52 protein-coding genes and 1 pseudogene (2 of these 53 cut by a window edge) are annotated in these 56,641 nt (G+C 69.0%); 18 read left to right on the top strand and 35 right to left on the bottom strand.

The window, feature by feature from the left end; genetic code table 11:
- The 5 genes from erm to NS4_RS06625 all read right to left on the bottom strand — a co-directional run.
- Positions 1–811: the 5' portion of a 23S ribosomal RNA methyltransferase Erm gene (gene erm / locus NS4_RS06645; RefSeq protein WP_063058597.1), read on the bottom strand. It extends 20 nt beyond the left edge of the window; the window shows 811 of its 831 coding nt (coding positions 1–811); the start codon lies at positions 809–811; the stop codon falls past the left edge of the window.
- 360 nt (positions 812–1,171) lie between these two features.
- Positions 1,172–2,665, bottom strand: coding sequence for an MFS transporter (locus NS4_RS06640; protein WP_084486925.1), 1,494 nt, complete (start codon positions 2,663–2,665; stop codon positions 1,172–1,174).
- Positions 2,666–2,787: 122 nt separating this feature from the next.
- Positions 2,788–4,410, bottom strand: coding sequence for a tetratricopeptide repeat protein (locus NS4_RS06635; protein WP_063058596.1), 1,623 nt, complete (start codon positions 4,408–4,410; stop codon positions 2,788–2,790).
- 610 nt (positions 4,411–5,020) lie between these two features.
- Positions 5,021–6,277 (bottom strand): cytochrome P450 family protein, encoded by a 1,257-nt coding sequence (locus NS4_RS06630; RefSeq protein ID WP_245665130.1) that lies wholly within the window; start codon positions 6,275–6,277, stop codon positions 5,021–5,023.
- A 370-nt stretch (positions 6,278–6,647) separates the two neighbouring features.
- Positions 6,648–7,967 carry a PucR family transcriptional regulator gene (locus tag NS4_RS06625; protein WP_063058595.1) on the bottom strand — a complete coding sequence of 440 codons (1,320 nt, stop codon included), beginning with the start codon at positions 7,965–7,967 and terminating at the stop codon, positions 6,648–6,650.
- A gap of 230 nt (positions 7,968–8,197) precedes the next feature.
- On the opposite strand from NS4_RS06625, the gene NS4_RS06620 reads away from it, so the two are divergent.
- From NS4_RS06620 to NS4_RS06610, 3 genes are all read left to right on the top strand, one after another.
- Positions 8,198–8,755 carry an ABC transporter ATP-binding protein gene (locus NS4_RS06620; RefSeq protein ID WP_084486921.1) on the top strand — a complete coding sequence of 186 codons (558 nt, stop codon included), beginning with the start codon at positions 8,198–8,200 and terminating at the stop codon, positions 8,753–8,755.
- A complete protein-coding gene (locus NS4_RS06615; protein ID WP_063058594.1) occupies positions 8,752–9,165 on the top strand; it encodes a type 1 periplasmic-binding domain-containing protein in 414 nt (137 codons plus the stop codon). Before NS4_RS06620 ends, NS4_RS06615 begins: the two co-directional genes overlap by 4 nt.
- 74 nt (positions 9,166–9,239) lie before the next feature.
- Positions 9,240–9,974 (top strand): DUF8020 domain-containing protein, encoded by a 735-nt coding sequence (locus tag NS4_RS06610; protein ID WP_063058593.1) that lies wholly within the window; start codon positions 9,240–9,242, stop codon positions 9,972–9,974.
- A gap of 68 nt (positions 9,975–10,042) precedes the next feature.
- On the opposite strand, the gene NS4_RS06605 is transcribed toward NS4_RS06610, so the two are convergent.
- Complete coding sequence (locus NS4_RS06605) at positions 10,043–11,092, bottom strand: YeiH family protein (RefSeq protein WP_084486919.1); 1,050 nt, start codon at positions 11,090–11,092, stop codon at positions 10,043–10,045.
- Between the two features lie 37 nt (positions 11,093–11,129).
- On the opposite strand from NS4_RS06605, the gene NS4_RS06600 reads away from it, so the two are divergent.
- From NS4_RS06600 to NS4_RS06590, 3 genes and pseudogenes are all read left to right on the top strand, one after another.
- The gene (locus NS4_RS06600; protein ID WP_063058592.1) at positions 11,130–12,035 is read left to right on the top strand and encodes a LysR family transcriptional regulator; all 906 of its coding nucleotides are present in this window, start codon (positions 11,130–11,132) and stop codon (positions 12,033–12,035) included.
- 40 nt (positions 12,036–12,075) lie between these two features.
- Positions 12,076–12,926 (top strand): annotated as a pseudogene (locus tag NS4_RS06595) (crotonase/enoyl-CoA hydratase family protein).
- 126 nt (positions 12,927–13,052) lie between these two features.
- Entirely contained in the window at positions 13,053–14,105 is a 1,053-nt protein-coding gene (locus NS4_RS06590) for a hypothetical protein (RefSeq protein ID WP_063058591.1), read from the top strand.
- Between the two features lie 43 nt (positions 14,106–14,148).
- Here NS4_RS06590 and NS4_RS06585 read toward each other — a convergent pair whose 3' ends face one another.
- A complete protein-coding gene (locus NS4_RS06585) occupies positions 14,149–14,979 on the bottom strand; it encodes an alpha/beta hydrolase (RefSeq protein ID WP_063058590.1) in 831 nt (276 codons plus the stop codon).
- Between the two features lie 519 nt (positions 14,980–15,498).
- Here NS4_RS06585 and NS4_RS06575 point away from each other — a divergent pair.
- Positions 15,499–16,707: an MFS transporter gene (locus NS4_RS06575; RefSeq protein ID WP_439955761.1), complete on the top strand. Its 1,209-nt coding sequence runs from the start codon at positions 15,499–15,501 to the stop codon at positions 16,705–16,707.
- 118 nt (positions 16,708–16,825) lie between these two features.
- On the opposite strand, the gene NS4_RS06570 is transcribed toward NS4_RS06575, so the two are convergent.
- Positions 16,826–18,247 carry a hypothetical protein gene (locus tag NS4_RS06570; RefSeq protein ID WP_063058670.1) on the bottom strand — a complete coding sequence of 474 codons (1,422 nt, stop codon included), beginning with the start codon at positions 18,245–18,247 and terminating at the stop codon, positions 16,826–16,828.
- A 431-nt stretch (positions 18,248–18,678) separates the two neighbouring features.
- On the opposite strand from NS4_RS06570, the gene NS4_RS06565 reads away from it, so the two are divergent.
- Entirely contained in the window at positions 18,679–19,725 is a 1,047-nt protein-coding gene (locus NS4_RS06565; RefSeq protein WP_063058587.1) for a YdcF family protein, read from the top strand.
- Between the two features lie 62 nt (positions 19,726–19,787).
- On the opposite strand, the gene NS4_RS06560 is transcribed toward NS4_RS06565, so the two are convergent.
- Together NS4_RS06560 and NS4_RS06555 are read right to left on the bottom strand one after the other, a co-directional pair.
- Positions 19,788–20,237, bottom strand: coding sequence for a hypothetical protein (locus tag NS4_RS06560; RefSeq protein WP_063058586.1), 450 nt, complete (start codon positions 20,235–20,237; stop codon positions 19,788–19,790).
- Between the two features lie 52 nt (positions 20,238–20,289).
- On the bottom strand, positions 20,290–21,267 hold the full coding sequence (locus NS4_RS06555) for an oxidoreductase (RefSeq protein WP_063058585.1): 978 nt from the start codon (positions 21,265–21,267) through the stop codon (positions 20,290–20,292).
- 55 nt (positions 21,268–21,322) lie between these two features.
- Between NS4_RS06555 and NS4_RS06550 the strand changes: the two genes are divergently transcribed.
- A complete protein-coding gene (locus NS4_RS06550; protein WP_063058584.1) occupies positions 21,323–21,730 on the top strand; it encodes a MerR family transcriptional regulator in 408 nt (135 codons plus the stop codon).
- Between the two features lie 184 nt (positions 21,731–21,914).
- Here NS4_RS06550 and NS4_RS06545 read toward each other — a convergent pair whose 3' ends face one another.
- From NS4_RS06545 to NS4_RS06530, 4 genes are all read right to left on the bottom strand, one after another.
- Positions 21,915–23,243, bottom strand: a complete 1,329-nt coding sequence (locus NS4_RS06545) for an FAD-dependent oxidoreductase (RefSeq protein WP_063058583.1) — start codon at positions 23,241–23,243, stop codon at positions 21,915–21,917.
- 62 nt (positions 23,244–23,305) lie between these two features.
- Complete coding sequence (locus NS4_RS06540) at positions 23,306–24,091, bottom strand: SDR family NAD(P)-dependent oxidoreductase (protein ID WP_063058668.1); 786 nt, start codon at positions 24,089–24,091, stop codon at positions 23,306–23,308.
- Positions 24,092–24,126: 35 nt separating this feature from the next.
- Positions 24,127–25,170, bottom strand: a complete 1,044-nt coding sequence (locus tag NS4_RS06535) for an extracellular solute-binding protein (RefSeq protein WP_157105919.1) — start codon at positions 25,168–25,170, stop codon at positions 24,127–24,129.
- Between the two features lie 113 nt (positions 25,171–25,283).
- Positions 25,284–27,230 (bottom strand): oxidoreductase, encoded by a 1,947-nt coding sequence (locus NS4_RS06530; RefSeq protein WP_063058582.1) that lies wholly within the window; start codon positions 27,228–27,230, stop codon positions 25,284–25,286.
- 120 nt (positions 27,231–27,350) lie between these two features.
- Here NS4_RS06530 and NS4_RS06525 point away from each other — a divergent pair, with 120 nt between their 5' ends.
- From NS4_RS06525 to NS4_RS06505, 5 genes are read left to right on the top strand one after another with little or no spacing between them, the layout of a single operon-like run.
- The gene (locus NS4_RS06525; protein ID WP_063058581.1) at positions 27,351–28,388 is read left to right on the top strand and encodes an ABC transporter substrate-binding protein; all 1,038 of its coding nucleotides are present in this window, start codon (positions 27,351–27,353) and stop codon (positions 28,386–28,388) included.
- A 37-nt stretch (positions 28,389–28,425) separates the two neighbouring features.
- A complete protein-coding gene (locus NS4_RS06520) occupies positions 28,426–29,208 on the top strand; it encodes an SDR family NAD(P)-dependent oxidoreductase (RefSeq protein WP_063058580.1) in 783 nt (260 codons plus the stop codon).
- Position 29,209: 1 nt separating this feature from the next.
- Positions 29,210–30,373, top strand: a complete 1,164-nt coding sequence (locus tag NS4_RS06515; protein ID WP_063058579.1) for an ABC transporter ATP-binding protein — start codon at positions 29,210–29,212, stop codon at positions 30,371–30,373.
- Positions 30,373–32,070: an ABC transporter permease gene (locus NS4_RS06510; protein WP_063058578.1), complete on the top strand. Its 1,698-nt coding sequence runs from the start codon at positions 30,373–30,375 to the stop codon at positions 32,068–32,070. Before NS4_RS06515 ends, NS4_RS06510 begins: the two co-directional genes overlap by 1 nt.
- Positions 32,071–32,110: 40 nt before the next feature.
- A complete protein-coding gene (locus NS4_RS06505; RefSeq protein ID WP_063058577.1) occupies positions 32,111–32,875 on the top strand; it encodes an SDR family NAD(P)-dependent oxidoreductase in 765 nt (254 codons plus the stop codon).
- A gap of 142 nt (positions 32,876–33,017) precedes the next feature.
- On the opposite strand, the gene NS4_RS32020 is transcribed toward NS4_RS06505, so the two are convergent.
- From NS4_RS32020 to NS4_RS06435, 15 genes are all read right to left on the bottom strand, one after another.
- Positions 33,018–33,188, bottom strand: coding sequence for a hypothetical protein (locus NS4_RS32020; protein ID WP_157105918.1), 171 nt, complete (start codon positions 33,186–33,188; stop codon positions 33,018–33,020).
- A gap of 53 nt (positions 33,189–33,241) precedes the next feature.
- On the bottom strand, positions 33,242–34,261 hold the full coding sequence (locus NS4_RS06500; protein WP_063058576.1) for an MBL fold metallo-hydrolase: 1,020 nt from the start codon (positions 34,259–34,261) through the stop codon (positions 33,242–33,244).
- Positions 34,258–34,593, bottom strand: coding sequence for an EthD domain-containing protein (locus NS4_RS06495; RefSeq protein WP_063058575.1), 336 nt, complete (start codon positions 34,591–34,593; stop codon positions 34,258–34,260). Before NS4_RS06495 ends, NS4_RS06500 begins: the two co-directional genes overlap by 4 nt.
- A gap of 72 nt (positions 34,594–34,665) precedes the next feature.
- Entirely contained in the window at positions 34,666–35,289 is a 624-nt protein-coding gene (locus NS4_RS06490; RefSeq protein ID WP_063058574.1) for a TetR/AcrR family transcriptional regulator, read from the bottom strand.
- A 43-nt stretch (positions 35,290–35,332) separates the two neighbouring features.
- Positions 35,333–36,847, bottom strand: coding sequence for a class I adenylate-forming enzyme family protein (locus NS4_RS06485; protein WP_063058573.1), 1,515 nt, complete (start codon positions 36,845–36,847; stop codon positions 35,333–35,335).
- Positions 36,848–36,917: 70 nt separating this feature from the next.
- Positions 36,918–37,961, bottom strand: a complete 1,044-nt coding sequence (locus tag NS4_RS06480; RefSeq protein WP_063058572.1) for an NAD(P)-dependent alcohol dehydrogenase — start codon at positions 37,959–37,961, stop codon at positions 36,918–36,920.
- Positions 37,961–38,752, bottom strand: coding sequence for an SDR family NAD(P)-dependent oxidoreductase (locus NS4_RS06475; protein ID WP_063058571.1), 792 nt, complete (start codon positions 38,750–38,752; stop codon positions 37,961–37,963). The genes NS4_RS06480 and NS4_RS06475 overlap by 1 nt, the downstream gene beginning before the upstream one ends.
- Position 38,753: 1 nt before the next feature.
- Positions 38,754–39,509 carry an SDR family NAD(P)-dependent oxidoreductase gene (locus tag NS4_RS06470; RefSeq protein ID WP_063058570.1) on the bottom strand — a complete coding sequence of 252 codons (756 nt, stop codon included), beginning with the start codon at positions 39,507–39,509 and terminating at the stop codon, positions 38,754–38,756.
- Complete coding sequence (locus NS4_RS06465; RefSeq protein WP_063058569.1) at positions 39,506–40,708, bottom strand: acyl-CoA dehydrogenase family protein; 1,203 nt, start codon at positions 40,706–40,708, stop codon at positions 39,506–39,508. The genes NS4_RS06470 and NS4_RS06465 overlap by 4 nt, the downstream gene beginning before the upstream one ends.
- Before the next feature lie 30 nt (positions 40,709–40,738).
- Positions 40,739–41,689 carry a phosphotransferase family protein gene (locus tag NS4_RS06460; RefSeq protein ID WP_063058568.1) on the bottom strand — a complete coding sequence of 317 codons (951 nt, stop codon included), beginning with the start codon at positions 41,687–41,689 and terminating at the stop codon, positions 40,739–40,741.
- The gene (locus tag NS4_RS06455) at positions 41,686–42,894 is read right to left on the bottom strand and encodes an acyl-CoA dehydrogenase family protein (RefSeq protein WP_063058567.1); all 1,209 of its coding nucleotides are present in this window, start codon (positions 42,892–42,894) and stop codon (positions 41,686–41,688) included. The genes NS4_RS06460 and NS4_RS06455 overlap by 4 nt, the downstream gene beginning before the upstream one ends.
- A 15-nt stretch (positions 42,895–42,909) precedes the next feature.
- Positions 42,910–44,061 (bottom strand): thiolase family protein, encoded by a 1,152-nt coding sequence (locus tag NS4_RS06450; protein ID WP_063058566.1) that lies wholly within the window; start codon positions 44,059–44,061, stop codon positions 42,910–42,912.
- Entirely contained in the window at positions 44,058–44,432 is a 375-nt protein-coding gene (locus NS4_RS06445) for a Zn-ribbon domain-containing OB-fold protein (RefSeq protein ID WP_063058565.1), read from the bottom strand. The genes NS4_RS06450 and NS4_RS06445 overlap by 4 nt, the downstream gene beginning before the upstream one ends.
- Before the next feature lie 35 nt (positions 44,433–44,467).
- The gene (locus NS4_RS06440) at positions 44,468–45,256 is read right to left on the bottom strand and encodes an enoyl-CoA hydratase/isomerase family protein (protein WP_063058564.1); all 789 of its coding nucleotides are present in this window, start codon (positions 45,254–45,256) and stop codon (positions 44,468–44,470) included.
- A 101-nt stretch (positions 45,257–45,357) separates the two neighbouring features.
- Positions 45,358–46,500 (bottom strand): acyl-CoA dehydrogenase family protein, encoded by a 1,143-nt coding sequence (locus NS4_RS06435; RefSeq protein ID WP_063058563.1) that lies wholly within the window; start codon positions 46,498–46,500, stop codon positions 45,358–45,360.
- 92 nt (positions 46,501–46,592) lie between these two features.
- Here NS4_RS06435 and NS4_RS06430 point away from each other — a divergent pair, with 92 nt between their 5' ends.
- From NS4_RS06430 to NS4_RS06420, 3 genes are read left to right on the top strand one after another with little or no spacing between them, the layout of a single operon-like run.
- A complete protein-coding gene (locus tag NS4_RS06430) occupies positions 46,593–46,973 on the top strand; it encodes a nuclear transport factor 2 family protein (RefSeq protein ID WP_063058562.1) in 381 nt (126 codons plus the stop codon).
- Positions 46,970–47,341, top strand: coding sequence for a hypothetical protein (locus tag NS4_RS06425; protein ID WP_063058561.1), 372 nt, complete (start codon positions 46,970–46,972; stop codon positions 47,339–47,341). Before NS4_RS06430 ends, NS4_RS06425 begins: the two co-directional genes overlap by 4 nt.
- A gap of 39 nt (positions 47,342–47,380) precedes the next feature.
- Complete coding sequence (locus tag NS4_RS06420) at positions 47,381–48,400, top strand: NADP-dependent oxidoreductase (protein WP_063058560.1); 1,020 nt, start codon at positions 47,381–47,383, stop codon at positions 48,398–48,400.
- Positions 48,401–48,419: 19 nt separating this feature from the next.
- Here NS4_RS06420 and NS4_RS06415 read toward each other — a convergent pair whose 3' ends face one another.
- The 5 genes from NS4_RS06415 to NS4_RS06395 all read right to left on the bottom strand — a co-directional run bounded on the left by NS4_RS06415 (position 48,420) and on the right by NS4_RS06395 (position 53,586).
- Positions 48,420–49,193, bottom strand: coding sequence for a MerR family transcriptional regulator (locus NS4_RS06415; RefSeq protein WP_063058559.1), 774 nt, complete (start codon positions 49,191–49,193; stop codon positions 48,420–48,422).
- A 67-nt stretch (positions 49,194–49,260) separates the two neighbouring features.
- Positions 49,261–50,769 carry a flavin-containing monooxygenase gene (locus NS4_RS06410; RefSeq protein WP_063058558.1) on the bottom strand — a complete coding sequence of 503 codons (1,509 nt, stop codon included), beginning with the start codon at positions 50,767–50,769 and terminating at the stop codon, positions 49,261–49,263.
- Positions 50,770–50,782: 13 nt separating this feature from the next.
- Positions 50,783–51,706, bottom strand: a complete 924-nt coding sequence (locus tag NS4_RS06405) for a ferritin-like domain-containing protein (RefSeq protein WP_174552068.1) — start codon at positions 51,704–51,706, stop codon at positions 50,783–50,785.
- A 1-nt stretch (position 51,707) separates the two neighbouring features.
- The gene (locus NS4_RS06400) at positions 51,708–52,601 is read right to left on the bottom strand and encodes an SDR family NAD(P)-dependent oxidoreductase (RefSeq protein ID WP_063058557.1); all 894 of its coding nucleotides are present in this window, start codon (positions 52,599–52,601) and stop codon (positions 51,708–51,710) included.
- A gap of 1 nt (position 52,602) precedes the next feature.
- Positions 52,603–53,586 carry an alpha/beta hydrolase gene (locus NS4_RS06395; protein ID WP_063058556.1) on the bottom strand — a complete coding sequence of 328 codons (984 nt, stop codon included), beginning with the start codon at positions 53,584–53,586 and terminating at the stop codon, positions 52,603–52,605.
- Between the two features lie 279 nt (positions 53,587–53,865).
- Between NS4_RS06395 and NS4_RS06390 the strand changes: the two genes are divergently transcribed.
- Entirely contained in the window at positions 53,866–54,660 is a 795-nt protein-coding gene (locus tag NS4_RS06390; RefSeq protein ID WP_063058666.1) for an SDR family NAD(P)-dependent oxidoreductase, read from the top strand.
- Positions 54,661–54,700: 40 nt separating this feature from the next.
- Here NS4_RS06390 and NS4_RS06385 read toward each other — a convergent pair whose 3' ends face one another.
- On the bottom strand, positions 54,701–56,641 hold the 3' portion of the coding sequence (locus NS4_RS06385) for a neutral/alkaline ceramidase (RefSeq protein WP_063058555.1). Its footprint extends 165 nt past the window's final position; 1,941 of the gene's 2,106 nt are visible here — the last part of the coding sequence; its start codon lies beyond the right edge, outside the window; its stop codon occupies positions 54,701–54,703.

The following is a 56,641-nucleotide window of genomic DNA, read 5'->3' as shown; positions in this document are numbered from 1 at the left end:
GTCCTGGACTGCAGGTCCGGTGCAGTCGCCGATAGAGCGTGAGCCACGCGTCCGGCGGCACCAGGCCCACGGGCGTCGCGATCGGTATCGCGGCGGCGGCACATGCCGCGGCGACAGCGCGCGCGGGGTGGACGCGGCGCAGGGACGCGGCGAGTGAGCCGCCGACGCCGGAGAAACCGAGTTCGACCATGCGCCGGTACTGCGTCCGGGACGCGGCCGGCAACAGCGGGGTGGGTCGGCGTGCGATGTGCAGCACCGCTCCGTCGACCCGCGGTATCGGGAAGAACTCGCGGCGGTCGATCCGCTCGCCCAGCGTCAGTTTCCACTCCGGCCAGTGCGCGACGGTCAGTTTGGTCCACCGGCCGTAGTCGCCGCTGTGCTTGCGCGCGAACTCGTATTGGGTCAGCAGCGTCGCCGAGGCCAGGTGCGGTGCGGCCAGGCACCAGCGCACGATATCGGTACTCACCGCGAACGGGATGTTGGCGACCACGGCGAACGGTTCGCGGGGCGCGATCACCGTGCGGAAATCCTGGTTGCGCACCTGGATGCGGTGGTCGCCGTGGTACCGGACGGCGAGCCGGCGAGCATAGTGCGGGTCTTTCTCGTAGGCCATCACCCGGGCGGCGGCGGGCAGGATGTGGCGGGTGAGCATACCGTCGCCGGGACCGATCTCGAGGACGAGATCGTCGCGGCCGATGCCGGAGGCCCGCACGATACGGCGAGCGATCCGGGGGTCGGTGAGAAAATTCTGGGACAACCGCTTGCGGGTCGCGGACGTGCGCTCGCGCGAGCCCGGGGCAGGGCGGGACATGGGATCCTCCGAAGAGTGGGCCGAATCGATAGACGCTGATTCGCCCGGACCCATGCCGGGGCAGGAAGCGGCGCGCGGTGGCGCCGAATGATCGCGACGGCGCCGGTTCGAATGAACCGGCGCCGACTACCGCCGAGCGGTCCCACGGTGGGGACTGCCCGGTTCGGTCAGCGGAGTGTGGGGTGCACCGGCAGAGTCCGAGCTGCCGTGCGCTGCCGGATGTAGTACGCGCCGGCCGCGCACACTCCGTTGCTGCCCAAAGATCCCATGGGGCCATACCCTAGGCAGGTCCGGCAAGGCCGGTCCACCGAATTTCCGGTGTCCCAGGCGGCCGGGCGTGCAGGCTCACCGCCGCAAGGGTCAGGCGATTTCTGCATCCTGGGGGCAGGGTATGCGGTACCGCCGGTCCGGCCGTGCGGCAGTTTCCGCGAGTTCGGCATGGACGTCGGGGGCGGCCGGCTCCACATCGCCGGTCGTATCCGCGGCCTCCGCGCCGGCGCGGAAACTACGGCTCAGGCGCCGGTAGTGCCGGCTGCCCAGGGCGTAGCCGGTGAAGAGCAGACCGAGCACCCCCAGCAGTACGAAGACCAGGGCCATACCGCGGTCCTCGCCGGTGCCGAACCAGCCGCCGATCCAGTGGGCGCCCGGCCCGGCGGTCATGAACGGGATGAAGAAGAACTGGGCCAGTGGGCTGACCAGGAACGCGGTGAGCGGCGAGGCAGCCTGTTCGACACTCTGCGCGAACCCGAAGACCCGGCCCTGCCGCTGATAGGGCACGACTTTCTGCAGCACCGTCTGCTCGGCCGCCTCCGCGAACGGCATGAGCATCATGAACACGGCCATGCCGCCGATCAGCAGCAGGATGGAATCCCGGATCGGGAAGATCAGCGTCACCGCCCACAGGGCCAGATTGACGAGCAGGATCAACCGGACCGGGTTCGACGAGGTACCGGTTCGGGCCACCAGCAGCCCGCCGATGATCATCACCGCGCTGAGCGCCCCCCAGATGAGGCCCCACGCCTGGACCGACATCATCGACAGCGCGTACGGGTCCATCAGGGCCATGAGCCCGCCGAACAGCAGATTGTTCAACGCGGAGAACACGATCAGCGGGACCATACCGGGGATCGCGCGGATGACGCGGACGGTCCCGCGTAGATCGACCCGTTGCGGTTCGCCCGCGGCGGCGGCATGGGCCAGCGATTCCGGCAGTGTCAGTCCGCGTAGATGCACCACCGCGACGGTGAGCACGACGACGGCCAGCACCAGCACACCGAGCATGCCGTTCCATCCCACCAGCAGCGCACTGGCCACCGAGGTGGCCAGTTGGGAGATACCGGTCGTCGTCCCGACCAGCCCGTTGGCCCGATCCCGGTGGTGTTCGTCGAACATGGCGGTGACCACGGTGGGCAGTGCGATCGTGCGCAGGCTACCGGCGATGACCCCGCTCATCGCGAGAACGACGAAGGCCCACAGCCGGACACTCGCCGGATCGCGCCATTCCTCTGCCGGGGTGATCGAATAGTAGACCAGCGCGACAGCATAGATACCCAGCGAGATCAGCGCGGATACCTGCATGACGCTCTTCTTGCGGTGGTGATCGACGATGCTGCCGAACCACACGCCCGTGCCGGCCATCGCGACCAGGAAGAGACCGGCGATCATCCCGGTGGCGAAGACCGATCGGGTCTGCAGGTACACGAAGAATGTGATGCCGAACCATACGGTGAAGTTGATGAACGACACCAGCAGCACGTTGACCAGCAGTTGTGCGAAGGTCCGGACCGTGGGGTCGCCGAAATCGAGTCGGGCCGCGGGCTCGACGGCCGGCCGCCGGGTGGGTTCCATAGTCATGTACTCAACAACCTCGACATTGGTTCAGGTCAAGGGAGTGACCTGTTGGAAGTATCACCACCTCTGACCGTCGAGGCCACCGAAATTGATCGGTGCCGGTGGGGATGCCCGCTCGTGGTCGTTCACCGGCCCGCCGTCGGTACCGCAAAGGAGTCGGTGGTCTGGGCGGCATTGGCGATGACCTCTTCGGCGACGGCCTGGGTGCGCCACATCCGGGCCTCGGGGACGGCGCCACGCTGCTCGAGCAGATCGGCGAGGCCGGCCATGGCCCGGATGTGCCGGCGCGCGGCCGCGACCTGCCACCATCGCTGCGCGGCATCGAATTCCTCGTGCCGGTAATAAAGTGCGCCCAGGTCGTAGGCGGCACCGAGATGCCCGGCATCGGCGGCCTCGGCCCACCACCGCGCGGCCTGTTCGTCGTCTCCCGCCGCGCACCGGGCCGCGCCGAGATCGTAGAGCCTGTCCGGGCTGCCGGTGGCGACCGCGCTGTCGGCGGCCGCCGGAACCGGGGCGAGTGAACCGTCGGCCACGGTATCGGCCGCCGAGGAATCTTCGGAGACCGTCGATCCGTCGTCCGGGATGCGGTGGGCGGCCCGCGACGCGGTGAAGTAGGAAGCGGGCAGCGGGAATACGGACGGTTCGCCGCCGGTACGCGGCTCCCGGGCCGGCTCCGTGCCGTAGTCCGGCAGGTCCTCGCCGCAGATCACCGGGACCAGGCCGGTCTGGTCCGGAGATCCGGCCCAGCCGTGGATGGCGGCCGGCTCGGCGTCCGATTCCTCCTCGGGGGCCCGCATATACCACTGATCGGGGCCGGTGAGCAGCGTCGCCGGGCCGGAAAAGGTGAGGGCGGGCAGGGGATCGGGCACCGGTTCGTCGAAGAGGGAGGAGTAGTCGGAGAATTCGTCGGTGCCGTCGAGCGGTTCGATGAGAATATCGGCCCCGTCGACCTCTGGGGAGTGCACGACCAGGTCCGCGAGGCTACACGGGTAGCCTTCCGATTCGCCGCTGTCCACGGCGGGCCGCCCGGAGCCCGTGGCGCTCCCGGGACCGTACTGCCCCGGGCGGGCGGTGGTCGCGGTCGTGTCGAGGGCGGGCGGGCGCGGAGTCGGCCCGTGCCCGGATCCGTGGCGCGCGGCGGGCACGGACACCGACGGCACGATGCCCGTCCCCGACGGGAACGGCCGTGGCCGCGGATCCAGCGGTGTACTGCGGACCTCGACCACCAGATCGGCGAAATGCGGCGGCCCCTCGCCCATGCTGCACCACAGGACGGTGCGGCCGTTCTCGGTACGCTCGATCACGATTCCGTAGTTTCCCGACCAGGACTGTGGTTCTCCGGCGGCATCGGCCCAGACCGGAGTCAGAACGAAAAGCGCGCCGGGGGAGTGCGCGGTGAGATCGAAGGTGATCCCCCGCTCCAGGGCGTCGAGCCAGATGTCGACACCGGCCAGCCGGCGTCCGTCGATATCGATGTACCCGTCCACCATGGACAGTCCGATGCCGACGCCGGTCAGCGCGGCGGGAGGTGTGGCCGACAGCAGAGTGACCGTGAGCGCTGTTGTCACGGTGGACAATTGTTCGCTGTAGAGCGGGTGAACCGCCATGCCCTCCCAGTCGATCGGTTCGGCGCTGCGGTAGCGGAACGCCGGTGCCGGATCGTCGGCGGACAGGTCCGTCGGGGTGCCGGTGGCGGTCGGCGTGTCGAGTGTGTCGCCCGCCAGCAACGGTGTGGCATCGAGACGCACGCGGCGGAGGTACCTCGGTAGTTGCCCGGCACGCGGTGCCGAAACGGGCATATCAGCCTGCAATGGAACAATTCCGGTCGACGACGATACCGGATCGAACATATCCTGCCCCGCCTTTCCCACCGCTCCCGTTGACCCCGCAGCAATGCGGTGGCTATACCGTACTAGCCGGATCCGTCGTGCGGGGGCCGATTTCGAGCGCGACACCATTTCGCGTGCCGGATATCGCGTTCCGCTTTTCGGTACCTGCCGCTGACCGGCGCGTCAGGTGCAGACGCGGCCGAGGGTACTGGCCATCGTGGGTCCGGTGGTGCCGATCGGCGCGAGGAATTCCTACGAAGCCGCCAATGTATCTGTAACCCTCGGTTACAGATACATTGGCGAGGATTCGAAACTTGGGGAAGAGGCCGAGAACCGGCGCACACCGACACTCTACACCAGGCAGCTCTTCGTGTCGGCACGCCGGTCGGAGGCCGCCGCGCGACCGGATCCGGCGATGCTACGGTGCTGTCCGCCGACGACTGGGACGGCTACCCGCCGAACGTGGCGCCGGGCCGACCGCGGCCGCCCGGTCGGTGCGCGATCTGCTGGTGATCACCGGACGACCGGCTCAGAAGACCCTCATGCCGGGGGTGGGCGGGAAGGTGACCGGGAGTGCGGTGAGCGCGCGCTGGAACGGTCCCGGCCGCCAGGCCGGCTCTTCGGGTCCGAATGCGGGGCGGAGGTCCGGCAGAGCGTCCAGCAACTGGTCGACGGCCTCTTCGGCGAGCAGGTAGGTGATCGACCGGGCCTGCGCCGGGCAGGCGTGCGCACCGGCGCCCCAGACCATATCCGTGTCGTGCCCCGGGTGGTGGCCGGCCGTGTATTCGGGATCGTCGTGGCAGGCCGCCGGGCTGACGAGCACCGGCTGGTCGGCGGGCAGCCACACATCCTCGATCAGCACCGGAAGTGGAGGGTAGACGATGCTGTGATGCGCCAGCGGTGGGTCGGTGGCCAGCACTTCCTCGATCGCCTCCCGGGTGGGTGGTGCGAATCCCACCTGGTTGGTCGTGAAACGCGGGTCGAGGAGTATCAGCAACAGCGTGTTGGCGATGAGATCACGGGTCGGCTCGACCCCCGCCTGGTAGATGGCGAGCAGCTGGTCGACGAGTTCGGCGTCCGACAGTTGCGCCGGATGCTCCAGGAGGCGGGTCGTGATGTCGTCCCCGGGTTCGGCGCGTTTGGCGGTGGCGAGCTCGGCGAGGGCGGCCTCGGCCGCAGCCGCTGCGTCCTCGTCGGTGCGCATATCGAATAAGGCGGTGAGCGCCGGCGTCAGCCGTTCGGCGAGGGCGGGCGGGCAACCGGCCAATTCGCCGAGCACTCCGAACACCAGTGGTGTGACGTACCGGTCGAGGAGATCGGCGCCGCCGTCGGCGCAGAAATCGTTGATCAGGCCGACCGCGGCCCGCGCGATCATGGCGCGTAGCGAGTGCGGATCGACACCGGCGAGGGCCGCGACCGTCACCGAGCGGTAGCGCTCGTGTTCGGCATCGTCGGTGCGCCGCGGATTCGGGCGATGGCGCATTATCGCGACGATGGGCAGGCCGGCGGGTACTTTCTGCTGCCAGGCTCGCGGATCGGCCGGAAAGTGAGTGGGGTCGGCGAGGATGCGCTGGGCGGTGCGGTAGCCGAGGACCAGGGTGGCAGGCACCCCGGGTGCGAGGTCCACCGGAGCCAGCGAACCGTACCGGGCGCGCATCCGCCGGTAGCAGCCGTGCGGATCGGCGGCGAATTCGGTGGTGTAGATGGGTATCCGGGACCCGCTGGTCTCGGCGGCGGCATGTCTTCCGCGTCTGTGCGCCGGCTGCAGCCGGGTCGGCCCTGGCACTCGAGGTACCCCCTGAGGTCGTGCGCCCGGTCGCCGGGCGCGACTGAACACCGGCCGTAGCGGGTTCCCCTGCTCGAAAGCGCTCGGCCGGTAGGTCTTTCGCGTCTGGCCCGAGATGATACCCAGGCGGTTGTGAAAGTCGCATGCGAACCGCCCGGCGTTTCGGCGTAGTCGGTGCGACCTGCCGCGGGGGCATCGGACGGTCCTCGAGCAGCGCGGCCGGCGGTGCCGGTCGTTTGCGCTGTGCCTTGGACAGGGCGAGGTGCACGACCGGCCGTCGGCCACACCGACCGTGCCGGTGAGTTGCCACTCCGCCGGCCAACGCCGCACTATCACCATGCCCCGCAGTGGGTTTCGGGCGGTGCGCGGCTCAGCGACCGCGGGCGACCGGCCGGGGAGTGGCCCGGAGTTCGAGGGCGACCAGCAGGTCCACCAGATCGGTGACACTGCGGATATTGCGGCCGGTGAGGTGCTGGATGCGCCGCAACCGGTATTTGGCGGTGTTGTGGTGGATGCGCAGGGTCTCGGCCGCCTCGCGCAGGTTCATATCGGCGTCGGCGAACGCGCGGATGGTGTCCGCGAGAACCGCGCCCTTGGCCTGATCATCGCTGAGCGTCCGAGTGATCCGTGGATCGATCAGGTGGTGTGCTGTCTCGTCGGCGCGCAGCACCAGGTACCGGAACGGGCTCAACTCCGGCAGTGCCATTACTCCGCCCTCGTCCGGGAGCAGGTCGAGCGCGGCGCGGGCCTCCTGCCGGGCACGGGGTAGGTACTCGACCCCGGCACTGACGGTACTGACGCCGATGGCGGTCGTGACCCCGTCATCGGCAAGGGTTTCACAGGTGCGTTTCAGCCGTGCGCAGAGCTCCTCGGCGGTCCCGGTGCGGCCGAGGGAAGCGACGGCGACGATCTCGGGATCGCGGGTGCCGGCGTCGCGGACCGCCGCCAGCGTGCGGTGTCCGTTGACCGCGGTACGGGCGAGTGCGCTGGAGACGTGGTGAGCGGCCTCGGCGGCGGTGGTGGCGGGGCGATTTTCCCGGATACCGCGTACCGCCGCGGTGACGACGAGTAGGCGGTCGCGGGCGGCCATCCCGATCCCGTGTGCGGCCGCGGTGGCCGGAAGCGGCCCGCGGTCGGGCAGCGTGCCGCCGAGCAGGCAGTCCAGTAGTTCGCGGCTGTCGCGGCCCGCGTCGGCCGAACGGTGCTGTTGGTACTCCAGATACGCGTGGGTGGCCTGGGTGCTCACCAGATCGCAGTACCGGGTCAGCGGCAGCACCATCGACAGGGTCGCCTCCCGGGCGTCCGGGGAGTTGCCGGCGTGGGCGACCAGCGACTTCCAGAACGCCTGCTGGCCGAGTCGGAACGCGGTGATGTAGTCGATCAGCGGCAGTCCGGACCGGGCCCGGCGCACCGCCGCGCGCCGGGTACCGGCGAGATCGGCGGCGGTGACGCGGCGGGTGTCGAGCAGCGCGCCCAGTCCGGTACGGCACAGCCGGGCGACCTGCTCGTGCACATCGGCGTGGAATTCGGCGTCGCGGCCGGTGTATCCGGGAAGTTGCGCGAGTATCGCGGAGAGGCTCAGGTCGGCGATTTCGTCGGCGCGTTCGTAGATGCTGCCGGCGATCCGGATGCGCTCGAGGCGCACTCGTTCGGGAAGTGGGCTGTCGACCGTCTGTGATCCAGCTGACATAGAGGGATGGTCCACGGCCGCGTGGCCAAAGTCAACACGCGGCGGTGTGTGTATCAAATTATGCCCAGGTCGTTTGTTCGCGACGGACAACTGGACTGGCGATAATTGGGACGCAGAAGCTGATGTGTTTCATTATGGTCACTCTTACGCTGACCTGATCTATAGCAGATCCGTCCGACTGTGCTTCGACACAAAGTATTTCGCTCACGCTCACATCTTCCGGAGGAACCGTGCTCGACATATTCGGCCTCACCGTCCGATTCGGCGGTGTCACAGCCCTCGACGATGTCGGATTCGTCGTGGACACCGGGGCGATGCTGGGCCTCATCGGCCCCAACGGCGCCGGAAAGACCACCCTGTTCAACTGCCTGACCAGGCGTTGCGCCCCGACATCCGGAACCGTGAGCTATCGGGGCACCGATCTGCTGACCGTGCGCCCCGACCTCCTGGCCGGCCTCGGCATCGCCCGCACCTTCCAGAACCTGGGGCTGTTCACCCGTATGTCTGTGCGGGACAACGTGCTCGTCGGTGCACATCACCGTGCCCGCGCGGGTTTCCTCGGCGCCGGTCTCTTCCTCCCGGCCGTCCGCTCCGAGGAGCGCCGATTACGTGCCCAGGTGGACGGCCTGCTCGAACGCCTCGAGTTGCACGAGGTCGCCGACCATCCCGCGGCCGGACTGCCTTTCGGCACGCTCAAACGCAGTTCGCCGCCCAGACCCTGGCGGCCGACGCGCGCAATCCCGAATGGAATCCGCTGCACATCCTCACCCAGGTCTCCAGCACCATGAGCGTGCTCGCCCCGGTCGGTTTCCCGAATGTGCAGAACGTCGTCACCTCGGTGTTCGTGAAGGACCCGGCCGATCCGCAGTGGGCCGGCGATCCCGGGATGAAGCTGTACCGGGACAAGGTGGCGCGGTACCGGCCCGGCGCCGACCCCGCCGACGGTTACACCCTCGTGGGCTGGGCCATGGCCCAGAGTTTCCACAAGACCTTCGACGCCGCGTCCTGCAAGACCCGCGAGGGACTGCGCGACGCCATGCGTTCGCTCAACGATGTCGCGATCGATCTGCTGCTGCCCGGAATCACCCTGCGCACCGGCGGCGGCGACGGATTCCCCCTGGAGGCCATGCGGATCCAGCGGTTCGAAGGCGACCGTTGGGTGCTCGCCGGCGATCTCGTCGACACCGCGGGCCGGTGAACCTCGCCCACCGATACGTCCGCGGCGCGATCCGGTGCCGGCGGCCCGCCTCGATCAACTGATGAGGACACACCATGAAATTCCGAACCAGCGTAGCGACGGCCGCGATAGCGGTGGCCTCCCTCGGCGCGGCGGCCGCCCCGGCCTACGCCCAGCCCGCGCCCGTACCGCGGGAACTCACCTACGAGATCACCCAGGAGGGCGCCTCCGCGGTGGTGGACACGAACGGGAAATGGCAGCTGGCGGGTGACCAGCTGATCCTGAAGGCCGTCGACGACACACCGCTGACCACGGTCCCGCTGACCTACCGCAAGGACGATCTCGCCTACCCGATCGCGGCCCGGATCGAGGGCGGCACCGCGGTGCTCACCCCGCAGCGCGACGGCGGCGTTCCGGTGGCGCCGGTGCACGCGCCGGTGATCACCCCCGAGCAGGCGGGTAAGGAGATCGCCGAGCAGTTCACTCCACGAGACCTGCAGGCGCTGGGCGTGTTCACCCAGCGCGCGACCATGAGCGCCGCCATCGCCGGAGCGATCGGCGCGGTGCTCGGCGGCAGCCTCGGCTGTGTCCTGGGCGCCGCGACCGGCGCGCTGGTGTCCAGCCCGATCGCCCTGCTGCTGGTGCCGTTCGTCGGGGCCACCATCGGCGGTTGCGTGGCGGGCGCGGCGACGCTCGGCGCCGCGGGCGGGATCATCGGTGCCTTCCTCATCGGCGGCCCGGTCGCCGTGTTCGCCGCCTTCCAGTACTTCTCGACCATTCTGTCGCCGTGCCCGCCGGAACATCCGGCCTGCCGGCCCAGTACGCCCTAGGCCGGCCGGATCCGGATCACTCGGCCGGCCGTTCCGGGCGACGGAACGGCCGGCCGTCGCGGCGTATCTCATCGCCATCCCGTCGCGTACTGCAGTGCCAGCGCGGACACCGCGAGCGTCACGGCCAGAATGCCACCGAACAGCAGCGGGCGCGGTCCGGCCGCGCGCAGCCGCTGCCAGGTGAGCGAGGTGCCGATCGCGGCGAGGACCGCGGCCACGAGCCAGGAACTGAGTCCGGCGAGCCGGTCGGTCCAGCCGACCGGCAGCACGCCGAGCCCGGCGACGATCGATGCCGCGACGAACAGCACGACGAACGGCGGGACGCTGCGCCACAGCGGAGCGCGCGGTGCCGACGGTGCGGTGCGGCGGGCGGACAGGTGCAGGCCGAGACACAGCGGGACGATCATCAGGCTGCGCACCAGTTTCACGATCACCGCGAAACTCGCCGCCGCCGGGCCGAAGGCGATACCCGCGGCAAGCACCGAGGAGGTGTCGTTGACCGCGGTGCCCGCCCACAGTCCGAACGCCCGCTCCGACATACCCAGCAGTCGGCCGAGCGGCGGATACACCAGCACCGCGGCGATATTGAAGACGAAAATGGTGCCGAGCGCGTAGGCCACCCGTTCGCGGGCCGGTTTCAGGACCGCGGTGGCGGCGGCGATCGCGGACGCGCCGCAGATGGCGGACCCCGCCGCGATCAATACCGCCGATTCGCGGTGCAGCGCCAGCAGCCGGCCCACCACGACCGCGGTCACGGCCGCTACACCCAGTGTGCCCAGCAGCACCACGGCGGTTTCCCGGCCGACGGTGAGCACCGCGTCCAGGGGCAGCCCGAGGCCCATCAGGACGATCGCGACGCCCAGCAGATGCTGCCGTGCCCAGTCCACCCCGGGGCCGAACCGGTCCGACTGTGCGACCCGCCCACCCAGGGCCGCCCCGCAGGCCAGCGCCAGTACCGGCGCTCCCGCGAGCGGGACGGCAACGGCCAGTGCGGTGGCCACGGTCGCCAGCGCGGCCGCCAGTATCAGGCCCGGAAACCTGCGATACACCTCGTTCACCCCTGTGACCTTGCTGAACGTCGGCGCGCGCCGGTAGCCGCCGATTCCGGAGGACCTCATAAGAAAACCTGATGACCGGCGATCCATAATCGATGTCGTGACCCTGCCGCCCACCACCCCGGACCTCGCGGTGCTCGACCTGCTGGTCTCCGTGGCGGATACCGGCAGCCTCGGCGCCGCGGCCCGGCGGCACGGAATGACCCAGCCCGCCGCGAGTATGCGGATCAGTGCCCTCGAGCGGCGATTGCGGTTACGGTTGCTCGACCGGGGCCCCACCGGTTCCACGCTCACCGAACCAGGTCGCGCCGTGGTCGATCAGGCGCGCACGGTGCTCGACGCGGCCCGGACGTTCAACGAGACCGTCGCCGCCCTGCATGCCGCCGATACTCCCCGCCTGCGCATCGCGGCCTCCAAAACGATTGCCGACCACCGGATACCACAGTGGCTGGCCGATCTGCGCGGGGTCCGTCCGGATATCGCGGTGTCACTGGAGGTCGACAACACGGCCCAGGTGGAGGCCATGGTGCGTGCGGGTGCGGCCGATATCGGATTCGTCGAGGGCCCGCACCCGCCAGCCGATCTCGGCGGACGCGTGCTCGGCGCGGACGAACTGCTGGTGGTGGTGGGGCCCACGCATCCGTGGGCCGCTCGTACCCATCCGGTGAGCCTGCGCGAGCTGGCGGCGACCCCGCTGCTGTGGCGCGAGTCCGGGTCCGGGACCCGGGAAACGGTCCAGGAGATTCTGAGCTCCTACAGTCCGCCGGCACCGCCCGCTGCCGAACTCGGCTCGGCGGTCGCCATCGTCGCGGCCGCGCGCAGCGGGATGGCGCCGGCGGTGCTCAGTACTCTGGTCGCCGCGCCGGAACTGGCCGCCGGTGCGTTGCATCAGGTCGCGCTGGCCGATTCGGTAGTTCTGACCAGGCAGTTCCGTGCCATCTGGCGGCGCGGCCACCCGCCGGCGGATGCGGCGGAAATACTTGTACGGTGCGCGACCGCCCGGTGAACCGATCCGTATCCGGGACACAGATGGCATGCTGTCCCGTATGGCCGCTATTCGCCTCGATATCTCCGACTCCGTCGCCACCATCACCCTCGATCGCCCGACAAACTCAACGCCTTCACCACGGCGATGGGCTACGAGCTGATCGAGGCGTTCGACACCTGCGACCGCGACGACGCGGTACGCGCGGTGGTGCTCACCGGGGCCGGACGCGCCTTCTGCGCCGGCGCGGACCTGTCCGCCGGCGCGGAAACCTTCGTCGCCCCCGAGGACGCGGCGACCGGGGACTTCCGCGACGGTGGCGGGGAACTGGTGCTGCGGATATTCGAATCCCGCAAACCCATCATCGCCGCGATCAACGGGCCCGCCGTCGGGGTGGGCATCACCATGACGCTGGCGGCCGATTTCCGGCTGGCGGCCGACAACGCCCGGATCGGTTTCGTGTTCAACCGGCGCGGTATCGTCCCGGAATCCTGTTCCAGCTGGTTTCTGCCGCGCCTGGTGTCCATGCAGAAGGCGCTGGACTGGGTGTATTCGGGTCGGCTTGTCGATGCGGCCGAGGCGCACGAGGCCGGACTGTTCTACGGGCTGTATCCGGCGGAGAGCCTGCTCGAACAGGCCTATGCGCTGGCGCGCCGGATCACCGAGCATTCCGCTCCGGTTTCGGTGGCGCTGTCGCGGCAGATGCTGTGGCGCGGGCTGGGCGCCGATCACCCGATGATCGCGCACCGGGTCGAGTCGCGTGGCATCCACAGCCGGGGTGCCAGCGCCGATGCCAAGGAAGGCGTGTCGTCGTTCCTGGAGAAGCGGCCCGCGCGGTATCCCGACAGTGTGGCCCGCGATCTGCCGGAGATCTTCGGCGACGATCTGCCGGTACCGCCGTTCCAGCGCTGACCCGGAATCGTCACTGCGAGTGTACTTTCGGTGACAGATACCTGGGCAAAGGTGAGTTCGCAAAAGTGCGCGCGGGGATCGGTGCGGGTCTAGGATCTGGGGCACAACAAGTTTCGGAGGTGCTGCATGCCGGACGAAGTCCTGGCGCCCAACATCGAGCTTTTCTCCCGCAACGGTTTCGCCGGTCCGAACACGACCATCGTGCGCGCCCAGTACCGGCCCCGTTTCCTGCACGCCCGTGGCGAATACGTGCCGCGGCGCTTCCACACCTGGGATCTACCCGCCGCTGTTTTCGCCGAGCCGAAAGCCCTACCGGTCCCGATTCTCGAGGGTGAGGGCATCGGCTTCGAGCTGAACCGGCGCTCGACCGCGATGTCCTTCGGTTACGTCAATGTCCGGTCCGACGAACTGCACTACATCGTGTCCGGGCGCGGTGAACTCGACACCGAGGTGGGCACACTCGACGTACGGGCCGGGGATATCGTGCTGATTCCGCGCGCGGTCACCTACCGGTGGGGCGAGATCGCCGAGGAGATCAACGAGTTCATCGTGGTCACCGCCTCCGAACTCCACCTCGACCCCGAAGGCGCGCCCGGCACCTTCAATCCCGATCTGCACCTGGACCGGCCCACGCCGCACGGCCGCCCCGGGCTACCGGTAGCAGACGAATACGAGGTGGTCGTCCGCACCGGCGATACCTTCACGTCGTATTTCTACGATGTCGATCCCATTCCGTGCCTCGACGTACTCGGCGCCCCGCTCGTCGTCCGGTTCAACCTCGAGCATGTGCAGGGCCTCGCCGTCGCGGAGGGAGGTCTCGCCCCGGCGCGGCTCATGAGCAGCACCTCGGGCAACGATTTCGTCTTCGGCACCGGTAGCCGGCGCAGTACCCGCCCGCCGGTCCATCACAACGCCGACTTCGACGAGGTCATCTGCTACGCCATGGGGCCCTCGCCGTGGGGCTCGGTCGATACGCCCGGGACCGTCACCTGGACGCCCAAGGGGCTGCTGCACCAGGGACCCGAAGAGGATGTGCAGCCCGGCTACCGCGCGTTTCTCATCGAGACCAGGTCGAACCTGACCATGACCCCCGCCGGCCGCGATATCGCGCATCTGATGGAAACCGATCAGTACGGTGTCCATCCGGCCGAAGGGCAGACAGCGGCGGCCGCCCGCTGAGCACGGTGTTGCGGCCGGTTCGATGAAGGAGCCGGTCGCAGCACTAGGTCAGCCGATCGAGCCAGCGCACCAGGGTCTCGGTCCCGTGCCGGAATCCGGCGGACCTGGGCCGGTTGAGGAAACCGTGCCGTGTACCGGGCACGATCACGTGCTCGGTCTCGATCCCGGCCTCGGTGAGTTCCCCGGCGAAGGTGGTACTCGACGCGCTCAACGAGTCGTAGGCGGCGTCGAGCAGCAGGACCGGCGGCAGTCCGGTCAGCTTGGCTCCACCCGGGAAGACGTCGGGATCGCGCAGCAGTTCTTCCGAGCCCACATAGTTGAGATTCATCCGCCGGATGACCTCCGGGGTGAAAGTGCCGATCCGACGCCGTCCGCGCAGCCGGGCGCGCACCGGTTCCGGGAGCGGGGGGAGTTCGGCGTGCAGGGTGGCATAGGCCAGGATCAGCCCGGCCGGTCCCGGCCCACTCGAGTCGCGTAGCCGCAGCGCGGCGGATGCGGCGAGGCAGGCGCCCGCGCTGGCGCCCCCGAGCACGGTCCGGGGCTCGTCGGTCATCAGGTCCGCGACCGCGGTGAGTACATCGTCGAGCGGCGCCGGATACCGGTTGTCCGACGGGTGGTACCTCGGCGGGCCCCACACCCGGAACCGGGGGACCAGCGCGTAGTCGACGGTGCGTACCCGGCGCCCGGACGCGGCGACCCGCAGGGCCACCGCATGTGATTCCAGCTGGTCGAGCCCGCCCGAGACAAACGCTCCACCGTGGATCCACAGCAGCGACGGGGCCGCCGGGTCCGGTGCGGCGGGAAGATACTCGCGGATCGGTATCCGGCCCCGGAGTCCGGAAAGGTGCCTGTCACGGATCTGCGTATCGCCCATCCATAGTCCTCGATCCGGGATCCTGCCCCGCCCGGACGGCGTCCGCGGGGTCACGTATCGCGTGTACCGCCGGCTCGCCGACGTACGGTCCCGGCGATGGTATCTCCGAGTTGCCGCGGCCCGGCACCGACCCGGTATCGCCGACCGCGGCGCCAGTGGTGGTCAGTGCCTTCCTCTTGTCTCTGCCCGGATTGTCTCTGGCCGGACGAGGCCGATGGCCCCGGCGGCCGAGCCCGACGGTGAACAGCACGCCGGGCCCGACGACTCGACGGATGAGCGTGGCGGCGGCCACGAAGGCGAGCAGGCCGGCGGCGGGACCAGCGGTCGTGACCACGATCATCCGGCGCCGCACGCGAGATGATCGCTGATTCCGTGTGCCGGGACTCGGCGGCCGTCGGGCGTCTCACCTCGAATTACGCCGTTCATACCGGACATACCGGTCACTTGTGCCGGGCCCGGGTGCCCCAACTCACAGCGGTGTACGGAAACCTCGCCGCAGGTCGCCTGTTGCACGAAAGCGTGACTTCCACCGCTACCACCACGGCGAGCACAGCTGTCGCTGTCCCTCCCCGCACCGGCTGGCATCTACCGGCGATGCTGGCCCTTGCGCTCGGCGGCTTCGGTATCGGCACCACCGAATTCGTCACGATGGGGCTGCTCCCCGATATCGCCGGTGCTTTCGCGGTCTCCGAGCCGACCGCCGGGCACGCGGTCTCCGCCTATGCGCTCGGGGTGGTGGTCGGTGCGCCGGTGATCGCGGCCGCCTGCGCGAAGGTGGCGCGTAAGCGGCTGCTGGTGGTCCTCATGGCGGCCTTCGCGATCGGCAATCTCGCCTCGGCACTCGCGCCGAACTTCGCCACCATGGTCGCCGCCCGGTTCGTCTCCGGGCTCCCGCACGGCGCCTATTTCGGTGTGGCCTCGCTGGCGGCCGCGACCCTGGCCCCGGCCGGGCAGCGCGCCAAGGCCGTGGCCGCGGTGATGCTCGGGTTGAGTACCGCGAATGTGGTCGGTGTCCCGGCGGCGACCTGGCTGGGGCAGCATCTCGGGTGGCGCAGTGCTTTCGTGGTGGTCGCCGTGATCGGGGTGGCCACGGTGGCCGCGCTGCTGCGTTTCGTCCCGCCGCTGACGGCGATCGTGACCACCAATCCACTCACCGAACTCGGTGCGCTGCGCCGGCCGCAGGTCCTGCTCACCCTCGCGGTGGGCGCCATCGGCTTCGGCGGCATGTTCGCCGTCTACACGTATGTGAGCACCACCCTCACCGATGTCGCGGGTATGGGAGCGGGCCTGGTGCCGCTGGTGCTCGCGCTCTTCGGTGTCGGCATGGTGCTGGGCAATATCGGTGGCGGGGTGCTCGCCGATCGCGGGGTGGACCGCTCGATCTTCGTGGCCCTGGGCGCCATGACGGTCGTGCTGCTCGGCTTCGTCGCCGCGGCGCACAACCCCATCACCGCCGGAATCGGTGCCCTTCTGGTGGGTGCCACGGGCGCCGCGTTGGCGCCCGGACTGCAGACCCGGCTGATGGATGTGGCCGCCGACGCGCAGACCCTGGCCGCGGCGCTCAACCACGCGGCCCTGAACATCGCCAATGCCGCCGGCGCCTGGCTGGGCGGCCTGGTGATCGCGGCCGGTTACGGCTATACGGCGCCGGCGCTGGTCGGCGCGGGTCTGGCGGCTCTCGGCGTCGCGTTGTTCACCGTGACCGTGTGGGCCGCTCACCGCTGCTGAACCTCTGCTCGGGCACCCATCGAGCCGGCGTCCGCGGGTACCCGCCCCTCCGGCACCGTCGGCCCTGTCAGGGGGCCATCCAGCTCGGCGGATCCGATCGTTCTGCGCGGGGGCGTACTCAGGGAGCGATGCGCAGCATCCGTCCGACGGTGGCCTGCCAGTATGAACGATCGGGACCGATGGTCCCGGTGAGCTGCAGGGTTTCGTCCAGCGGCGCGATACCCACCGGCCGGTGCGCCCGCAGCTCACCGGTGCCGAAATCCACCGCCGTGTAGTACACCGGACCCACCTGCTGGATCCCGCCGCCGGGCGGAAGCGGCCCGTAGGAGAGTCCGTAGATCAGGCCGTCCGCGCGCGACAGCCGGGGCAGCGAGGCCATCCGGTCCCCGGTCTCCCAGATCCGGCGGCACCCGGTCTCCGAGACATCGATGCGGGTCATACCGCCGGTGAACACCGCATTCGGTGGGTCGCTGGGGCCGGATGTCGCAGCCGGTGGATAGCCGAACCCGTAGGTGCTGGGGATCACCAGGGAATTTCCCCAGGCCATCGGTGAGTTCTCGGTGCCCTGTCCGGAGGTTCCGAAGGCCGGGGTCCGGCACACCTGCGTTCCGTCGTCGGCCCGGTAGACGAGCAGATCCGGGCGTTCGGCACCATCGACGATTGCCACCCATTCGTCACCGCCGGGGCCGAAATAGGTCGGTGTGGTACCGGATCCGGGCCCGAGCTGACCGGGTTTGCGGATCATGCCCGCCGCGTAGGGCTGCCGCCAGACCACCTCGGGCACACCGGAGTCCCCGGCCCGCATCTCGTAGAGCGCGCGGGTGGTGAGGACCGAGGTACCGTCCCGGCGCACGCTCAGCCCGTTGGTGAGTTTCTCGCCCTCGGGCAGGCGGGTCGCCGTCGCGCGGCCGGTGGGGTCGACAGTGCCGATCACCCCGCCGGTGGTGGCGAACCAGATGCGGCCCGCGTAGTCGGGCGCCACACCGGTGATCGCGTCGCCGGCCGGAATGCTGTCCGCGATGTCGACCCGCTCGTCGACGAACAACTCCCAGCGGCCACCGGCGGCGCGCCGGTGCCCGACCTCGACTATCGCGCCCGACCCGTCGGCGACGACCACGTGGTCGCGGCTGTCGAGATAGCCGTACACCCCACCCAGCAGACCGCCTTTCGCCAGCTGCAGTGAGGCGACGGGGGCCGCGGAGACCGGGTCGAAGAGTTTCACCGTCGGCACGGCGACGCCCGGTGGGGTGAGTCCGGCGTAGCCGGTGCACAGCGCCACCGCCATACCGTCGGACGCGACGAACGTGGCGCTGCAGGCCCCACCCGGTACCGAGGAGGCGGCGAGCCGGCCGTCCGGCCCGGGACCGGGATGCCCGGTACTGTCGCTGGACGCGAGATCGCCGTGGATCAGCGAGGTTCCGGCCGGCCCGAGGTCGGGGATCGCCGGGTCCGCGGCTGCGGACCCGGCGGCCCCGGCCACCATCAGTACGGACACCACCACCGGCAACACCTGGCGCACTATTGCGCTGTAGCACCGCATGGACCACATCCCTCCGTCTCGCCGCACGCACCCGGATCCGTTCCGGCGAGCGGGTTCCGGGAACATGGCGGCGGGCTTCGTACTGCGGGCAGCATACGGGGGTGCGCGGACCACCGAGCGTCTTCCGCGCCCTGCGGCTCCGGAAGAAGTCGGTCTCTCGCGGCCGGACCACGGGCTGTGTCGGCACGATGCAGATCTCCTGGGTGTCGAAGCTCCGTGACTCCGGAAACGGCGGGTGAGTTCCCGCGCCGTGATGGTTTTGCCCGCCCGAACGTGTCGTGCGGCCGGATGATCAGCCGGGCGAGCGTCTCGGGACGAGCCACATCCGTATGGAGCCTTACCTACTCCGCGCCGAGGCGAACGTCGGGCAACTTTTCGGGTATCCGGCCGGAGTAGCGGCAGTTTCGACCGTAACGGTGGAGGAGGAGAGAGTGGATCCTGCGGTATTGCTCGTGGCGGGTTGGGCGGCGGGGGTGTTCGGCGCTACCCGGCTCGGCCGGGAGCCTCGCCGGTTGTCCACGGGTTTCTTCCTGCTCGCGGCGGTAGCGCTGGTCCTCGCCGGTGCGGGAGCCGCGGCCGCGCGGCTGGCCGACCCGTCCGGCCCGCAATCGGTTTCGGTGCTCCTGGGCGCACTCTTCTCGCTGGGTGTGATCGTAGTAGGCCTCGGGCTGCTCACGAACGGCATCACCGTCGCCCGGCGCGAAGGGGTGCGACCGATCACCATGACCCCCGTGGTGGTGGGACTCGGTCTCCTCGTGCTGCCTCTCGCGGCATTGCTCGCCCTACGGCGCGGACCCGCCGTACCGCACTGGCTGATGCTCGTCGCCGCCACGGCCACCCTCGTGGGCGTCTACCTGCTGGCACATCTGCTCGCCTTCGCCGGGCACGCCGTGCTCTACGGCAAAATCCCCGACGAGACGGGCGCGGATGCCGTGGTGGTCCTGGGCTGCGGCCTGAACCGCAACCGTGTCACTCCTCTGCTCGCGGCCCGCTTGAACCGCGCGATCCAGGTCTATCGTGCCGAAACGGTGAGCGGGCGCACGCCGGTCCTCGTCACCTCCGGGGGGAGGGGCAGCGACGAGACACTCAGTGAGGCCGACGCGATGGCCGCCTACCTCGTCGCAGCCGGCATCGCCGAGACGTCGATCCTGCGGGAACGCGGCTCACGCAATACCGAGGAGAATCTGCGCAACACCGTGGACCTGCTCCATCGGCACGGTCTCGACACCGCCGAATGCCTGATCACGGTCGTCACCAGTAACTTCCATGTACTCCGCACCGCGGCGCTGACCCGCCGGCTCGGCATCCGGGCCCATGTCGTCGGCGCCCGCACCGCGCGCTACTTCATCCCCGCCGCTTTCCTGCGCGAGTTCGTAGCCGTCCTGACCACACACTATCGGCGCACCCACCTGGCGGTCGCCGCCGCCACGGTCGTCACCCTCGCCGCCGCCGGGGTCGACGCCTACTTGTCCGTGTGAGTTCCGGCCTTCCGGCGGCCGGGCGGGGCCGGGAATTCCGGCGCACCCGGGCGGGGTGCCGGTCAGGGGCGGGAACGCTCGATCTCGCCCGGTCCGAGCGCGGTTTCGTGAACGGTCAGCCAGCGGTACCGGTTCTCGTCCGGGTCGGCGCGCAGTACCGCGGTCGTCCGCCGGTACTGCCTGGTGTCGCCGTCGCGGTGCTCTTCCACGAAGCGCACCACGGTGAGATCGGCCGAGGCGCAGACTGTCTCGACATCCGACACTTCGATGACCAGGCCCGGGCGACTGTTGCGGGCCCGGTGCAGGCCCGCGAGCAGTTCGGTTTTCCGCACTACCGCGCCCGCGACCGTCACCATCGAGAAATCGTCGTGCTGAGCGTCGGCGAATCCGTCCAGCACCTGAGGAGACGCGGGTGTGCCGAGCCAGGTGGCCAGCAGCGAGTGGACCCGTTCGACCTCCGACCGCGCATCCAACGGTTCGGCGGTATCGGGTGGTCCACTCGTATCGGCCATAGCCGGCACAGTACCGGCCGGGAGCGAACTCGACCGGCACCCGCGCCCGGTCTCATCGGTACCGGGCCGGGGAACCGCCGAACCCGTCCACCCCGGTGAGTTCGACCGACAGCGTCCACAGCCGGGCCGCGGCGTCCCGGTCGGTTGCCCACGGCTTGACGCCGCCGACGAGCATATCGTCGTCGAGGGCCGCTTCGGCGATATCGCAGTCCTGGCAGTACGCGCCGCCGCGGCCGTGTAACAGCGGTGAGGTGGCGGCCCACACCGCGGTGGCCGCTCCCTGCGCCGGGGTCTTGAAACCCGGGGCGATACGGCCGTCGTCGGTGAGCCAGCCCTGGGCGAGCTGCTCGGACCGGGGAATACGCCGCTGCAGCGGGGTGAGGATACTACCCGGGTGTACCGCGAAGGCGTGCAGTCCATCGGTCGCGCCGAGCTCGTCGAGGTGCACAGCGAACAGTGCGTTGGCGGTTTTGGACTGTCCGTACGCGGCCCAGTGATCGTAGTCGTGCAGGAAATGCGGATCGTCCCAGCGGATACCGGAGAGGAAATGCCCGGACGACGATACCGAGACCACTCGCGCGCCGGTCCGGGCGAACGCGGGCCGCAGCGCGGTGATCAGCGCGAAGTGGCCGAGATGGTTGATGGCGAAATGTGCCTCCCACCCGGGCCCGATGTGCTGGACCGGATAGGCCATCACGCCCGCGTTACCGATCACGATATCGAGTACCGGACCTTTCTCCCGGAACTGCTCGGCGAAACCCCGTATGTTGTCCGGGTCGGCCAGATCCAGTGGCAGCACCTGCGTGCGCGGGACGTCCCGGAGGGCCGTGGCGGCCACCGCGGGTCGGCGCGCGGGCACGATCACCTGTGCTCCCGCCCGGGCGAGTGCGGTGGTGGCCGCCAGTCCGAGACCCGAGTATCCGCCGGTGATCAAGGCGTTGCGGCCGGTGAGATCGAGACCTGCCAGGACGTCATCCGCGGTGCTGTGGGGGCCGAACCCGGAGCCGAGCTTGTGCTGTGTCGTGGTCATCGGACGAACGCTAGGGTCTAGAGCGCGATCTAGGTCAAGCCATGAGAGTCGGTGTATGAGCGAACTGTCCATCGGAGATGTGGCGAAGGCGACCGGGCTGGGGATACACGCATTGCGTTTCTTCGAACGGGAGAAGCTCTTCCTGCGGCCGATTCCGCGTACGGCGGGCGGGCGTCGGGTCTACGACACCGCCGATGTGGAATGGCTGCTGCTGTGCAAACGGCTGCGCGACTCGGGTATGCCGATCGCGACCGTGCAGAAATTCGCCGAACTGGTCCGGTCCGGGCCGGGGAACGAGGCGCAGCGGTTGGCGTTGCTCGAGGAGCACCAGCAGTCGGTCGAGGCCAAGATAGCCGAGCTCGGCGCGAGTCTCCGCATTATTCGCGACAAGGTCGGCACCTATCGGGAACATATGGCGGAAGGGACCGCGGCAGGCCTCTGGTCTCCTACGCGACGGGCGTAGGGAAACCGGCTACGGCCGAGCCCTCGGTGCCGCGTCGCACCCGACCGGCCGCTCGGACTGCAGTGGTGAGCCCGCGGGCCGCCACCGCGGGCGCGGAGCGGGGCGGGGCGCCCGGCGACTGGGGTGACCGGTGCCCTCCGCCCCTACTCCGAAAGTCGTGTACCGAAAGCGCTCGGGACTGCGCTCAGACCGCGACCGGCCGGTCTGCCGCGGTATCGGCCGCGGCGAGGCCGAAGACGAGTGCCGGTGCGATACCGCCCGCGTACGCGTTGTCGTAGAGACCGCCGATATCGGACCCCGCCGCGTACAGACCGTCGATCGGGTCGCCCGCGGTGGAGAGCACCCGGGCGGCGGCGTCGATGCGGATCCCGTGGAACGGGAAGGTCAGCGCCGGACAGGTTTCGATGATGTAGTAGGGGCCCCGGTCCAGCGGCTGTGCGTCATAGGTGCGGGTGGGGGCCACCGTGTCCCCGGCGGCGTTCACCGCACGGATCTGTTCGGCGATGGCGGCCCCGTCGTAACCCCATTCCTCCGGCAGGTAGGCGAAATCGTCGAGGGTCTCGGCGATGCCGCAACGCCCCTCGCGGCGCCGGGTGAGATCGAATTTGTCGACCGCCACCGCGCCTTCGACATAGCTGCCGAGCACCCGGTCACGGTAGACCCGTTCGTCGGCGACGAGCAGCCCCCGGGCCTGCGGCTGTTCGAGCAACCGCATGGCGGTCAAGTGGTCGCCCAGGGTTTCGTCGGTGAAACGCCGGCTGTCCAGGTTGAACAGCAGGGCGTGTTCGCTGTAGTACAGCGACAGTGCCACGAAATCGGCGGGGTCGCGGAACGGAACCTGCGTCGGCACCAGGTGCCCGTAGAACCCGGAGTTCGGCGTACCGGTGGCGGCACCGACCCCGGTGGCCAGCCGCAGTCCGTCTCCGGCGCTCGCCGGATTGGAGCGCAACTGCATGGCCGGTGCCTGCGGATGGATGTTCTCGGCGACTAGTTCGGCATCGGCCTGGAAGCCGCCGGTGGCGAGTATGACTGCGGTGCAGTGGATCTCGAGTTCGATCCCGTCCGGGCCCCGGACCCGTGCCCCGGTCACGGCCTCGCCGTCGGTGAGCAGCCGGACGGTCTCGGTGCCGGTGAACAATTGCGCGGCGGCGGTGATCCGGCGCCGGCATTCGTCGATGTACTGGTTGGTGTCGAATTGGTGCCCGATCCCGTACCGGAGCACGGGGACCGGATCACCGCACTGCACCCCGAGCGCGCGGACCCACGCGAGGGCCGCGGGGAACCCGTCGACCAGCGCGTGGCGCAGTGCCGGATCGCCGTCCGGGTTCACCTCGTCCATCACCGCGCGGGTGGGCGCGGTCCAGGCGTAGCCGGCGTATCGTGCCGACCCGCCGACCGCATCGGCCTTCTCCACCACCACGACCGAGCGTCCCCGGTCGAGGGATCGGGTGGCAGCGGTGAGGCCGGCCATTCCCGCGCCGATCACCAGTACATCTGTGTCGATTGTCCGCATACGTGTTTCCTTGTCGCTCGTTTCGCGGGTCGGCGCCCGCCGTCGATCCGGGCCCGGCCGGCTCATACCGTGAACCTGCCGCCATTGCTGAGCAGCACGGCGCCGATGACATTGGCGGCCCCGGCGGAGGCGAGGTACAGGATGTTGTCGGCCAGTTCCGCGGCGGTCGCGTAGCCGCGTGGGGCGCCGTCGGCCATGGCCGCACGCAGATGCGCCGGGGTCCGGGCCGCCATTCCGGTATCCACCGGGCCGGGCGCCACGGTGTTCACCCGGATCCCGAAATGCGCGGCCTCCTTGGCCACCGACTGGCTCAGCGCGTGCACGCCCGCCTTCGAGGCCGCGTAGTGCGGGTATCCGGTGAGCGTGTCGAAGGCCGCCGACGATCCCACGGTGACGATCGCACCGCCGCCGGTCTCCTTCATCGCCCGGACCGCCGCGCGCAGCACATAGAAGGTGCCGTCCAGATTCACCGAGAGGATCCGCCGCCACTGCTCGTCGCCGAGATGGGTGAGAACATCGGCGGGTCGGCGCTGTTCGGCCGCCTCGTAGATCCGCTGTTTGCTGTGCGGATCGTCGACACCCGCCGCGTGGACCACCACATCGACGCGGCCGTGGTCGCCGAGCGCGGTGGCGAAGGCGCTGTCCACCTGGGCCGACTCGGCCACGTCCAGTTCGATCGCGGTCGCGCCGGGGATATCGGCTGCGATACGCCCCGCCGCCTGCCGGTCGATATCGCACAGGTAGACCGCTCGGGCCCCCCGCCGGGCGAGCAGGCGGGCGGTGGCGGCGCCGATGCCCGAACCCGCTCCGGTCACCAGGGCCACCTTGTCGCCGAACTGTGCCGCCATGGTCTTCTCCTCGTCCCCCGTTCGCGCATCGCCGGTCACTGGAAGATGCCCTCCCACTCGTTGCGATAGCGTTCGGCGCCTTCGCCGATCGTGACCTCGAGGTTCTGGTCGGGGACGTCCTGCGCGACCGCCAGCGCCCCGTCGATATCGGGCAGCACGGCGCCGTAGCCGGGTGAGGTCGCCTGCTGGCCCAGCCGGCTCACCATGAAATCGGCGAGCACCTGGGCGGCGTTGGGGTGCGGCGCCGAGCCGAGCGCCAGCCCGTACCATCTCGCACCCCATACGTGCGGGCCCTCGGTCCAGGCGACCGGTGCTCCCGCGGCCCGTTCGGGCAGCATCGGATTGCACATGAGCGCCGCCACGATCTCTCCGGAGGCCAGGGCCTGTCCCAGGGGTTGGCTGCTCGGGTAGATCCGCGGATTGTTCCGCGCGAGCTGCCGCAGGAAATCCCGTCCGCCGTAGTTCTCCTCGATGTGGTCGTAGTAGTCGATATAGGTCGGTGAGGTGGCCGGGGTGACGATGCCGACCTTGCCTTTCAGGGCGGGGTCCAGCAGATCCTGCGCGGTGCGGATGCCCTTGGGATAGGCGGCGGTGTTCCAGCCGAAGCCCAGGATCACCGCGCCCTCGAGGAAGAACTTCCCCTCGATGACGCTGTCCGCCCGGCGGTATTCGGGCGCGTCGAACGCGGGCCCGACCACCTCCACGGCGGCATCGGTGCCCGCGGCCTGCTGCATCCAGGACACATCGGTGATGACCGCGATATCGCCGGCGCCCTTTCCGGTTCGCGATTCCGCGTCGATCCGGGAGAGCAGGTCGGCATCGACACCCCGCACCACGGTGAGATCGATCTGCGGATAAGCGGTTTCGAACGCCTTCTCCAGGTCCGTGAGCACCGGCTGGGCCTGGGTGGAGTAGATGGTGACCGCGCCTTCGGTGTTCGCCGCGGCGACCACCTCCTCCCAGGTGCCGGCGACCGGCCGGGAGACCTCGCCGGTCCCGCCGCAGCCCGCCAGGGCCAAGGCGAGGGAGCCGACTATGGCGGCTGTTCTCAGTACGTGCGCTCGCAGGGTTTTTCGCATGGGTACCTCATCATTTCGGTTGTCCTGGGGTAGCGGCTCCGGCAGGTGGTTTCGGACGGCCGGACGCGTCCGATTTCCGGAAGTGCCTGGGGCGGGGTCGGCTCCGGCGCCGGTCACCCGGCCCGGACGCGGGAGCGGCTGCCGCTGCCGAGCACGGCCGTCGCGGCGGCACGGCCCTCGGCGATCGCATGGGAGACCCGCCGGGGCACCACCGCGTCGCCGATGATCTGGACCCGGGCGTGCGCCGACTCCTGCGTGAACGACTGCCAGTCGGTGGCCTGTCGCTCACCCGCGACCATTACTCGGTCGCAGGTCAGTTCGGACATACGGCCGGAGAGAAGATTCCGGTAGGCCACCACGGTCTGCGACTCCTGCCGCCTCACCTCCGACACCGCGGCCTCGACGACGAACTCCACCGGGCGGCCCGCCAGGCGCCGCCGCAACTGGACCCTGCTCTCCGTCGGGATGCTCGCGGCGACGGCCGGTCCGGGGACGAGTACGGTGACCTGGCTCGCGCCGCCCGCGAGGGCGGCCTCCACCACGCCGAGGGCGGGCCAGTAGCCGAAACCGTCGTCGACGACCACCACCCGGTCACCGGGCCATATCTGCCAGGGATCGATCAGGGCCGCGGTGGTCGTCGCGGTGCCGGGGGTCGCGGTTTCGGTGGCGCCGGTCGCCACGATCACCTCGTCGTATCCGGCGAGATCCGCAGGTCGCGCACGGTAGCCCAGTTCCAGCGCGGCGCCGCCGAGATTGTCCTGGTAGTAGCGCAGCAGCGCCGACCAGCCGGTCCGGTTCGGCGCCTGCGCCGCGGTGCGCAACTGGCCACCGATCCAGCGGGTCGCCTCGAAGACGGTGACGGTGTGGGTCGGGGCCAACCGGAAGGCGGCTTCCAATCCCGCCGGCCCGGCGCCGACGATCGCCACCCGCGGCCCCCGGTCCGGTGCCGGACCGAACCGCAACGGCCGAGCCGGGCGGGCCGACTGCCCGGGCGGCGCCAGGTCCGGGTTCACCGAGCAGAGCAGGACCGGGGTGAACGACCGGCAGTCCTCGTTGCAGGAAACACACGGGCGGATCCGGCTGTCGTCGCCGCGCAGCAGCTTCCGTGCGATATCGGGGTCGGCGACGAAGGGCCGCGCCATGCCGACCAGGTCGGCACCCGCGGCGAGCGCAGCCTCGATATCCACCCGGGACCGGAACGCCTGGGAGACCAGCAGCGGCCGGTCGGTGGCCGCGCGTAACCGGTGCAGTTCCGGGAGCAGCGGGGGACCGGCGGTCGCCATATCGCGGACGTAGGTGGTACGAACGCCCACCGTCACATTGATGTAGTCGAACATGCCCAGCAGCGGCAGCAGTTCGCAGAGGCCGTCGGTGTCCATCCCGGCCTCTTCGGCGCCGTCGATCGAGACACGCACGCCGAGTACGAGTTCCGGGCACGCCGCGGTGATCGCGGTGTGCAGCCGGTGCAGTATCGCGGCGCGTCCGGTGAGGGTGCCCGCGTCCGGTCGGGTGTTCGAGGCCGCGGACAGGAACTGGGCCAGCAGGTATCCGTGCGCGGCGTGCAGTTCCACCGCGGCGAATCCCGCCTTCGCGGCGTGCCGGGAACTGAGCACGAAGGCGTCGACGAGCGCGTCGATATCGTCGTCGGACAGTACGCGCGCCCGCACCGGTTCGCGGGGGGAGCGAACGGGCGAGGGCGCCACCGGGTGCTCCCAGATCTCCGCGCCCAGCGTTTCGCGTCCCAAATGGACCAGTTGACAGACCGCCACCGCGCCTTCCTCGGTGATGGCGCGGGCGCGCCGGCGCAGTCCGGGCAGCCCCGCGGGATCGGAGGCGTCGGTGATATTGCCGGTGCGGTTGCCCGATTCCGAGCCGACCACGGTGCCGCCGGCGATCACCATGGCAGCGCCGCCCGCCGCGCAGCGCCGCCAGTAGTCCTCGTCGCCGGGCTGGGCCGTACCCGCGCTGACCGCCCCGGACCCGTGCGCGGTGGCCACGAGACGGTTGCGCAGCGTCAGGGAGCCGATCCGCAGCGGGGACGACATATGAGGGGAGCTCACGGTTCCTCCTTGAACTGGATTCACTTCATATTATTGCCACACAGTGATTGACACCACAATGGGTATGACATAGTTTCAAACTGACATCAGTTCAGTTCGCGGGATGTGGGTATTCGCACCATGAAGTTGTTGTTCAAGGCCACGGCGGCCGCGACGGCCCTCGCTGTCATTTCGGTTCTCACGGCGTGCGGGTCGAGCCCGGGCACCACCGGACCCGTATCGGGCGCCTGGTCCGACGTCGAGGCGGCCGCCGAGAAAGAGAGCAGCGTTCTGCTCTACTCGAGCCAGAAACCCGCCAACCTGGAACGGCTGGAGAAGGCGTTCGAAACGAAGTACCCCCGCATAGACCTGGAATTCGTGCGCGGTACCGACGCCGATATCAACCCGCGGGTGGAAACGGAGAACCGCACCGGGCGCGGCACGGCGGACGTCCATATGCTCACCGATGCGACCTGGGTCGCCAATGCCGCTCGATCGGGCAGTTATTCGGCCGATCTCGTCGGCCCCCATCTGCAGGCGCCGGAGTACCGGCCGGAAACCAGTGTGCTGGGGAACCGGTTCGCGCTGAGCAGTGCGGCCGTCTTCGCGCTCGGCTGGAACACCGCCGCGGTACCGGGCGGTCTGCGCACCCCGCAGGACCTGCTCGATCCGAAATACCGGGGCAAGATCGGCATCGTCAACCCCACCGGCATCGCGTCCTATGTCGATCTCTACCGCTTCTACGCGCGGACCTACGGCGAGGACTACTGGGACCGGATCGCCGAGTTGAAACCGCGCATCTATCCGAGCGCGCTCGGTATCGCCCAGGCGCTCACCTCCGGTGAGATCGTGGCCACCCCGTCGGTGCAGCCGCTGGTCACCGAGGTGGCCGCCGGCGCCCCGGTCGATTGGGCGCTGCCGCCGCAGCCCTGGGGCACACCGTGGTACACCCACGCGCTGAGTGTCGCGCCGCATCCGAACGCGGCGCAGGTCCTGGTCGACTTCATGACGACCCGCGAGGGCCAGACCGCCCTCAACGACGGATATGCCGCGGCACTGCCGGATATCCCGGGCGCGGTCGTGCAGGCGCAGGAGATCGCCGCTCCGGACACCGCCGACCTCACCCCGGACAAGGTCACCGAGTACTCGCAGGAATGGGCGCGGCGTTTCCAGAGCTGATCGGGCTCCGATTCACACCGACCGACGAAGGACAGGCATGGACAACAGGGCCGAACCCCTGCAGGGCACCCACGTGCTGGTGACCGGGGCCTCCGGTGGGATCGGCGGGGCGACCGCCGAACTGTTCGCCGCCAGGGGCGCGACCGTCTACCTCACCGACGTGGACGATATCGCGGGCCGGAAGCGGGCGCTGGCGCTCGGCCCCCGGGCCCACTACCACCATCTGGACGTCACCGACGAGGGCGACTGGCACGCCGTGGCGACCGCGATGGAGCAGGCCGGACACCCGATGAACGTACTGGTGAACAGTGCCGGGACCGCGCTGAAGGCGCCCTTGGCGCAGACGACGCTCGCGCAGTTCCGCCGGATGATCGACCAGCATCTGGTCGGTACGTTCCTCGGATTGCGGACCGCCGCGGCGGCCATGACCGGCGGGGGCACCATCGTGACCATCTCATCGTTGCGCGGTGTCCTGGCGACCGCCGAGCTCGGCGCCTACGGCGCGGCGAAATCCGGTGTCCGGGCACTGACGAAGGTCGCGGCGCTGGAATTGGCCGAGCACGGTATCCGGGTCAATTCGGTCTGTCCCGGCAGTATCACCACCGAGATCACCTCGGCGCCCGGTTTCGCCGCCGACGATATGGAGACATACGTCCGCAGTATTCCGATGCGGCGCCGCGGCTCGCCCGACGAGGTGGCGGTGGTGATCGCCTTCCTGGCGACCGCCGACAGCAGCTATGTCACCGGTATCGATCTGCTGGTCGACGGCGGGACCGCCGCCGGTGTCCGCACACCCAAACTCTCGACTCGGAAGGCATGAGATGACGTCGCAATTCACCGTTTCCGGCCTCACCAAGACCTACGGCGCGAATATCGTCGTCGATCAGCTCGATCTCACCATCGAAGAGGGTGAATTCCTGGTCCTGCTCGGGCCCAGCGGCTGCGGGAAGACCACGACCCTGCGGTGCCTGGCGGGTCTGGAGACCCCGCAGGGCGGTTCCATCGCGTTCAAGGACCACACGGTGTTCGATGCCGCGGCCCGGGTGAACGTGCCCGCGCACAAACGCAATATCGGCATGGTCTTCCAGTCGTACGCGCTGTGGCCGCATATGACGGTGCGCAAGAACATCGGCTATCCGCTGAAGGTGCGCAAGATGAAGGACGCCGTCGCCGGAGGCGCGGTGGAGGCCGCCGCCGAGATGGTCGACTGCGCGCAACTGCTCGACCGCTACCCCTCGCAGCTCAGCGGTGGCCAGCAGCAGCGGGTGGCGGTGGCCCGCGGCCTGGTGGCGCGGCCCGATCTGGTGCTCTTCGACGAACCGCTGAGCAATCTGGACGCCCGCCTGCGCGATCAGGTACGCACCCAGATCCACCGGCTGCACCAGCAGCTCGGATTCACCGCGGTATTCGTCACCCACGACCAGTCCGAGGCCTTCGCTCTCGGAGACCGCCTGGCCATCATGAAGGCGGGCAGGATCGAGCAGTACGACGCGCCGGAACGAGTATTCGAGAACCCGGTCTCGGACTATGTCGCCGCCTTCATCGGGATGAGCAACCGGTTGTCGCTGCGGCGCGGCCACGACGGGTGGAGTACCGCGGCGGGCGATCCGATAGATCTCACCCACGCGGTGGTCCGGGCGCGTGCCGACGAGAAGAATGCCGCGGTGGCCCGGTTGCGCCCCGACGATGTCCTGCTGCACGCCACGGCCGACGAGGTACCGCTGGGCAATGTGGCGCTGCACGCCGAACTGGTCACCTACGAATACGGCGGCCGCTACTTCGATGTCACCGTCGAAACCGGCGGCGAACAGCTGATCCTGCGGGCGCCCGCGGCCCAGCACAGTTCGGCGCTGCGCGGGAGCCGGCCGGGAGCGCCGCTGGTGGTCAGCTTCTCGCCCGCGAGCCTGCGGGTCTTCCCGGTCTCGGGCGAAACTCCGGCCGAGGCCCCCGAGCCGGTGGCCGTCACGGCGGGAGGGAACGCCTGATGGCTACTGTGTCCACAGCCGCGGGCCGCTCGTACGCCGTCCCGGCACAGTGGCGGTCACGCCTCGGCTACGCCGCACTGCTCGCCGTCCTGGGCTATCTGGTGGTGCTGCCGATGATCCGGCTGCAATCGCTGGCCTTCGAGGACGGCGCCCGCGGGTATCGCGCGCAGTACACCCGCTTCGATATCGGCTCGACCATCCAGACCACCATCGCGCTGGCGCTGGGGTCGCTGGTGATCGCGATGGTGCTCGGCACTCTGCTGGCCTTCGCCGCGAGCCGGATGCCCGACCGGCTCGGTTTCCTGCGGATCATTCCGATCCTGCCGATCGTGATGCCGGCGGTGGCCAATATCGTCGGCTGGGCGTTCCTGCTGTCCCCGGGGCCGGGGTACCTCAATGTGCTGCTGCGGAAGCTACCGTGGTGGAGCGGTTCGGATTCCGGGCCGATCGATGTCTACACGGTGCCGTGGATCATCATCCTGACCGGTTTCGGCCTGACCTCGTTCGTCTATCTGTTCGTCAGCGCCGGAATGCAGAACATCAGCGCCGAACATCTCGAAGCCGCGCAGATCAGCGGATCGTCGACCGTGGGCGTGTTCTTCCGGGTCGTCCTGCCACTGCTGCGGCCCTCGCTGATCTACGGCGGCGGTATCGCCCTGCTGCTCGGGCTGGGACAGTTCACCGGGCCGCTGCTGCTCGGCCAGAACTACGGCGTGAAGGTGCTGACCACCGAGATGTACCGGCGGGTATCGGAATCACCCTCGGATTTCGCCGCCGCCGCGGCGGCCGGTTCCCCGCTGGTGATCTTCGGGCTGGTGCTGGTGCTGATCCAGAAGGGTCTGCTGGGCAACCAGTCGCGGTTCGTCACGCACGGCGGGAAGGCCTTCGCGCCGGCCGGTGGGCGGTCGCTGTGGGCCACCGTCACCATCGTCGTCTACGCGCTGTTCGCTCTGGTCATTCCGCTGATCGGACTGGTCATCGTCTCGTTGACGCCCTACTGGTCGGGTTCGCTGTCGTGGGATCTGCTGACGCTGGACAACTTCCGCACCCTGGTCGCCGACAACGCCATCGTGGAATCGGTGCTCACCAGCGTGTCGACCTCGCTGGCCGCCGTGGTCATCTGTGTACCGATGGGCTACCTGATGGCGACTCTGCTGGTGCGGGGACGGCAGTTCAAGGTGCTCGCCCTGCTGGCCGATCTCGTCACGGCGCTGCCGCTGGGGATTCCGGCGGTCATCTTCGGTGTCGGGTTCCTGCTCACCTACACCGAGCCGCCGCTCATCCTGTACGGCACCAAAACCGTCATCATCCTGGTCTACATCGTCCTGATGCTGCCGTACGCGACCAGAATGCAGATGACGGCGATGCTCTCGCTCGGCAACACATACAGTGAGGCATCGGCGACCAGCGGCGCGTCGCCGCTGGTGACGAACCTGCGCATCATGCTGCCGCTGATGCGGCCCACCATCCTCAGCGCCGTCGCGCTGATGTTCATCCTGCTGACCCACGAATTCGCGGCGTCGCTGCTGGTGCGTGCCTCGACCACCCAGGTGATGGGCACCCTGCTGTTCGATCTGTGGCAGAACGGGTCCTATCCGCTGGTCGCCGCCATGGCCCTGCTGATGACCGCGGTCACCACCGCCGGTGTCGCGGTCGCGATGCTGGTGGGCGGCCGGAACGTCCTGAACAAACTGTGACGCGGAGCTGTCTGCCGTCACCGGAACAGAAAGGGCCGCGATGACAACGGGTGCCGCGAGGCTTCGGGACAAGGTCATCCTGGTAACCGGATCGACGGGCGGGATCGGCGTGGAGATCGTGCGCCGTCTCGCGGCGGAAGGCGCCGTGCTGGTGGTGACCGATCTCGGCGAGGCCGCCTGCGCCGAACTCGTCGCCGGCCTGGCCGAGCCGGACCGGCACCTGACCCGGCCGCTCGATATCGCCCGCGAGGACGAGTGGCGGGAGAGCGTCGCCGCGGTGCGCCGGCGATACGGACGGCTGGACGCGCTGGTCAACAATGGCGCCATCGGCAGCCTCGCCTCCGTCGTCGACGAAGACCTCGAGCGCTACAACCGGGTGATCGAGGTGAGCCAGACCGGGACCTGGCTGGGTATGAAACACGCGGGCGCCCTGATCGAGGACAGTGGCGGCGGCTCGATCGTCAACCTCTGCTCCATCCTGGGCACGGTCGGCGGGCTCGGCAACAGTCTCGCCTATGCGGCGGCCAAGGGCGCGGTCCGCACGATGAGCAAGAACGCCGCGCTGCACTGGGCCACGAAAGGGGTCCGGGTGAATTCGGTCCACCCGGGTTTCATCGAGACCGAGCAGTTGCGCGCGCGGTACGAGGGCACCGAGCGACACCGGGCGATGCTGGCCCATACCCCCATGGGCCGGCTCGGCCATGCCACGGAAGTCGCCGCCGCGGTCGCGTTCCTGGCGAGCGACGATTCCACTTTCGTGACGGGCACCGAACTCTATGTGGACGGCGGATGGACCTGCGCCTGATTCCGCGGCCCGGACCACTTCACCGGATGAGGGTGGAGTGGCCCGGGCCGCCCGAGCTGTTGACTATCGAGAGTTGTCTCTGCACCGCCGAACCGTCCGGGCGCCGGACTCGCTCGGCTGGGTGACAGTGTCATGGTTTCGCCTAGGGTTTGTCATCGGTCACGAACGGTGAACCCCGGTAGGAGTCGAATTCCGGCAGGTGCAGACCGGTTTTGGTGACGAGTGCTTCGGCGCCCGGCCAGGATTGCCCTGAGGTCTCGTCCCAGCCCCAATCCCGGCGGCCCCGCCCAATTCCGGTTGTTGAGCCGGGCACTGCGCACCTCGGACTGAATGCGGGTCGGTGGCGGCCCTCGGGTATCGCCGCCGTCAGCGTGGGAGCCGGAAGAGGTCCACACCCTCGAGAACGTCGGCGGTGAGGATGTTCCGTGCCACGAGGACATCCAGATGAGCCATGGTTTCGCAGGTGGCGACCATCTGGTTGAACGTGTCGAGGGTGGCAAATGAGCGTTCTCGGCGGGTCCACGTCAGGGCACGGGCGACTTCGTAGCCTGTACACGGCGCGAAATCGCCTACTACGGTGCGGATCTGATCGAAACGGTGGTAGTGATGTGCCAGCAGTTCGCGGGCCCGTGCTCCGGCGCTGCCGCCGTCGGATCCGTGTGCGGGCAGCATGGTGCGATCGTCGTCGTCGCGTAGCAGGGTCAGCGAGTGCAGGAACTTGTCCAAGGGAAGTTCCCAGGTACCGAGTTCGAATCCGATGGACGGGGTGATGGCGGGGAGCAGATGATCGCCGGTGAAGATCAGCCGGCGGCTCCGATCGTGGAAGACGGTGTGTCCCTTGGTGTGTCCGGGAGTTTCGAGGACCTCGAGTTCATAGCCGCCGAGGGATACCGGGCCGGGTCGCAGCCAGTGGTCCGGCGCTTCCCAGTCCGCGAGATCGAAGGGCTCCTCGGCGTTGCCGAGATACGCGCGCGCGGCGATACCGGCCGCCCCCGCGCGGCGCAGTTCCCGCAGGGAACTCTCGGGGACATTGCTGCCCAGCGCGCGCACCGCGTCGAGCCCCAGCGATTCCCCGGCGCCCAGATGGACCCGGCAGCCGTGCCGGCGGCGCAGTTCCACCGCGAAGGTGTAGTGGTCGCGGTGGATATGGGTGACCAGGACATCGTGGATCTCGCCGGGGGAGCGGCCGATCCGCGCGAGCGCGGCGGATAGTTCGTCATAGGTATGCGGGCGGTGCCAGCCGCCGTCGATCAGGACGAGCCCGTCGTCTGTCTCGAGGGCGTAGACATTGATCGCGCGCAATCCGTCCTGCGGCAATTGCAGCGGTATGCGGTGGATGCCCTCGGCCACCGGATAGCAGCCGGGTTCGGCCCAGTGGGCGCTCATTTGCCGCTGTCGGCCAGGGGCACCATGGTTTTTTCCTCGCCGTACCAGATCATGCGGCGACCGCGCATGGCGCCGACATGGCGGACGGCCGCTTTCCATTCCGGGCTCGCCAGCGCGGCGTCGAGCGCCTCCCGGGATTCGAAGCTCAGGATGGACAGCCCGTCCCATCCGGCGGACCGCTCGTCGAAGCTGTCGAGCAGTTCGGTGTGCTGCCAGCGCAGCAGGCCGGGCAGGGGATAGGTGACCTCGGCGTGTTCGCCACGCCACCACTCGATGAACTGGTCGTGGGTCCAATCGCTTGGGCGTGACGCCAGAACCATGAGGTTGTACATGATGGTATCCTAACTGAATTCTGTTCGGTTTCGTAGTGCGTGCGGCAGGGCGGACCTCTTGCCGGGCGGGGATTACGCGCGCACCATCCGCACCGCGGTCTCGGTGACCGTTTCGGTGATCTCGGCGAGGCCGAGCGCACCGTCCGGGCGATACCAGCGCCAGACGCTGATCACCACGGCGAGTACGAGACGGCCCAGCACGCGCGGATCGTCACCGGCGAAATCGCCGGTCTCGATACCGCGGGCGATGAGATCGGTCCAGTTCTGTTCGATCTCCTGGACCAATTCACGCGAGCGCAGGCGTTCGGCTTCCTCTTTCTCGGACTGCCGGGGTGTGGCGAGCAGATCCATATGGTTCTGCAGGATGCGCCGCTGCAGCGCATCGATGGGCTCGGCGCGCAATGCCGCGGCCACCGCCGCCCGCAGTGCCCTTTCCGGGTTTTCCTCGCCCTCGGTCGCCGCTACGAAACGATCGGCGGAATCGGCCAATTCCAGCCGCATGATGGTCAGCAGGCAGTGCGCTTTCGATTCGAAATAGTGGTACAGCGCGGTCTGGCCGATTCCGACTTCGTCGGCAATGGAGGCCCATTTCGTATGCTCGTAACCGATTCGTCCGAATTGCTCTATTGCCGCGGTCAGGATGCTGCCGCGCTTGGAACGCGGGCTCTCCCGCCGAGCTCCGGTATCAACGGTCATGAGTGAAGTGCCCCCAGGATTCGACGATGTGGATGCTTCAACTCTACCCCACCCGATATGAACTCGAGTCGGCTGCGGCGAGTTGCGCGGCGAGCCGGACAGCGTCCGGCCGGGACAATTTCCCGACCCGATTCTGCGGGAGGTCGGCGACGGTGAACAGGTATTCGGGCCATTTGAATTTCGGGAAATCCGCGGCGGCGAGCTGCGCGGTCACCGCCGGCAGGGTCAGCTCACCGGTATCGGTGACCACCAGGGCCGCCGCGCGTTCACCGAGCAGATCGTCGGGGACCGGGACGACGCAGACCTGAACCACGCCCGGTAACGCCGCGATCGCCGCCTCCATCTCGTTGATATCGATATTGCGCCCGCCGCGGATGATGATCTGTTTCTGCCGGCCCATCACCCGGATGGAACCGTCCCCGGCCACCTCCACCAGATCGCCGGTGGGCAGGAATCCGTCGCCGGTGAGCGCCGGCGCCACCGGAGCGCCCCCGCGTGCGTATCCGACGAACAGGGAAGGTCCCTTCACCTGGGCATCGCCGATCTCCCCGGCGGGCAGTGCCGCACCGTTATCATCGACCGCGCGGACCACGGTGCCCGGGAACGGGCGGCCGTCGCGGCCCAGTCGGATCTCCGGCGGATCGTCGGGCCGGGGAGTGGTGTGGCCGAGGCACTCCGACATACCGAACACCCGCAGGAACGTGGTCCCGAGTTTCTGTTCGGCTTCGGCCAGCGCCCGCTGGTTCATCGGCCCGCCGCCCACCGTCATCGCGCGCATGGCCGACAGCTGCCCGGTACTGCCCTCGACCACCGAGAGTTGCAGGGCCATGGTCGGCACCAGCATGGTCCACGCGACCCGGTGCTCGGCCATCGCGGTGAGCGCGGCGCCGGGGGACCAGCGGCCGATGGTGACCATGGTGGCGCCGAGGAACGCCGGCAGGTACATACCGAAGCAGAACGCGGCCACCGAGGACAGCGGGACGAACGCGCCCACGGTCTCCCCGGCGCGAAGTCCGACCGCGTCGATCGTGCTGCGACACGCGTAGCGAATGGCATCCTCGGACTGAACCACGCATTTCGGCCGGCCGGTGGAACCGGAGGTCATCGCGATCGCGCCGCCGCCGTGCCACCGCCGGACGGATTCGAACGGCGTGGCGCGGGCCAGCAGCAGATGCTCGTCGAAGGCGGTATCGCGGCGGGAGTAGACCTCCTCCGGCACGTCCCAGTGGCGCAGCGCCTCGGAGTCACCGATCACCAGGTCCGGCCCGATGTCCTCCATCGCGAGCCGGAATTCCGATTCGGTGGCGTGCGGGCTGAACACGGCGACCACCCCGCCGCGCAGCCCGACCGCGAGCGCCGCAGCCAGGGTGCGCCAGGTGTTATCGGCCTGGATGAGCGCCGTGGGGGCGCGATCGTCGAGGGCCGCTATCCGCTCGGCCAGGGCGTGCGCCGTCGCCACGATCTCACTCAGGGTGTGCTGTCCGAGTTCGTCGATCACCGCGATATCCGCCGGTGCCCGCCGTGCCCGTTCGAGCATCTCCGTCGCCAGTACTCTCATCGCCCGTTCCTCGTGCCGCTGTGCTCTCTGTTTACTCGTCGCCGCGCTTCCGCGGGGCGGAATGCGCTCGTCACGCCGGTGGGACCAGGACAGCGCGCCCGGTGATCCCGCCCGACCGCAGCCTGCGATAGACCTCCACCGCCTCGGTGAGCGGGAAGGTCTCCGCGGTGACGTGCAGGGCACCGCGGCGGGCGAGCTCGACCACTGTGGCCAGATCCGACCGCGGGCCCCAGAACGGCGCCGTCACGGTCCAGCCCGTGGCCAGGCCGACGTCCTTACCGACCTCGAGCCGCCCGCCCGCGCTGCCCACCAGCACCAGGCGCCCGCCCGGCGCGAGCACCGCACCGGCCGGGCCCACGCTGTCCGGGGCGCCGGCGAAGTCGAAGATCAGGTCCGCGCCGTCGCCCAGGCCGGTGGCCGCGGACGGGATATCGGGGAAGGTCGCGTCCACGCCCAGCCGGCGGGCCACCCCGAGTGCCTCCGGCCGGTTGTCGATCGCGATGATGCGTCCGGCACCGAACTCGCGCAGGATCTGGACCGCGAGATGGCCGAGCCCGCCGACCCCCACCACGAGACATACGCTGCCAGAATCGATCAGGTCGCGGTGTTGCCGCACCGCGTGGTACGCGGTGAGACCGGCATCCGCCAGAGGCGCGCAGAGCACCGGGTCCACACCCCGCGCCGGCACCAGGTACCGGGCCGAGGGCACGATCATCGCCTCGGCCAGCCCGCCCGGACGGCCGAGGCCGTTACCGATCGGCTTCCCCCGGCCGTCCGGGCCCGGGCGCAGGCGCAGGCAGTAGTTCTCCCGCCCCCGTGCGCAGTTGCGGCACCGACCGCAACTCCAGATCCCGTGGACCACCACGGTTTCCCCGATCCAGCCGCGGTCGGCCGCCGGGCCCGCGTCGAGCACGGTGCCCGCCACCTCGTGTCCGAGAGTGAGCGGGAGCGGATAGCCGAACGCGCCGGCGGCGGAATCCATGATGTGCAGATCCGAGCGGCACAGCCCGGCCGCCTCGACCCGCACCAGCAGTTCCTCCCCGCCGGGCCGCGGTGTGGGGATCTCGCGGAGTTCGGGTTCGGCGCCCCAGGCGGTGAGCTGTACGGCCAGCATCAGCGTGCCGTCCAGCCGCCGTCGACCACCAGGGTCTGCCCGGTCATATAGGACGACGCGTCCGAGGCGAGGAACAACACCGCGCCGTCCACCTCTCCGGTCCGGCCGCCGCGGCCGAGCATGGTGTTGCGACGGACCCAGCCCGCCGATTTCTCATTGCTGAACAGGCCGTCGGTCATCTCGGTATCGAACCACCCCGGCACCACGGCGTTCACCCGGATACCGCGCCGGCCCCACTGGCCGGCGAGTTCCCGGGTCAGTCCCAAAGTTCCGGACTTGGAGGCGGCATAGCTGGCGCCGCCGATCGGAGCCGTGGAGACCAGGCCGATCACCGAGGAGATATTGATGTAGGACGCGTGTTCGCCCGCGGGCAGCCGGGTCGCGGCGTAGGTGGCGAGGTGGAAACCGGCGAGCAGGTTCAACTCCAGGATCGCGTGGAACTCCGCGTCGGTCTCCTGCTCCGCCTGCGGCGGCCCCGGCCGGCCCGCATTGTTGACCAGGACATCCAGGCGCCCGGACTCCGCGTAGCAGCGGTCCACCAGGGCGGTACGGTCCGCGTCCCGGGTCACGTCACAGGGCACCGGCACGATCCGGGAATCGCTTCGCGCCAGTTCGGTCAGCCGGTCCACCCGGCGGGCGGCCGCGTAAACGGTGGCGCCCGCGCCGGCCAGCACGCGGGCGAAGCCCAGCCCGAGGCCCGACGAGGCACCGGTGACCACGGCGGCGCGTCCGCTCAGGTCGAACAGGCTCGCCGACGTGGCGATAGCCGGTTCGCTCGGTTGCGTACTCATCTCAGTACACCGCCGTCCGGCCGCCGTCGACCGGGATCACGGCCCCGGTCGTGTACCCGGCGGCATCGCTCGCCAGATGAACGACCAGTCCGGCGATCTCCTCCGGCCGCCCCAGCCGACCCGCGGGGAGCCGGTCGACGATCTTGCCGACGAACTCGTCGTCCCAGTGCTCGGCCATATCCGTCGCGAACCCGCCGGGCATCACACAGTTGACCCGCACCGACGGCGCGTATTCCTGCGCGAACGCCATGGTGAGCGCATTGAGACCGTTCTTCGCCGCGGCGTACATCGCCTCGGGCGGGCTGGGCCGGACCGCGCCGATACTGGAGATATTGATGATCGAGCCGCCGCCGGCGGCGGCCATCCGGGCCCCCGCGACAGCCATCAGGCGGAACGGGCCCTTCAGGTTCACCTCGAGGGTCTTGTCCCACAGGCCCTCGGTCACCGCCGCCAGATTCTCGGCCGGCGGCGCGATCCCGGCATTGTTGACCACGATGTCGAGACTGCCGAATTCGGCGACGATCCGGTCGACGGCGGGCTCTATGCTGTCCCATCTGCCCACATGCAGTTCCAGCGGGTGGGCGCTGCCGGGGCCCGCGCCGAGCGCGGCGACCGCCGCCTCGCAGGCCGCGAGTTTGCGGCTGGAGACGATCACCGTGGCGCCGGCATCGCGTAGCCCGCGGGCGATCGCCAGCCCGAGTCCGCGGCTCGCGCCGGTCACCAGCGCGACCTTTCCGGTCAGATCTGTTGTGCTCATCGGTGCTTCTTCACTTCCAGACGCGCGATGGTGCGCAGATGTACTTCGTTGGGGCCGTCGGCGATCTGCAGTGCGCGGGTGATCGCGTGCATCCGGGCCAGCACGGTGTCATTGCTGACCCCGGCCGCGCCGAAGGTCTGGACCGCCCGGTCGACCACCGCGTGGGCCACCTCCATGGCAGCGACTTTGATCGCGGCGACCTCCGAGCGCGCCGCCGCATTGCCCTTGGTGTCCATCAGCCAGGACGACTTCAGGACCAGCAGGCGGATCTGGTCGATCTCGATGCGGCTGCGGGCGATCCACTCCCGCACCACGCCCCGGTCGGCCAGCGGCCCACCGAACGCGGTGCGCTCCAGCGCGCGACGGCACATCAGGTCGAGGGCGCGTTCGGCCATGCCGATGGCCCGCATGGCGTAGTGCATCCGGCCCGGGCCCAACCGGCCCTGCGCGATGGCGAAGCCGTCGCCTTCGGCGCCGAGCATATTCGCCGCGGGCACCCGGACATCGGTGAACTGCACCTCGCCGTGCCCGAGCCGGTCATGGAAACCGAACATCGGCAGATCACGGAGTACTTCGACTCCGGGTGCGTCGGCGGGCACCAGGATCATGCTCTGCCGGCGATAGGGCGGCGCCTCCGGATCGGATTTGCCCATGAAGATGACGAGTTTGCAATCCGGGTCGAGAATTCCGGAGGTATACCATTTTCGGCCGTTGATGACGTAGTCGTCACCGTCGCGGCGGATGGTCGAGGTGATATTGGTGGCGTCGGAACTGGCCACATCGGGTTCGGTCATCGCGAACGCCGACCGGATCTCACAATCCAGCAGCGGCCGCAACCACTGCGCCTTCTGCTCCTCGGTCCCGAACATGGCCAGGATTTCCATATTCCCGGTATCGGGCGCCGAACAGTTGATCGCCTCGTTACCGATGATGGAACGGCCGACCATTTCGGCGAGCGGCGCGTATTCCAGATTGGTGAGTCCGGCGCCCAATCCGTCGTGGGTCATGAAAAGGTTCCACAGACCCAGTTCCCGGGCCCGGGCCTGCAATTCCCGCATGATCTGCGGTTGTTCGTGCGGATTGTCCGCCGCGGCGATCTGTTCGTCGTAGACCGGCTCGGCCGGATAGACGTGCTCGTCCATGAATCGGCCGAGTGTGTCGAGCAGGTCCGCCGTGCGGGCGGAGTAGGAGAAATCCACAGTGCGGCTCCTGAACTGGGGGAGGCGACCTCAACCGGCGAGCAGCGAGGTCCCGGTCTCGATGAGGCGGTCGATGGTGGCGGGCAGCTTTTCCTGGTCCGGGTCGTGGTGCCGGCCTTCGCGATGCCGCAGTAGGTTGTGGCCCATGATGGCGGCCATCTTGAGCCGGCCGAGCGCGTCGAACCAGGACAGTTCCGGTAGCTCGGTACCGCCCGCGCGGTACAGCTCCACCAGTTCGGCAGCGCTCGGCAGCGCGGGGACTGTGCGGCCCACACCGGGAAAATTGGTGCCATCGGCGAAGACCAGGAACCAGCCGAGCTCGACGCGGGGGTCGCCGGCGCTCCAGATCTCCCAATCGATCAGCGCGACGGGTTCGGTGCCCGCGGCGATGATGTTGCCGAGCCGGTAGTCACCGTGGACGAGGGTGGGTGCCAGGGGGTCCGGCACCCGCCGCCCGAGTAGTTCCAGCAGACGGTCACCACCGGTGACCAGTTCCGGCGGTACCGCACCGAGCGTGCGGGCCCAGCGGGCCAGTTCGTCGGCGGGAGTCAGCGCGGGTTCGATACCGGGCACCGTGTCGAGGGCGACCGCGTGTAGCCGGGGCAGCACCTCGGCCGCGCGGCGCATCCGGGCCGCGGCGAGATCCGGCACCACGGGCGGATCGTCGAGTACCGGTTCCAGCGATTCGCCGACGACGAATTCCATGGCGAACCAGGCCGGTTCGCGCTCATCGGTGACGACTATGCGCGGCACCGGGACCTCGGTCGGCGCCAGCGCGCGCATGATCCGGGCCTGGCGCAGCATATCGTGGCGGCCGAGGGGTTCGCGGCCCTCCGGTACGGCTTTCACCACATAGGTTCCGCCGGTTGTCACCGCCCGGTAGGTGAGTCCCGAATGACCACCCGGCAGGCGTTCGAAGGTGATGAGTTCGTGCCCGAGCTCGGCGGCCAGCCGGTCGCGCACCCGGTGCTCCAGCGTCATGGGCGTGGCTCCTTGGGCAGGCCGAGTACCCGCTCGGCGATGATGTTGTGCTGGATCTCGTCGGTGCCGCCGGCGATCCGGTAGCCCGGCGCGCCGAGGACGTGCTCGGTCCAGGCGTAGGTTCCCCAGCGCCCCGAATCGGCGACCAGGTCGCGGCCGAGCAGCAGCCGCACCACCTCGGAGGTGCGCGCCATGGTGTCGGTGGCCAGCAGCTTGCCCGCCGAGGCCTCCGGGCCCGGGTCCCGGTCCGCGACCACCGCCGCGGCGACCCGCATACCCGCCACCCGCTGCACGTAGCTGCGGGTCACCAGATCGGCGACCCGGTCGCGTTCCAGATCGGACAGTTCACGGCCCAGGTTGCGGGCCAGTGCCACGGCCTGGTCGGCATTGGCCAGGCCCAGCGTCGCCCCGTCGAGGCGTTCGGCGGCGAGCACGGTGAGCGCGACCGGCCACCCCTTGCCGACCGGGCCGAGCCGCAGCCCGTCGTCGAGCACGACCCCGTCGAGGTAGACCTCGTTGAACGAACTGCCGCCGGTCATCTGCCGGATCGGCCGCACGGTGACACCCGGAGCGTCCATGGGGACCAGGAATACGGTGAGCCCCGCGTGCTTGGCCGCCGCCGGATCGGTCCGGCACACCGCCACGCCGAGGTCGGCGACGCGGGCGCCCGAGGTCCAGACCTTGTGGCCGTCGAGAGTCCAGGCGCCGTCGGCGTTCCGGGTGGCCCGGGTCCGTACCGCGGCCAGATCGGAGCCGGCCTCGGTTTCGGAGAAGAGCTGACAGGCGATGAGATCGGTACGCAGCATGGCCCGGACATAGCGGTCCCGCTGTTCCGGCGTCCCCCACTGCTCGATGGTCGGCGCCACCAATTGCTGTGTCACCGAGAACATCTCGGTCCGCCGCGGTACCTCGAACTCCGCTTCGGCACGCCGGAACGCGAGCACATAGGACATCGGCAGCCCACGTCCACCGTATTCCGGGGCCCAGTTCAGCGCCCCCCAGCCCGCATCGAATTTGGTGCGCTCGTAGTCGCGGATCGCGTCGGTGTGCCGGCGTTCCTCCGCGGCGGTCCAGTTCTCGAATACGGCGACCGAATCGTCACCGTGACCCCAGGCGGCTTCGGTACGGGGCGCGGCGACCCCGCACAACCAGTCCCGAGCCGATTCGGTGAACTCGGCGAGATCCGGAAGTGTCTGTGTACTCACTGTTCTCCCTCGCCCTCAGACCGAAAGGACCGTGCAGGCGCTGATTCCGGGGGCGCCGTAGACGTGTGTGAAACCGGTGCGCGGGCCGCCCGGCACCTGCCGTTCGCCCGCCTCGCCCCGCAGTTGGGTGACGATCTCGTGGACCTGCCGCAGCCCGGAGGCGCCGATGGGTTCACCGTTGGCGATACAGCCGCCGTCGGTGTTGATCGGCAGCCGGCCGCCGATCTCGGTGGCGCCGGCGGCGATCAGCTCCTCCTGCGCGCCGTGCTCGCAGAACCCGCATTCGGCCATATGCATGATCTCCGCGCCGCTCTCGGTGTCCTGGAGCTGGGCGACGTCGATCTCGCCCGGTCCGATCCCGGCCTGCTCGAAGGCCGCGGTGGCGGCATCGGTACTGACGCTGGTGGGTTCCCCGGTGCCCTGGACCGCGGGGCTGAACACCTCGAAGGATCCGAAGCGCCGGGTGCGATGGCTGATCGCCCGCAACCGCACCGGGCGCCCGCCGAGCCGGCGCACGGCGGCCTCGCTCGCGACGACCACGGCCGCGCCCCCTTCGCCGGGGGAGCAGAACATGAACTTGGTGAGCGGATCGTTCACCATCTCCGCCGCGGCGATCTGCGCTGCCGAGATCGGCTCCCGCCGCCAGGCATTGGGATTGCGGCTGCCGTTGCGGTAGGCCTTCTCGGCGACCTTCGCCAGCGTCGCCGCGGAAATATTGTGCTCGCGCATATAGCGGCCGATCTTGGCGCCGAAGAACTGGGTGGTCACCATGAGTCCGGCCGTGCCGTACCCCTCGGGCAGACCCCAGTCGGTGGGGTCGGGGTCGAACGCCCCGCGCGGATGTTTGTCGAAGCCGACCGCGAGCGCGATCTCGGCGGCGCCGGACCGCACCGCGTTGACCGCGGAGAACAGCGCGCTGCCGCCCGTCGCGCAGCCGTTCTTGACATTGGTGAACGGGATACCGGTGAAACCGAGCTCGGCGACCAGGGTGTCGGCCAGTCCCGAACCGTCGCTGCCGCCGAACGCGACCTGGATGTCGGGCCAGGCCAGTCCGGCGTCGGCCACCGCGGCGGTGATCGCCTCGACCGCCATCTGCCGCCCACTGACACCGGGCCGGCGGCCGAAACGCGACAGTCCGCTCCCGATGATGGAAACCTGATCGGTCACCGGTCCTCGCTCTGCTGGGTGGTAGTGGTGGCGAACCGGGGGACCGGTGTGACCGCGACCAGTCGCACCGGCGCCCGGTCCAGGGCGGTGAACTCGTCGCAGTCGAGAATCGCCTCGATCTTGATCCCCTCGGGGAGTTCGACATAGCCGACCGCGTACGGCGTGAATCCCTCGGCGGGAACGACATACGGCGGCGATTTCGGTGGGAACCGCTGAACGGTGTAGGCCCAGACCACCCCTTCGTCGCCGAGGGGCAGTGGGTCGGCGGTCGGCCGGGCACAGCGTGCGCAGATCGCGCTCGCCGGGTAGCCGACCGTGCCGCACACCCGGCACCTACTACCTTCCAGTACGGGTTTCACCTGCTCGCCCATGTCGTTCCTTCCGATGGTCGATGTGCCTGGCCGGGTCAGCGACCGACCCACTTGGGTTCGCGCTTCTCGAGGAAGGCGTTGACGCCTTCGCGCGCATCCTCGGACTGCAGGGCGTTGCCGACCGCCAGGTGCTCCATCACCATCAGCGACTGGATATCGGCGTCCAGACCGCGATCGATGGTCATCTTGGTGAGCTTCATGGCGAACGGGCTCTTGTCGATGATCGGCGCGATGAAGTCGGCCACCAGGGCGTCGAGTTCGCCCGCCGGGGCGGAGGCATTGATCAGGTCGAAGGCCGCTGCCTCTGTGCCGGAGAGCAGTTTGCCGGTGAGCATCAGCTCCTTGGTCTTGCGGATGCCGATCATGCGGGGCAGGCGGTAGATCGGGCCCGCGCCACCGAAGAGCGCGCGCCGGATGTGGAAATCGCCGATCTTGGCATCATCGGCGGCGACCGCGAAATCGCAGGAGATCATCAGCTCGAAACCGCCCGCGGTGACGTAGCCCTCCAGCACCGCCACCGACGGAGTGTTCATCGAGTACAGGCGGTCACAGACCTTCGCCGAGAGCACCGCGACATCCATCGCGTTGGTCTTGCCGACGTAGTTCTCCCGCAGTTCGTCCAGGTCGAAACCCGAGCAGAAGGTGTTGGCCCGGCCGCGCAGTACGAGGACCTTCAGCTCGGGGTCGTTGTCGACCTCGACGATGATCTCGTCGAGCCGGTGCAGCAGCTCCACGGTGACCGCGTTCTTCTTGTGCGGGCGGTTGAGCCAGACGCGGGCGATCTCGCCGTCTTTCTCCAGGACGATGTGGTCGGTGTCAACCATCGAGGGCCTCTTTCGTTGTCCGTTATTGAACTGGATTCACTTCAGTTGTACTCGACGGCGCGGAGGGCGTCAATACGGAATTCCGTGCCGGTCGAGGTTGCTCAGACGCCGATCAGATCGGCGATCCGCGCACGATGGGTGCGTGAATCACCGTGTGCTGCTTCGTTTCCGAGCGCACGCCGGAAATAGGAGTGCACGGGATGCTCCCAGGTGAAGCCGACGCCACCGTGTAACTGCACCGCTTCGGAGGCCGCGAGTACGGCCGCGTCGGTGCAGACGGCGCCCGCGACCGCGACGGCCAGCCGTGCCGAATCGGGGTCCTCGGCGTAGAGGGCGGCGGCGTATCGGGAGGCCGAGCGCGCGCGTTCCAGCTCGACCAGTAGATCGGCCAGCCGGTGTTTGACGGCCTGGAAGGAGCCGATCGGCCGCCCGAACTGATGGCGTGTGCGGACGTAGTCGACCGTGAGCCCGAGCAGGTGATCGACAATGCCGGTGTTCTCGCAGGCGGTGGCGAGGGTGGCCAGATCGTGCAGTCGCGCGATGGCGGCGGGTGTCGATTCCGGCGTCGTCAGCGCGACGGCCGGGCAGTCGCGCACGGTGAGATCGGCCTGCCTGCGCGTGGGGTCCAGGACGCGGCGTGGGCTGCGCACGGCCCCGGGGCCGGGCCGCAGGGCGAAGAGGCGGCGGCCCTGGGGCGTATCGGCCGAGGCCACGACGAGATCGGCGGTGTCGCCGCCCGGTAGGTGGGTGACCGTACCTTCGACGCGCCAGCCGGTGGAATCGGATCGGGCCCGCAGCGCGTCGGTCGCCGGATCGAGGGTGCCGACGGTGGCGAGCGATCGTCCGTTCAGCACCTCGGTGAAGAGGTCGGCGGTCGCCGCGGCGGCCGGCAGCAGTGCCTGAACGCCCAGGACGGCCGAGCTGATTACGGGTTCGCAGACCAGGGCCCGGCCGCATTCCTCGAGTACGACGGCCAGTTCGGCGGTGCCGTAGCCGAGCCCGCCGTATTCCTCCGGGACGGCGAGCGAGGTCACGGACATCTCGTCGACGAGGCGTCGCCACAGCGGTTCGGAGTATCCGGCCGCGGATTCCGCCGCCGCGCGTACCTGCTCGATCCCGCTGTACTTGGCGAGGAGCGCCCGTAGTGTTTCGCGCAGTTGTTCCTGCTCGGGACCGGGCGTGAGAGCTGCCGGTTCCGCCCGCGGCCAGGGCGCTTCGGGGGTAATTGCTGAGGTCGGGGACATGATTCTCCGGTTGACTTGAGTTCAATTCGGTAAACTGAGCCTAGCGGCTCGCACTCTCGACAAGAAGTGGTTTGTTGAACTAAGTTCATTTCATGAGTTACGTGATCGAGGACTACTACGCGACCGTCGACAGGGGCGGATTGCGGGACGCGGTGGCGTTGCTGGCCGAGGACGTGGACTTCACGATGGTGTTGCCCACCGGGGTGAAACGCGACCGCGGCCGCTCGGCCATGTTCGAGTACCTCAGCGGCCGGCCCCCGGTGAACCGCAAGCACGTGCTGTTGCGGGTGGCCGCCGATGGTGACATGCAGTTCGCCCACGGCGCCGTCACCGAGAACGACACCGTGACCACCGGGTACTTCGTGGCCGCGATGCATCTGGACGCGGCGGGACTCATCGACCGGTACCAGGTCACGTTCAGCGCGGACTTCGCGCTGGTGGACCGGTCCTCGACCGAAGGAGAACAGAAATGACGACGGATGTGCCGGTGCTGGCCCGGTGGTTCGGTTATATGGATTCCGACGATCCCGATCGGGTGCTCGAGATGATCTCCGACGATTTCACCATGTCGGTGCAGTTCTCCAAGGGAGCGGGTGCGAGCGCCGAATTCGTCGGGGACCGGGCGGGTCTGGTCGCCTACCTCGCGCAGCGCGAGAAGAGCACCCTGATCCATCACATCGATGTGGGTGCGGTGGTCGGCGAATACGAACTCGTGCTCGGTCGTACCACGCGTGCCGGAGAGTTCGAGGCGTCGTTCAACGCGACCGCCCAGCTCGACGCCGACGGTGCGGTGCGCCGGCTGCTCATCGCCCGGACGCCCGAGGTCGCCTTTGCGCGCTGAGCGACGCGAGCCCGGCAGGCCCGACAAGGAGGACCACCGATGAATCGCCGGCTCTGTCTGGCCCGGCGCCCGGCCGGAAAGCTGAGCGTCACCGATCTCGCGCTGCTCGAGGAACCCGTGCCGGAACCCGGCCCGGGTGAGATCCTGGTGCGCAACACCTGGCTGTCGATCGATCCGTCCATCCGCATCCGGCTGGCGGAGACCACACCGGACGGGTACCTGCCGCCGCTGCGCCCGGGCGAAGGTCTCAGCGGTCTCGCGCTCGGCGTGGTCGCCGAGACCCGCCACCCGGACTACGCCGTGGGCGATCTGGTCTCCCACACTCTCGGCTACCGCGAATACGCGGTGGTGGGCGCCGGCGCGCAGACCATCGGCGGTTACGGCGCACCCACCCGGATCGAGGCAGGTGATCTTCCGCCGCAATGGTTCCTCGGCCCGCTGGGCAGCGCCGGACTCACCGCGTATGTGGGGCTGGTCGAAATTCTCGAGCTGGCCGCGGCGGACACAGTGTGGGTGTCGTCGGCCGCGGGATCGGTCGGTTCGCTCGCCGCGCAGCTCGCGGCCCTGCGCGGCGCCACCGTCCTCGGCTCGTCGGGCAGTCCGGACAAGGTGGCCTACCTGCGCGACGAACTCGGCATCGCCGCCTTCGACTACCACGAGCCCGCCCTCGCCGAATCGCTGGCCGTACTCGCGCCCACCGGAATCGACGCGTATTTCGACAATGTCGGTGGCGACCATCTGACCGCGGCCCTGGACGCGCTGCGCCCGCAGGGGCGGATCGCGCTGTGCGGGGCGGTATCCGGTTACGACGGCGCGGCCCCGGCCGGGCCGCCGAACCTGTTCACCATGGTGGCGAAAGGCCTGTGTATGCGGGGTTTCCGGGCCGGATCCTTCAATCATCTCGAGTCGGCCATGCGGGCCGAGGTCGGTGCGCATCTCGCGGCCGGACGACTGGTCCACCGGGAATCGGTATTCGACGGGATCGAGCAGGCGGCGGCCGCCCTGGTCGCAATGCTCTCGGGCGCGACGACCGGAAAAACACTGTGCCGTCTGGCCTGAGGCGGCCCGGGTACGGCGCTCAGTGATCGCGCTGGGCGCGGCCCATGTTCCGTTCCCGCTCCCGTTCCGCGGCGGTGGCGAGATAGTCGCCGAGTTCGCGCCGCAGCGTGGCGTCCAGCGACCGGGCCAGACTGGTGTGCACCGCGGCGACGCCGAGTTCGCGCATGGTATTGAGCATGCGGGTGGTGGCGGCGATCTCGTCATTGGAGTCCGGTAGCCAGCCGGGCCCGTGCTCGTCGACGATATGTTTCTTCGCCGCGTTGATGAGCAGCTCGCTGATGGCGTCGATCCGCGTGGCGACCTCGGCGTACACCGAGATGAGCGTGCCCAGCTCCACCCCGTACTCGTGGAGCTCGGTGAACGAGGTGAGCAGCTGGGTATCGGTGATCACCACCGTCTCGCCGTCCACCCGGACCAGACCCATCCGGCTCAGCTGCGCCACCAGCTCGTCGGTCTGCTCGCCGAGAATGCTGGCGAGCAGTTCCCGGGGGACCTCGAAGGTCTCCTCCTCCGACCAGTTCGCGGTGACGGCATGCTGCAGACCCAGCACCTCGGTGAGGTCCTTACCGGTTTCCCAACTGGTGATGAAATCGGCGATATGCGCGGTGGTGAAACCGCGCTGCAGCAGCGCGTCGATGAGGCGGAGCCGCTCGAGATGGGAATCGTCGTAGATACTGGCCCGGCCGTCGCGGTCGGCCGGGGGTGGTAGCAGGCCGCGTTCCTGATAGGCACGGACATTGCGGGAGGTGGTGCCCGCGGCGCGGGCGAGATCATCGATCCGGTATCGCGCCATGAATCCGCACCTCCCTCGCCCGCCTGCGCCGGTGACTCCGGCACGGGAATCCGAGTCTAGCCGCCGGTCAGGAGACCGACGCCACCATCGGCACGATCCGCGGCTCGCCCGCCACCACCGTGTAGTCGTCGAGATCGACCTCGCGCAACTGGTTGCGGTACTGGGTGGCGAACCCCGGGTACATGGTCGCGTTGAACCCGTCCTCGGTCAGGTACCAGCTGCGGCAGCCCGAGTTCCAGGTGGTCGCGCCGAGCTTGCGCTGGATGGCCGCGTTGTAACGCTCCTGACGATCGCGGCGCACCTCGAGCATCCGCAGATCACGGTCGAGGATAAGGCCGATCGCCTGTACCAGGTAATCGATCTGCGCTTCCATGTACACCAGTGCCGAGTTGTGCCCCGGGCCGGAATTGGGTCCGAAGGTCAGGAACAGATTCGGATACCCCGAGACCGCGACACTGCGGTACGCGAACGCGCCGCGCCGCCATTCGTCGGCGAGCACCCGCCCGTCGCGACCGGTGATCGGGATCGGCGTCCCCGTTTTGGAGACCTCGAACCCGGTGGCGAACACGATGCAGTCGGCGCGATGCTCGATCCCCTCGGCAGTACGGATACCGTCCGGCGCGATCCGGGCGATCGGCCAGGTGATCAGTTTGCAGTTCTCCCGTTGCAGCGCCGGGTAGTAGTCGTCGGTCATGAGCAGCCGTTTGCAGCCCGCCCGGAAATCGGGGGTGAGCTGCCGACGCAGCCACGGATCGGCGACCTGCCGCCGCAATTGCGCCCGGCCGACCAGTTCGACCACCCGGGTCAGCGGGGTATTCCAGACGACGCCGAGCGCCACCGACTCGTGCCCGTAGAACCACGCCTGCCGCGCGAGGGTCTGCGCGCCGGGGATATGCCGGTAGAGCTCCTTGGCGAGCGCGCCGGTACGCCGGTTCACCCGGGGCAGGACCCAGCCGGGGGTGCGCTGGAAAACCTTCACCGAACCGGCTCGCTCGACCAGTTCCGGAATGATCTGTACCGCACTGGCTCCGGTACCGATCACCGCGACCCGTTTCCCGGTGAAATCGTAGTCGTGGTCCCAGCGGGCACTGTGGATCGTGTGCCCGGTGAAGGAGTCGATCCCCGGAATATCGGGGTAGCCGGGTTCGGTCAGGGGCCCGGACGCGAGCACCACCGCGCGGGCGCGGACCTTCCCGGAGCCCTCGATCGAGATCACCCAGGTTCCGGTGGACTCGTCGAATTCCATACCGGTGACATTGTGCCGGAGCCGGATATGCGGTGCGATACCGGCTTTCGCCACCATCGAGTCGATATAGCCCAGGATCTCCCCGCTCCCGGAATAGGTGTGCGACCAGTCCGGATTGGGCGCGAAACTGTACGAGTAGAGCCGGGAGGGAATATCGCAGGCGGCGCCGGGATAGGTGTTGTCGCGCCAGGTCCCGCCGACCGCGTCACCGCGTTCGAACACCGCGAAATTCGTGATACCGCGGTCCCGGAGCCGGATTGCCGCGCCGATCCCGGCGAATCCCGCACCGATCACGGCGACATCGAGCGGGACTGTGCTGGTCGTGGTCATAGATGTGTCCTCGTCACGCGGCGGGGGTGTAGGTGATTTCCTTCGACCAGCTCGGGTCCTTGCGCAGCAGCCGCCGCGGAATACGTCCGGTGACCTTCACCAGGGCGTCCGCGAGCAGGTGATACGGGTGCCCCCGGTCGACCACCCAGTCGCCGTGCATCTTCACGATCTGGTACATCGGCAGCCGGCGCGCGAACTCACTGCGCTCGCCCACCTTCCGGTAGCGTTCGAGCGCCGAGTACAGCTTTTTCTCGTCCACCCCCATCGCGACGATATTGTCGCGCATCTTGTTCAGCAGCGGCATATAGCTCAGTACGCCGATCAGGAAGGTCGGCTTCACCCAGCCGCCGATCAGTTCGATGAGCAGTTTGCGCATCTCGGCGTGGCCCAGCACATCCATGACCGCGAAATCGACGGCCAGATGGCGGGATTCGTCGGCATTGATCCGCCGGAACGCCTCCTGGCACACCGGGTCCTCGATCTCGTCCATGATGAATTTGACAAGTGCGCCGTCCAGCGCCACCTCGAGCATCGGGATCACAGTTCCCAGGAACGACAGCGACATATCGTCGGCGTATTTGTCCAGGAAATCGATGACCAGTTTGACGTTGATATTCGGCTGCGGGATCTCGTCACCCTCGAGCATCCCCCAGCGCCGCATCAGCGCGAGTTCGGCATTGGCGTGCTTCTGCTCCTCGGCGTGGAAATACCGGTAGATCTCGCGCAAGGTCTCGTCGGGGGCCTTCTTGGCCATGGCGGCGAATCCGCGCGCCCCCACGTTCTCGATCCACATCAGGTCCGACATGAAAGGCTTGAGGCGCGCGTGCTGTTCGGGAGTGATCGTTTCCGCGCCGGGCGCGTCCCAATCGATATCGGCCAGTGCCCACTGGCGTTCCTTGATCTTGCCGAGCATGTCCTGGAAGTCCATGGTCGCCATATCAGACTCCTGTTCTCTGGGTGGTGGTCGGTGTGGCGGGCGCGTCCTGCGGCAACAGCCGCTCGAGCAGGCCCGCCACGGTGGTGTACGGGCCGGGAAAGGCCCGTTTGAGCAGCCAGATGAGCTGGGCGTCGGGCTGGGGGAGGACATGCAGTCGGCCGCGGTCGTGCGCGTCGAGGGTGATGCGGGCGACGCGCTCGGGGGAGAAACCGGTCCAGCGCATGAGGGTGTCGGCGAGATCACGCGAACCCGAGGTGATGCGCCCGTCCCGGGCGACATTGGTCCGGACGAAGGTGGGGCAGAGTACGGTGACCGCGATATCGGTGCCGCTGAACTCCGCGGCCATGGTCTCCGACAGGGCGAGCACGCCGGCCTTGGACGTGTTGTAGACCGCCATCGCGGGCGCGGCCGCGAAACCGGCGGCCGAGGCCACATTGATGATGCCGCCGCGGCCGGCGGCCCGCAGTCGGGGCGCGAAGATCTCGCATCCGTGCACCACGCCCCAGAGATTGATACCGAGGGCCCATTCCCAGTCGGTGAACCCGATCTCGCCCACTGGTTTCCCACCGATTCCGACGCCGGCGTTGTTGACCACCAGGGAGACCCCGCCGTCGAATACCGAGTCGGCGAACCGGGCGAGGATCTCCATGTCCTCCCGGCGGGCGACATCGCAGCGAAAAGCGTGGGCGGCGCCGGGGTATTCGCCTTCGATGAGGGCCACCGTTTCCGCGGCGCGGCTCTCGTCGATATCGGCGCAGACGATCTGTCCGCCCCGGGCGGCCAGTTCCCGGGCCAGCGCGCGGCCGATTCCGCTCCCGGCACCGGTGACGACCGCGCGGGCGCCGTGGGTGCGGCCCGAACTGCCGAACGGCAGGAGGTTGCGCAGGGCTGTCATCTCAGCTCACTTTCCGTGGGGTGCCGACCGCGAGTGCCGCGCACAGGAAATCGGCGGCCCGCCCCAGGGCGGCGTCGGCTTCGGGGGCCAGGCGCGGCAGCGCCTGGAACACGTGCACCTGACCCGGCCAGATCTCGAGGGTGCAGTCACCGCCCGCAGTCCGGACCATCGTGTGCAGGTGCCGGGCGTCGGCGCTGAGCATCTCGGCGCCGCCGGCCTGGACCAGCATCGGCGGCAGCGCGGTGCCCGCCGCGACGGTGAGCCGCAGCCGCGGGGTGTCGTCGGGATGCCCGCCGGTGTAGGCCCGCGGGAGCCGGCGGGCGGCGCGGGCGGAGATCACCGGATCGCGCCGCCGCCGCTCCTGGGCGGTCGCCAGGGCGAAGGTGAGATCGATCAGGGGGGAGAACAGGACGACGGCGGCGGGCTGTTCGGTACCTCGGGAGGCGTTTTCCAGAAGCAGGTCGAGGGTGAGGTGTCCGCCCGCGGAGTCGGCGGCGATCACCAGGTCGTGCGCGGCGAAGCCCTGTCCGAGCAGCCACTCGAAGCCGGCGGCGATATCGTCGGCGGCGGCCGGGAAGCGGTGTTCGGGGGCGAGTCGGTAGTCCACGACGAATACGGGCAGACCGGTGTCGCGGGACAGCCGGGAGGCGAGGCCGCGATGGGTCCGGGCCGAACAGAGTACGTAGCCGCTGCCGTGCACGTAGTAGACGGCCCGGTTGGCGGCCCGGACGCCGGGGGCGCGTACCCATTCGCCGCGGACACCGGCGGTCCGGACCTTCTGGACGGCTGTTCCGGGCAGGGGTGGCCCGGCCAGTTCCATGATCGTCGCGATGAGTGTGCGGGCGAACAGTATGCCCGGTGGGTTCATCGGCACCGCGCAGTTGATCGGGCGCAGACCGTATTCCGCTGCGGTGGCGGCCAATCGCGAACGCAGGGAGGGTGCACACGGCACACCGGAGCGTGAGGTCCTCGTCGACCTGGTCATGGGTTAAGAGTCATTCATAAATGTGCCATTTGTCAATGGCAGATTAAAGATCGCTCCATACCCTTCTGCGTGCCTATCAGGCTCCAGGGGTCGCTCCGCCGCGGTTCGCGCTGTCCGGAGGTTCGTCTCGCGAGTCGAAGCGTCGACACCGATCGACCTCGGCTTCGGCAAGTCGGTAGATCACTGGGCCTGCGTGGCGGCGTTCGTGGGGAAGCGGGGCGGACACAAGATCCGCGTGGCGCCCCCGGCCGGTGAGCGGTGGTGCGGCACGATGAAGAGATGAACATCGACCTTTCCGGACGGCACGCACTGGTCACGGGTTCCAGTCAGGGCATCGGCCTGGCCATCGCCACCGCGCTGGCGCGGGCCGGTGCGTCGGTGATCGTGAACGGGCGCGGGCCCGACAAGACCGAAGCGGCCCGCACCCGCATCCTGGAAGAAGTTTCCGGGGCCTCGGTGCGCGCCGTCGCCGCCGACCTGTCCTCCGCGGTGGGGGCCGGAAGCCTCCGGGAGAAGGTTCCCGAACTCGACATCCTGGTCAACAACCTCGGGATCTTCGAAGCCAAGCCGGTACTCGAGATCGACGACGACGATTGGCGGCGTTATTTCGAGGTCAACGTGCTGTCTGCCATCCGGCTCATCCGGATGTATCTGCCCGGGATGATGCAGCAGGGCTTCGGCCGCGTCATGAATATAGCCAGCGATTCGGCGGTGGTGACGCCGCTGGAAATGGTGCACTACGGCACAACGAAAACCGCGCTGCTCGCCGTAACCCGCGGATATGCGAAAGCCGCGGCGGGCACCGGGGTCACGGTCAATTCCGTGATGGCAGGCCCGACTCATACACCCGGAGTCGAGGATTTCGTCCGGGACCTGGTCGGCTCCGAGCTGCCCTGGGAGCAGGCCCAGCAACGCTTCATGCTGGAACACCGCCCGCATTCGCTGCTCCAGCGACTGATCGAACCCGCCGAGATCGGCAATATGGTGGTGTACCTCGCCTCGGACCAAGCCTCTGCCACAACCGGGGGCGCGGTGCGCGTGGACGGCGGTTATATCGATTCGATCCTGCCCTGATCGCGGCCGCCCGGCCGCCGCGTCGCGGTGGCGCGCGGCGTCAGCCGATCTCGAATTCGGCGCTCGTTCCCCGCACCGGCTGCAGGTGGCCGTCGGGGGTGAGCCGGTCGGCGAAGTGCACGAAACGATGGCGTCCCGGCGGGGTATCGGTGGGGATGTCCCAGGTGAAGGAGGCCACCGAGGTACCCGGGCCCCGTGTGCTCCAGTGGAAGCGCACGGCCCACTCGCCCTCGTTCGCGACCCGTACCCACCTCCCGTCCACCAGCCGCTGCACCTCGAGGAAGGTGCCGTTGCGGCGAGGGTTGTGTTTCGGGTGCGCGGAGACGAATTCCACCGCGGCTCGGGCGCCGCGGGTGTAGTGCGCGGCCGGCTGGGTGAGTGCCGCCCCGAAATCGTGGCCGGGCAGGGCCGTATCGGGACCGGGCGCGGAGACGAAGTTGGGCTGCAGATGCGAGAGGTCGCGGGGTGCCGGCCCCCGGTCGACGGGCGTACCGGCCGCGAGCGCGGTGGCCAGCCGGGTGAACTCCTGCTGGTAGGCGGGCAGGGTGTACCGGCCGAACAGGGTGGACGCGCCCTCGTACTGCTGCGCGTCGTATTCCTCCGGGGTGGTGACGTATTCGTGGTAGGCGTTGGCGTATCCCTGGAGCAGTACCTGATCCAGGGGAACCCCGAGGGTCGCCGCCACCGCCTGCCGCACCCGCAGGCCGGCCACGATGGTGAACTCGGCGCCGGCCGCCGCCAGGTACAACTCGCCGATGCGGACGATCTGGATCGGCACCACACTGGGCACCCATGGAGCCGGTGGCAGCAGACCGAACGGCACCGCGATCAGTTTGGGGGCCTGGGCGTCGGCGAGCCAGCCGGGAGCGGGCCGGTGCGGGTCCCCGAGGAAGTCGAGGAAGGGATTGCGCACGCCCTCCGGAATCGGGCCGCCCGGCAGTCCCGAGCCGTCCTCGATGCTCCCGGCGAGCAACGACACACCCGCGGCGGGCGGTGCGGTGCGGCGGGCGGCGCCGTCAGGAGTGAACTGTCCGTCTACGGTGATATCGGAGAGATCTATATAGCAGAACACCGACCCCACGGGACCGTTCATCGGGCTCGCGGCCGCGACCGCCGTGCGGGCGGCGTCGTGCTGACGCTCACCGAGGATGCGGGTGTTGTCGAATTCGTTGCCGGTCGGCCCGGAACCGGGCCGTAGATCCAGATTGGGTGACATATCACCGGCATTCGTCTGGGCGAAGGCGGCGAGATAGCCCGGTGCGCCGTCGAGATAGCGCACCCCGTGGTCGGTGTGCTCGCAGGCGAAGGCCGCGTAACCTTTGTTGTCCGAGCTGATCAGCCGGTTCTTGTTCGTCATCGAGGTGTTGTGGGTGGCGAACCAGGTGATCGCGCCGACCTCTTCGCCGCCCTTGCCGATCGATACCGTGGTGACCGCCGGGTCGATGGCGTCCGGGAAGTGTGCCCGGTCCGCGGCGGGGTTGCGGTCGAAGGCGACCCGGGACCGGTTCACGCTGGCGTTGCGCAGTTCGGCGCGGCCGAGAGCGAGTGTGCCGGGGGAGAGGTCGGCGTGCGCGGCCGCGATGGCTTCCACGAGACCGTTCACCTCGGCGTCGTACACCTGCTGCTGGAATCCCAGAATCGACAGGTTGTATGCGTAGTCGTGGGCGGCGCCGCCGCAGACCGCGTGCGAATGCGTGGACGTGAGCAGGACATTGCGTTCGGTGTACAGATCGCCGAAACGGCGGCCGAGCTCGGCGAGCACGCCACGATGCACCGATTGGAAGATCATCGCGTTCTCGGCGACGGCGAAGACGACCCGCTCGGACCCGGAGACGAAGACGAAGGCGCGGGCGCGGGGTCGCAGGTGGATTCCGGCGGTGGTCTGATCCTGCTGGGAGTAGCCCATCATGCCGCATTCCGCGGCGGGGCCGGTGATATCGGAGATACCCAGACCGACGAGATAACCGCCGGGTGTGGCGTG

This window comes from Nocardia sienata NBRC 100364 (genome assembly GCF_001613205.1).
GTDB classification, from domain to species: domain Bacteria; phylum Actinomycetota; class Actinomycetes; order Mycobacteriales; family Mycobacteriaceae; genus Nocardia; species Nocardia sienata.
Note: the sequence above shows the minus strand (reverse complement) of the source record. Positions and strands in the feature narration are given on the sequence as shown.

Excerpts from the sequence above, each read along its gene's own strand:
- NS4_RS06425 (WP_063058561.1), top strand. The coding sequence starts at position 46,970 with ATGACGACGGATGTGCCGGTGCTGGCCCGGTGGTTCGGTTATATGGAT.
- NS4_RS06625 (WP_063058595.1), bottom strand. The coding sequence starts at position 7,967 with ATGTCAGCTGGATCACAGACGGTCGACAGCCCACTTCCCGAACGAGTG.
- NS4_RS06420 (WP_063058560.1), top strand. The coding sequence starts at position 47,381 with ATGAATCGCCGGCTCTGTCTGGCCCGGCGCCCGGCCGGAAAGCTGAGC.
- NS4_RS06415 (WP_063058559.1), bottom strand. The coding sequence starts at position 49,193 with ATGGCGCGATACCGGATCGATGATCTCGCCCGCGCCGCGGGCACCACC.
- NS4_RS06525 (WP_063058581.1), top strand. The coding sequence starts at position 27,351 with ATGAAGTTGTTGTTCAAGGCCACGGCGGCCGCGACGGCCCTCGCTGTC.
- NS4_RS06515 (WP_063058579.1), top strand. The coding sequence starts at position 29,210 with ATGACGTCGCAATTCACCGTTTCCGGCCTCACCAAGACCTACGGCGCG.
- NS4_RS06440 (WP_063058564.1), bottom strand. The coding sequence starts at position 45,256 with ATGGTTGACACCGACCACATCGTCCTGGAGAAAGACGGCGAGATCGCC.
- NS4_RS06390 (WP_063058666.1), top strand. The coding sequence starts at position 53,866 with ATGAACATCGACCTTTCCGGACGGCACGCACTGGTCACGGGTTCCAGT.
- NS4_RS06615 (WP_063058594.1), top strand. The coding sequence starts at position 8,752 with ATGAGCGTGCTCGCCCCGGTCGGTTTCCCGAATGTGCAGAACGTCGTC.
- NS4_RS06470 (WP_063058570.1), bottom strand. The coding sequence starts at position 39,509 with ATGAGCACAACAGATCTGACCGGAAAGGTCGCGCTGGTGACCGGCGCG.
- NS4_RS06560 (WP_063058586.1), bottom strand. The coding sequence starts at position 20,237 with ATGGCCGATACGAGTGGACCACCCGATACCGCCGAACCGTTGGATGCG.
- NS4_RS06520 (WP_063058580.1), top strand. The coding sequence starts at position 28,426 with ATGGACAACAGGGCCGAACCCCTGCAGGGCACCCACGTGCTGGTGACC.
- NS4_RS06550 (WP_063058584.1), top strand. The coding sequence starts at position 21,323 with ATGAGCGAACTGTCCATCGGAGATGTGGCGAAGGCGACCGGGCTGGGG.
- NS4_RS06480 (WP_063058572.1), bottom strand. The coding sequence starts at position 37,961 with ATGCTGGCCGTACAGCTCACCGCCTGGGGCGCCGAACCCGAACTCCGC.
- NS4_RS06605 (WP_084486919.1), bottom strand. The coding sequence starts at position 11,092 with ATGAGGTCCTCCGGAATCGGCGGCTACCGGCGCGCGCCGACGTTCAGC.
- NS4_RS06500 (WP_063058576.1), bottom strand. The coding sequence starts at position 34,261 with ATGAGCGCCCACTGGGCCGAACCCGGCTGCTATCCGGTGGCCGAGGGC.
- NS4_RS06435 (WP_063058563.1), bottom strand. The coding sequence starts at position 46,500 with ATGTCCCCGACCTCAGCAATTACCCCCGAAGCGCCCTGGCCGCGGGCG.
- NS4_RS06510 (WP_063058578.1), top strand. The coding sequence starts at position 30,373 with ATGGCTACTGTGTCCACAGCCGCGGGCCGCTCGTACGCCGTCCCGGCA.
- NS4_RS06475 (WP_063058571.1), bottom strand. The coding sequence starts at position 38,752 with ATGAGTACGCAACCGAGCGAACCGGCTATCGCCACGTCGGCGAGCCTG.
- NS4_RS06460 (WP_063058568.1), bottom strand. The coding sequence starts at position 41,689 with ATGACGCTGGAGCACCGGGTGCGCGACCGGCTGGCCGCCGAGCTCGGG.
- NS4_RS06495 (WP_063058575.1), bottom strand. The coding sequence starts at position 34,593 with ATGTACAACCTCATGGTTCTGGCGTCACGCCCAAGCGATTGGACCCAC.
- NS4_RS06400 (WP_063058557.1), bottom strand. The coding sequence starts at position 52,601 with ATGACAGCCCTGCGCAACCTCCTGCCGTTCGGCAGTTCGGGCCGCACC.
- NS4_RS06545 (WP_063058583.1), bottom strand. The coding sequence starts at position 23,243 with ATGCGGACAATCGACACAGATGTACTGGTGATCGGCGCGGGAATGGCC.
- NS4_RS06505 (WP_063058577.1), top strand. The coding sequence starts at position 32,111 with ATGACAACGGGTGCCGCGAGGCTTCGGGACAAGGTCATCCTGGTAACC.
- NS4_RS06585 (WP_063058590.1), bottom strand. The coding sequence starts at position 14,979 with ATGGGCGATACGCAGATCCGTGACAGGCACCTTTCCGGACTCCGGGGC.
- NS4_RS06485 (WP_063058573.1), bottom strand. The coding sequence starts at position 36,847 with ATGAGAGTACTGGCGACGGAGATGCTCGAACGGGCACGGCGGGCACCG.
- NS4_RS06640 (WP_084486925.1), bottom strand. The coding sequence starts at position 2,665 with ATGACTATGGAACCCACCCGGCGGCCGGCCGTCGAGCCCGCGGCCCGA.
- NS4_RS06410 (WP_063058558.1), bottom strand. The coding sequence starts at position 50,769 with ATGACCACGACCAGCACAGTCCCGCTCGATGTCGCCGTGATCGGTGCG.
- NS4_RS06490 (WP_063058574.1), bottom strand. The coding sequence starts at position 35,289 with ATGACCGTTGATACCGGAGCTCGGCGGGAGAGCCCGCGTTCCAAGCGC.
- NS4_RS06590 (WP_063058591.1), top strand. The coding sequence starts at position 13,053 with ATGCCGGACGAAGTCCTGGCGCCCAACATCGAGCTTTTCTCCCGCAAC.
- NS4_RS06610 (WP_063058593.1), top strand. The coding sequence starts at position 9,240 with ATGAAATTCCGAACCAGCGTAGCGACGGCCGCGATAGCGGTGGCCTCC.
- NS4_RS06445 (WP_063058565.1), bottom strand. The coding sequence starts at position 44,432 with ATGGGCGAGCAGGTGAAACCCGTACTGGAAGGTAGTAGGTGCCGGGTG.
- NS4_RS06405 (WP_174552068.1), bottom strand. The coding sequence starts at position 51,706 with ATGGCGACCATGGACTTCCAGGACATGCTCGGCAAGATCAAGGAACGC.
- NS4_RS06570 (WP_063058670.1), bottom strand. The coding sequence starts at position 18,247 with ATGCGGTGCTACAGCGCAATAGTGCGCCAGGTGTTGCCGGTGGTGGTG.
- NS4_RS06555 (WP_063058585.1), bottom strand. The coding sequence starts at position 21,267 with ATGACCACGACACAGCACAAGCTCGGCTCCGGGTTCGGCCCCCACAGC.
- NS4_RS06430 (WP_063058562.1), top strand. The coding sequence starts at position 46,593 with ATGAGTTACGTGATCGAGGACTACTACGCGACCGTCGACAGGGGCGGA.
- NS4_RS06535 (WP_157105919.1), bottom strand. The coding sequence starts at position 25,170 with ATGCGAAAAACCCTGCGAGCGCACGTACTGAGAACAGCCGCCATAGTC.
- NS4_RS06395 (WP_063058556.1), bottom strand. The coding sequence starts at position 53,586 with ATGACCAGGTCGACGAGGACCTCACGCTCCGGTGTGCCGTGTGCACCC.
- NS4_RS06540 (WP_063058668.1), bottom strand. The coding sequence starts at position 24,091 with ATGGCGGCACAGTTCGGCGACAAGGTGGCCCTGGTGACCGGAGCGGGT.